Here is a 55,183-nt window from a genome sequence, read left to right as displayed (position 1 = left end):
TGGGGCACTGGTGGCTGGCCCGGGGCACCAAGTGGATGGTCGGCTGGGGCTGGCTGGAACGGCCCGAGCGCGCTCCGCGCGGCGAGCAGACCCTGGGCCTGGTCGAGGGCTGGTTCCGCAGTCAGCGGGGGCTGGCCGAAACCCTGGGCGAGTGGGCCTTCTACGCCCTGGCCGTGCTGCTGATCCTGGCATTGAGCAAGCGCTTTCCGTATCACCTGTTTGCGAAAACGCACAAGCTGCTGGCGGCCCTGTACCTGGTGCTGGTGTTCCACAGCCTGGTGCTGCTGACGTTCGACGACTGGCAGCAGCCGATGGGCTGGCTGCTGGCGCTGTTGCTGGCCGGCGGCAGCGTGTCGGCACTGGCCTCCCTGACCGGCCGGATCGGCCGCGACCGGCAGGTGTCAGGCCGGGTTCAGGATCTGGCCTATTCGCCGGCGCTGCGGGTACTGGCCACCGAGGTAGCCCTGGACGGCCCCTGGCCGGGGCATCGGGCCGGCCAGTTTGCCTTTGTCCGCTACGGTCGGGACGGTGAGCCGCATCCCTATACCATCGCCTCGGCCTGGCAGCCCGGAGACCCGGCGCTGACCTTCGTCACCAAGGCCCTGGGGGATCACACCGGGCGCTTGCCCGGGCGGCTGCGGCCGGGACAGACGGTTCGGGTGGAGGGACCGTACGGCTGTTTCGATTTCCGCGATGGCAAAAGGCGGCAGATCTGGGTGGGGGCGGGTATCGGTATCACGCCGTTCCTGGCCGGTCTCAAGGCGCGTGCCAGCCAGCCGGACGAGGTCGCGGTCGACCTGTTCCACGTCACCCGTGATGTCGATCCGGTGGCGCTGGACCGGCTGGCGGCGGACGCGGCCGCCGCCGGCGTGCGCCTGCACGTTTGGCAGAGTGGGCGCGACGGCCGTCTGGACGGGGCCGCGATCCGGGCCGCGGTGCCGGACTGGCGCAGCGCCAGCCTGTGGTTCTGCGGTCCCGCACCGTTTGGCCGGTCGCTGCGCGCCGACTTCCTCCGGCACGGCCTGGCGTCCGGAGACATCCACCAGGAGCTGTTTCAGATGCGTTAGGGCCGGGGTGTTGTGGCCGGAACCTCGCGCACCGGAATCCGGGCCGGGCTCCGCCGTGCCTGCTTGCGACGGAGGAGGCTGTCGACGCACTGCTCGGGATCGCGCAGGATCACCACGCACTCCAGGCACTGGATGCACTCGTTGTAATCAATGGCGCCGTCCCGGCGGATGGCGTTGATGCCGCACCGGTGCCGGCACCGCTGGCAGGGCCTACCGCAGCGCTCGATGCGCGTCAGCCAGTGGAACCGGCGCAGGCGCCCCAGCACGGCCAGACCGGCGCCCAACGGGCACAGATAACGGCAGTAGAACTTGTGGATGAACAGCCCGGCCGCCAGCAGGGCCAGGGCGTAGAGCACGAATGGCCAGGCCCGGACGAAGCCCAGGGTGATGCTGGTCTTAAAGGGTTCCACCTCCGCCAGCTGCTCGGCGAGGGTCAGAGAGTGGCCGGCGGTGGCGACCAGCCCGAGCAGAATCGGGTATTTCAGCAGGATCAGCCGGCGGTGCCAGCGCTCGGGTACCTTCACCTGGCGCAGCCGCAGCCGGCTGCCCAGCCAAGCCACCATCTCCTGCAACGCACCGAACGGGCACAGCCAGCCGCAGAACAGGCCCCGGCCCCAGAGCACCAGGGTCACGACGGTGTAGCTCCAGAGCAGGAACAGCACCGGGTCGAGCAGGAACACGTCGAGCGAAAAGCCGTCCCACAGCGCCAGCAGCAGCGTGTAGATGTTCACCACGGACAGCTGGCCCTGGGCGTACAGCCCAAGGAACAGCAGGGTGAAGGCGAGGAAACCCCAGCGAAACCCGTGCACCAGCCGGGGCCAGCGGGTCAGGCGCCGCTGCAGCGTGAAAAACAGCGTCAGCAGCGCCAGCGCCACCACCAGCACCGCCACCGTCCCGGCCCGTTCCCGCCAGATCCCTTGCCACACCGGCGTGCGCCTGGCGTCCGGGTCGGTTGCCGCCACCGGCTCGAACAACGCCTCGTTGAAACGGACCGGCAGGGTGACAGTGGTGCGGTCGTGCACCAGGTGATTCCTGGCCAGCTCCACGTGCAGCCGGAGCTCCGACGGCGCGCCCGGGTTGAAGCCGGCGTTGCCGGTCACCCGGAACAGGTTGACGGCGTCGAACGCCGGTTGTCCGCTGGCCCTCGGTCCCAGGGACGCATCCAGCCAGTTCAGGTCCCGGATCTCCACCGCCAGCCGGTTCTGCACCAGGCCGATGCGCTCCGGCGTGCTGCCGGGCACGAACTCGGGGCCGACGTGGGGGTAGGGCCCCCGGGACGCCACCAGCAGCACGTGTTCGTTCGCCTCCAGGCGGGCCATGAGGGCCCGGTAGCCCGCGTCCCCCAGCAGGTTGCGCCCGACCATGGGGGCGTTCAGGTAGGCGACGTAGAGTTCCGAGAACAGGCCGTCGGCCGCGACCGCCGGTGGCTCCGGGTAGTCGGCCAGGGGGCGCCCGAGCGCCTGTTCCACCTGGGCGGCGCTGATGCGGGCCTGGCTGACGAATCCCTGGTCGAGCAGGCCCGGCCAGTCCAACGGGCGGTAGACGTCCGGCCGGACCCGGGTCGGGGGTGCCTGGGCAAAGTCCGCCAGGGTCTGCCGGGCCACCTTGAGCGCGGAGGACAGGACCGTGTCGTTGATGATCAGCACCGACACCGTAGCCTTGCTGACCCCGTCGAAATACACCGGGTCGCCGTCCACGGTCTTACCCCGGGCTTCGCTGCCGGTGCGGATCAGGATTTGCTCGCGCAGGGAGTGGCCGGCGTACTGCGACACGAAATCGAACAGGGGCGCTTCCCCGAGCCCGTGCAGGAACACCGGTTCGTGGTGTTCCAGTACCCGGACACCGGTGAAACGGCCGCGGGTGTCCAGCCCGATCATCATCCGGATCGGCTTGCCGGCGAACCCCTGCAGGTGGCTCAGATCGGTGGACTCGTAGGCGTAGCCCAGCAGTTCCTGCAACTGGTACACCGGATAGACCGGAAGGTCGGCGCGCCGCTCCCCGATCACGGTGGCCGAAGGGAACAGTGACTGGATCACCTCGCGCCGATGCGGATCCAGCCCGGCGCGGGCCGGGGCGGGCAACAGCATAAGACACAGCAGCAGGGTCAGAATCGGCCGGACCATGGGGCTCTCCGCGGGTTTCTTGTTGTTCTTGTTCCATGCTAGGGCCCCGGTGGCGGCACTCAATACGACCTAGGCGCCGGCGGGATGCGACTTTGTGGGGGCGGAAAACGGTCCTAAAGTACCATTCTTGCGCCCGGCCTCTGTCGCTAGGATGAAATCGGGTCGCCGGCGCCTTGCCGGCCCCGCCATCCAATGCGCAAACAATCATGACAAGAGGTGAGCATTATGTGGACCAAACCCGCCTATGAAGACCTGAGGATCGGCTTCGAAGTCACCATGTACTTCGCCAACCGCTGAGGCGACCGGCGCGGGCGGCGGTCGGTGCCCCGGTGCCGGCCGCTTGCCGCCGGCTCCGTACCATGCAGGTTCATGTCCTCGGTTCCGCCGCCGGCGGTGGCTTTCCCCAGTGGAACTGCAACTGCCGGAACTGCGCCGGGTTGCGTCAGGGCACCGTGCGTGCCCAGCCCCGCAGCCAGTCGTCCATTGCCGTCAGCGAGGACGGCGAGCGCTGGATCCTGTTCAATGCCTCGCCCGACATCCGCGCCCAGCTGGCGGCCTTCCCGGCCATGCAACCGGCGCGGGCAGTACGGGACACCGGCATCGCCGCCGTCGTGCTGATGGACAGCCAGGTGGACCACACCACCGGCCTGCTGTCGCTGCGCGAGGGTCTGCCGCTGGAGGTCTGGTGTACCCGACAGGTGCACGACGACCTCAACACCGGCTTCCCGCTGTTCCCGATGCTGCGCCACTGGCACGGGGGGTTGGTCTGGCGCGAACTCGAGGCATCGGACACCGAGCCCCGGTTCCTGCCGTGCGCGCCGTCCCTGGCGCTGACGGCGATCCCACTGCGCAGCAACGCACCACCGTATTCGCCCCGCCGCGACCGGCCCCATCCGGGCGACAACATTGGGGTGTTCCTGCGCGACACCCGCACCGGCTTCTCGGTGCTGTACGCGCCGGGTCTGGGGCAGCCGGATGCCCGGCTCCGGGCCTGGATGCGCCGGGCAGACGTGCTGCTGGTGGACGGCACTCTCTGGCAGGACGACGAGATGATCCGCCAGGGGATGGGTAGCCAGACTGGGCAGGCCATGGGCCACCTGGCCCAGAGCGGGCCGGGCGGCATGATCGAACTGCTCGCCGACATGCCGGCCCGCCGTAAGATCCTCATTCACATCAACAACACCAACCCGATCCTGGACGAGGATTCCGCCGAGCGTGCCGAGCTGGCGCGCCATGGCATCGAGGTCGCCTGGGACGGTATGCACATCGAGGGACCCGGGCAGCCATGAACGCCAGCGTCGATACCGCCATGAACCGCCGGGCGTTTGAACAGGCCCTGCGCGACAAGGGGCGCTACTACCACAGCCATCATCCCTACCACCGCGCCATGTACAGCGGCCGGTGTACCCCGGAACAGATCCGTGGCTGGGTGGCCAACCGTTACTACTACCAGATCATGATTCCGCAGAAGGACGCCGCCATCCTCGCCAACTGCCCGGACCCCCGGGTGCGCCGGCTGTGGCTGCAGCGCATCCTCGATCACGACGGCCATGGCGACGAGGCCGGCGGCATCGAGGCCTGGTTGGCCTTGGCGGAGGCGGTGGGACTGAGCCGGGCGGAAGTCATCGACCAGCGCCACGTGCTGCCCGGGGTCCGCTTTGCCGTGGACGCTTACGTCCGATTCGTGCGGCGTGCCTCTTGGCAGGAGGCCGCCTGCGCCTCGCTGACCGAACTGTTCGCGCCGGAGATCCACCAGAGCCGGCTGGACAGCTGGCCCCGCCACTACCCCTGGATCGAATCCGAGGGGTACCGCTACTTCCGCAAACGGCTGTCGGAGGCGCGGCGGGACGTTCAGCACGGGCTCACCGTCACCCTCGACCACTTCGTGACCGGCGCCCAGCAGGCCCGGGCACTGGAGATTCTCCAGTTCAAGCTGGACATCCTGTGGACCCTGCTGGACGCCCTGACCATGGCCTACATGCACCACACACCCCCGTATCACACCGTGACCGACCGGCCGGTGTGGCACCGTGGGCTGTAACAGGGAGGGCGGCGTCATGAACCCAGTGCCCCGTATCCGGCGCGGTTTCCGGCTCCAGTGGGAGCCGGCCCAGGCGTGCTTCGTGCTGCTCTATCCCGAGGGCATGGTCCGGCTCAACGGCAGCGCCGGCGCCATTCTCGAGGCGGTGGACGGCGAACGGGATGTCGAGACGATCATCGAGCGCCTGCGGACCCGGTTCCCCGACGCCGGCGATCTGGGCCCGGACGTGCGCGAGTTCCTGCGCGAAGCCGAACGCCAGCACTGGATCGAATGGCAATGACCCCGCTCGACGCCTCCGCCCCCGTGGGGCCGCCGCTGTGGCTGCTGGCGGAACTCACCTACCGCTGCCCGCTGCAGTGCCCCTACTGCTCCAACCCGCTGGACTTCGCCCGGAGCGGGGACGAGCTGAGCACCGCCCAGTGGCTGGACGTGCTCCGGCAGGGGCGGGAACTGGGCGCGGCCCAGCTGGGATTTTCCGGCGGTGAGCCCCTGGTGCGCCAGGACTTGGCCGAGCTGATTGGCGGCGCCCGGGCACTGGGCTACTACACCAACCTGATCACCTCGGGTCTGGGACTGAGCGACGCCAAGGTGGCGGCCTTCGCGGCGGCGGGGCTGGACCATATCCAGATCAGCTTTCAGGCATCCGATCCGGAACTGAACGACGCCCTGGCCGGTTCCCGCAAGGCCTTCCGACAGAAACTCGCCATGGCCCGGGCGGTGAAGGCGGCGGGCTATCCGATGGTGCTCAACTTCGTCATCCACCGGCACAACATCCACCAGATGCCGCAGATTCTCCAGCTGTGTGAGCAGCTGGACGCCGACTATGTCGAGCTGGCGACCTGCCAGTACTACGGTTGGGCATTCCGCAACCGGGAAGGGCTGATGCCGTCACAGGCCCAGCTGCGGGCGGCGGAATCCCAGGTCAACGACTACCGGGCCCGGTTACATGCACGGGGCGCCCCGATGAAACTGATCTTTGTGACGCCGGACTACTACGAGTCGCGCCCCAAGGCCTGCATGAACGGCTGGGGCAGCCTGTTTCTGACCGTGGCCCCGGATGGCACCGCCTTGCCCTGTCACAGCGCCCGGCTGCTGCCCATCGACTTCCCCAACGTCCGGACCATGAGCCTGGCGGAGATCTGGTATCACAGCCCTGGCTTCAACCACTATCGCGGGGATGCCTGGATGCCCGAGCCCTGCCGCTCCTGCGAGGACAAAGCCAGGGATTTCGGTGGTTGCCGCTGCCAGGCCTACCTGCTCACCGGCGATGCCGACAACGCCGATCCGGTCTGCGACAAGTCGCCCTACCACGACCGGATCCTGGCCGCCCGGACCGCCGCCGACCACGCCCGCACCGGACTGGACGACCTGCTCTATCGCAATGCCCGCAACTCGCGCCTGCTGTACCGGGGCTGAGCCCGCGAGCCGCCGCCCGATCTCGGCCTGGGCGGCCTGTGCCGGCGTGGTTCAGCGTGCCGGGCTGGTGGCTTCTGCCGCCGGACTGTTCTGGCTGGAAGCCGGGCCCGGACCGGGCCGGGTGGGCCTGTACCACCACGACGGCGGCACTGTCCGGGCGCTGGAGGGCGTCGGCGAGAGCCTGGGCAGTCGGGTCAACGGCTACGGCGGTGGCACCCTGGCGGCGTTGCCGGAGACGGTGGTGGCGGTGACTGAAACTCAACGTCTGGTGGCCGTGGAACCGGTCTCGGGCCGTTGTCGCGTGCTGGCGGCCGAGCCCGGCGTGGCTTGGGGCGGCTTGGTGCCGGACCCGCGCCGGGAGCGGGTGCTGGCGGTGCGGGAGGAGGCTTCGGGCCAGTGCCTGATGGCGGTGGATCGCCGGGGCCGCCGCCAGTGTCTGCATCGGGGCGAGGACTTCTACGGCGCGCCGGCCCTGTCCCGCTGCGGCCGCTGGCTGGCCTGGGTCAGCTGGCGCCTGCCCGACATGCCCTGGGTGCGCAGCCGGCTGTGGTTGGCGGAGCTGAACGCCGACGGCCATCCGGTGGCGGTCCGGCCATGCCCGGCACCGGCCTCCGGCTCGGTGCAGCAGCCGGTGTTCGACGATACCGGTCTGTGGCTGCTGTCGGACCATGCCGGCTGGTGGCAGCCGTGGCGGGTCGACCCGGCCAGCGGCGCTTGGCAGGCGGCGCCAGCACCGCCGTTGGACCACGCCAACGCACCCTGGCAGCTGGGCGAGCGGCACCACTGTCCGCTGCCCGGGGGCGGCTGGGCCCGGGTGCGCTATGACCAGGGGATCGGAACCCTGTGGCTGAGCCCGGCTGGCGGCCAGGCCTGCCCGGTGGCGGTCGGCGACTGCACGGACTTTCGCTGGCTGTGCCGGTGGCGGGATCAGCTGTTGTGTGTGGCCCGGTCGCCGGACCGCTTCGACGCCATCGTGGCGATCGACCCGCGGTCCGGCCGGCATCGCCGGCTGGCCGGTGGTGAATCCCCGCCGGGCCGGCCGTTGCCCCGGCCCCGCTCGTTTATTGTGCCCGGGCCGGAGCCGGTGCAAGGGTTCTTCCACACCGCCGTGCCCGAGCGTCCGCGACCGCCGGTGATCCTGATGGTCCACGGCGGCCCCACCTCGGCGACCTACCCGGTGTACGACCCGCACCTCCGGTTCTGGCGTGAACGGGGGTTCGCCGTGGCCGAGGTGAACTACCGGGGCAGCACCGGCTTCGGCCGGAGCTTCCGTCAAGCCCTGGCCGGGCACTGGGGGCAGCGGGAAGTGGACGACCTGATCCGCAGCGCCCGGCATCTGGGCGCGCTGGGCTGGGTGGACCGTGACCGGGTACTGATCCAGGGGCGCAGCGCCGGGGGCTACTCGACGCTGCTGGCACTGGCGGCCAGCGACGTTTTCCTGGCCGGCGCCAGCCTGTACGGCGTCACCGACCCCCGGTCCCTGCGCCGGCGCACCCACCGCTTCGAGTCCGGCTACCTGGACTGGCTGCTGGGAGACCCGGACCGCCATCCCATGCGCTGGCGGGCGCGAACCCCCCGGCTGCGGGCGGCGGCGATCCGGGCCCCGGTGATCTTCTTCCAGGGCGGCCGGGACCGGGTGGTGGTGCCGGAACAGACCGACGCCATGGTCCGGGCCATGCGGGCGGTCGGGGGCCGGGTGGAGCAGTGGCTGTTCGAGGACGAGGGGCACGGGTTCCGGGACCGGCGCAACCAAGCCCGCATGCTGGTTCGGCTGCACCGTTTTTACCGGCGGGCCTGTCGCCGGGCCGGTGCCGGTGGCGCAAAGTTGAGTTAGACTGTCGGCTATTCCTATAACAACAGACGCCGTCGGGAAACACGCCCATGACTCACGACATTTCTTCACTGCGCAAGTTTGTCTCGCCGGAAATCGTGTTCGGCGCCGGTTCCCGCCGTTCCGTCGCCAACTTCGCCAGCAACTTCGGCGCCCGTCACGTGTTGTTGGTGTCGGACCCGGGGGTGGCGGCGGTCGGCTGGGTCGGCGAGTGTGAGGCGCTGCTGGAGGCAGCGGGCATCCGCACCACCGTGTTCACCGGTGTTTCCGCCAACCCCAAGGTGGACGAGGTGATGGCCGGGGCGGAGCTGTACCGGGCCAGTGACTGCGATGTCATCGTCGCCATCGGCGGTGGCAGCCCGATGGATTGCGCCAAGGGCATCGGCATTGTCGCCAGCCACGGTCGTCACATTCTCGAGTTCGAGGGCGTCGATACCATCACCCACCCGCCACCGCCCCTGATCCTGATCCCCACCACCGCCGGCACCTCGGCGGACGTGTCTCAGTTCGCGATCATTTCCGATCCCGGTCGCCGCTTCAAATTCTCCATCATCAGCAAGGCGGTGGTCCCGGACGTGTCCCTGATCGACCCCGAGGTGACGGAAACCATGGACCCGTTCCTGACCGCCTGCACCGGGGTGGATGCGCTGGTCCACGCGATCGAGGCGTTCGTGTCTACCGGCAGTGGGCCCCTGACCGACACCCACGCCCTGGAAGCCATCCGCCTGATCAACCGCTATCTGGAACCGCTGGTGGCGGACACCGCCGACGCCGAACTGCGGGAGCGGATCATGCTGGCGTCGATGCAGGCGGGTCTGGCCTTCTCCAACGCCATCCTCGGGGCGGTACACGCCATGTCGCACAGCCTGGGCGGGTTCCTGGACCTGCCCCACGGGCTCTGCAACGCCCTGCTGCTGGAGCACGTGGTGGCCTACAACTTTCCGTCGGCGGAGGCGCGTTTCCGCCGGGTGGCGGAGGCCATGGACATCGATACCCGGGGGTTGACCGCCCGGCAGGTGAAAGCACGGCTGATGGCCCGGATCATGGAACTGAAGCGCCGGGTGGGGTTGGAGGCGCGGCTGACCCAGCTCGGTGTCACCAGTGCCGATATTCCCTATCTTTCAGGCTACGCCCTGAAGGACCCCTGCATCCTCACCAATCCGAGGAAGTCGTCGTTGCGGGATGTCCAGGTTGTCTATGAAGAAGCCCTCTGACGAGCACACCGGCGGCTATGGCATCGGCGACCTGCTGGGGCTGGGCAGCCAGTCCGTCCGCAAGAACTACTACCCGGCGCTGCAACAGCGCATCGAAGAGCTGGAGCAGGAGCGGAACCGCTACAAGTGGCTGTTCGAAAACGCATTGCACGGCATCTTCCAGGCCAACCTGCGGGGCGGCTTTCTGGCCTGCAACCCCGCCATGGCGCGGATCTGCGGCTACCACAGCCCGGAGCAGCTGGTCACCCGGGTGATCCGGCTCCGGGAACAGCTGTTCTGCCGTTCCGCCGACTTTGATGCCATCCGCCAGGCCCTACTGGACAACGGCAGTGTGAGCGCCCGGGAGACCCGCTTCCTGCGAGCCGATGGTCGCCCGGTGCACGTGGCGGTGACCCTGTTGCGGCGCCCGGATCTGGGGCCGGAGGTGGTGGAGGCGTTCGTGGCCGATATCACCGAACGGGTGCAGGCTCGGCAGAAGCTGGAGCAGCTGAATCAGGAGCTGGAACAGCGGGTCGAGGCGCGGACCCGGGCGCTGCGCAGTGCCAACGCCGACCTGCGTCACCAGATCGAGGAGCGGGAACGGGTGGAACGGGAACTGATGGTGGCGATCGAGGCCGCCAAGGCGGCCAATCGCAGCAAGGACAAGTACCTGGCCGCCGCCAGCCACGATCTGCTGCAGCCGCTGAATGCGGCGCGCCTGATGATCTCCGCACTCCAGGACAGCGACCTGCCGGCACCGGAACGGCGCATGGTGCACCAGGTGCACCGGGCCCTGGAAGGGGCGGAGGAACTGCTGGCGGACCTGCTCGACATTGCCCGCGTGGACCAGCGGACCATGACCCCGGACCTGGCACCGACCGATGTCACGGCCCTGCTGGAGGGACTGGCGGACGAGTTCGAGGCGGTGGCCGAACACGCGGGCCTCCGGTTCCGGCGCCGGCTGGTCCCGGCGGTGGTGCATACCGATGCGCGCATGCTGACCCGGATCGTTCGCAACCTGCTCAGCAATGCCTTCCGGTACACCCGGGCCGGCGGAGTACTGCTGGCCCTGCGCCGGTGCCGGGACGAGCTGTGCATCGAGGTATGGGACTCCGGTGTCGGCATCGAGGCGGACCAGCTGCAGGACATCTTCACCGAATTCCGTCAGTTGCTGCCCCAGGGCACCGGCGGCCGCCAGGGCGTCGGTCTGGGGCTGGCCATCGTCGAGCGCATGGCGCGGATGCTGGGGTACCCGGTGGAGGTGGCCTCCCGGCCGGGTCGGGGGTCCCGGTTCCGGTTGCGACTGCCACGGCTGCCGGAAACAGACACCCCCGAGCCGAAGCGGCCGGCCGCCCCGGGCCAGGCGGTCACCGGCGCCGGCGTGCTGGTGATCGACAACGAACCGACGGTGCGTGAGAGCATGGCGACGCTGCTGGCCCGCTGGGGGTGCGAGGTCCACGTCGCGGCGGGCGAGGCGGAGGCTCTGGCGCTGGTGGCCCAGGGGGTGGAACCGTCGGTGATTCTGGCCGATTATCATCTGGATGACCGGCTCACCGGTGACCGGGCGATCGCCGCCCTTCGGCGGCGCCTGGCCCGGCCGGTACCGGCGGCGCTGATCACCGCCGACCGCAGTGACGAACTGCTGCGGCGGATGCGGGGGCAGGGGCTGCCGGTGCTCAACAAGCCGGTCAAGCCCAACCGGCTGAGGGCCCTGCTGACCAGTCTACTGGCGCCGGTGGCCTGAACTTTTTCCCGTGTACACTGACTACACGTGTCGGAAAGGTCCGGCCGGTTCCGTGTCGCCGGGGTAGCGACAACTTCGTATGCGACGGCCCCGGCCGCGCGTTACCCTGACAGCAAACGGAACGGACAGACAGGAGGGATCATGCGCGAATTCAGAACCGAAACAGACAGTCTGGGCGAAGTCCGAGTACCGGCGGACGCACTCTGGGGAGCCCAGACCCAACGGGCCATCGACAACTTCCCGGTGAGCGGCCAGCCGCTGCCGCCGGCGTTTATCGCCGCCGTGGCCCAGGTCAAAAAAGCGGCGGCGGAAGCCAACACCAGCCTGGGGCTGCTCGACAACGCCCGCCGCGACGCCATCGTCGCCGCCTGTGACGAGATCCTGCGTGGCGAACACGCCGACCAGTTCCCGGTGGACCGGTACCAGACCGGCTCCGGCACCAGCACCAACATGAACCTCAACGAGGTGATCGCGGCGCTGGCCCGCCGGCAGGGGGTGGAGGTTCACCCGAATGATCACGTCAACATGAGCCAGAGCTCCAACGATGTCATCCCCACCGCGATCCACGTCAGTGCGGTGGTGGCGGTGCGGGAGCGGCTGATCCCGGCGCTGACGCACCTGCAGGGCGTGATCTACGAACGCGAGGCGGAGTTGTCCGGACAGGTCAAGACCGGGCGCACCCACCTGATGGACGCGATGCCGGTGACGCTGGGCCAGGAGCTGCGGACCTGGCGGGAGCAGCTGGTGGCTGCGGAGCGCCGCCTGGACGCGGCAGCCGACGAGCTGCTGGCGGTGCCCCAGGGGGGCACGGCGGTAGGTACCGGGGTCAACGCCGCGCCGGAATTCGCCGAGCAGTTCGTGCGCTTTCTACGGGACAACACCGGCCATCCCTTCCGCAGCCTGGAGCACAAGTTCGTCGGCCAGAGCGCGGTGGATGCGCCGGTGGCGCTGTCCGGGCAACTGCGCGGTGTCGCGGTGGTGCTGATGAAAATCGCCAACGACCTGCGCTGGATGAACAGCGGCCCGATCCACGGCCTGGCGGAAATCAGCCTGCCGGCGCTGCAGCCGGGCAGCAGCATCATGCCGGGCAAGGTCAACCCGGTGATCCCGGAGTCGGTGGCCATGGTCGCGGCTCAGGTGATGGGGCTGGATGCGGCGGTGGCGCTGGCCGGCCAGTCCGGCAACTTCCAGCTCAACGTGATGCTGCCGCTGGTGGCCGGCAATCTGCTGGACATGGCGGGTCTGCTGAGCCAGGCCGCCACCCTGCTGGCGGACAAGGCGATCCGGGGCTTTACCGTCAACGCCGACAACCTGAACGCCGGCGTGGGTCGCAATCCGGTGCTGGTGACCGCGCTGAATCCGGAGATCGGCTATGCCCTGGCCGCGGACATCGCCAAGGAGGCCTACCGGACCGGCCGGCCGGTGATCGACGTGGCCGAGGAGCGCAGCGGCCTGAGTCGGGCCCAGCTGGAACGGCTGATGGATCCAATCAAGCTGACCCAGGGCGGGCTGGGCTGAGCCCACCACCGGACACCGGGAGGAACGGGTGCTGATCACGCTGGAACTGTTCGTCATGCTGGTCTTGGCCAACGGCATGCCCGTGGTGGTGGCCAAGCTGTGCCGGGGGGCCTGGGACTGGCCGATCGACGGCAACCGCCACTGGCCGGACGGCCGGCCGGTGCTGGGCCCGAGTAAAACCTGGCGGGGATTGGTGTCCGGCGCTCTCTCAAGCGCACTGTTTTCCGCCTGGGTGGGGCTGGGGTTCCTGTTCGGCTTGGCGTTCGGCCTGCTCGGGCTGCTGGGCGACATGGCCAGCAGTTTCGTCAAGCGGCGGCTGGGCCTGGCCTCCAGTGCCCGGGCATTGTGGCTGGATCAGCTGCCGGAAGCGGCTCTGCCGATGGCGGTGGCGGTGCTGTGGTTGCCGGTGGCGGTTTGGGACGCGACGCTGGTGGTCCTGCTGTTCGCCCTGTCCAACATCTTCTTTTCCCCGATCCTGCACCGGCTGGGCATTCGTAAGCACCCCCACTGACGGCCCGGCTAGCCGGGCCCGCGCGTGAGCCGGTGCAGGGTGACCTCCGGCGGGCAGTTCAGGCGCACGTTGAGCACCGAGGTGCCGGAGCCGGGCGAGGTATAGCCCTGCATGCCGTTCACCTGCCAGTAGCCCCGACCCAGGCGGCGGGGGCAGTGGGCGTCCAGTGTCACGGGGATGCCGCCGGGCAGGCAGATCTGGCCACCGTGGGTGTGGCCGCACAGAAACAGGTCGTAGCCGGCGAACGCGGCCTCGCGCCAGATCTCTGGGGTGTGGCTCAGCAGGATGCTGATGCCGCCGTCGGGAATGTCGTCCCCGGCCCGGTGCAGATTGTGAGCCTTGTAGAAGTGGCCGTCGTCCACCCCGGCCAGGTAGAGCCGTTCCCGCTGCCGCTCCAGGGGCACCATTTCGTTCATCAGCAGGCGGTAGCCCATGTCTTCCAGGGCCGGCACCATGCGGATGCTGTCGTGGTTGCCGAGGACCGCGAAGGCGTCCCCCCGGATGGCCCGCCGCAGCCTGGCCATGCCGGCCAGGGCATCGTCGATCGGGCCCCAGGTCAGGCGCCGGTAGTCGCCGGTGAGGACGCACAGGTCGTAGTCCAGCGGCGTGATCCGGTCGATCACCGCCTGCAGGTTGGCCTCGTCCATGTCCACGTGAAGATCGGTCAGGTGCAGAATGCGAAAGCCTTCGAATGCCGGCGGCAGTTCCGGAATCACGAACCGGTTCTCGACCGTGGCCAGCTTTCGCGAGTTGGCCTGTGCCCGCCGGTACAGGCCAACGCAGCGCAGGCAGAAACGGATCAGCCCCGGTGCCGTGGTCAGGTTTTCCAGGTGGAAGGTGCGCCGGTCCTTGCCGAACACCCGGGCCTCGGTTTCCTGTTCGATGGCCAGGCGCTGGCGGGCGTGGACCGGTCCCAGGCGGAGGCTGAGGCGGTACGCCAGCAGCTCGTCCTGGTCTTCGGGGGTACGGGCTTGGGCCGTCATTTGTTTTCCTTGATGCCGAGTGGTCCCGTCCGGGCCGGAGCCTGCGGAACACGGAAACCCTGTCTGTCATTATGGTGCCGCTGGCCGGGTATGCAACCGGAAGGCGACAATCGTCATATTGGGGGATGCCCGCCAAAGCCGTTAAGCTAGGCGGGAAAACACAACAAGCAGAGGTGTGTATGACGTCATCATGCGAGGTGCCGGGACTGACCGTGCCGCGCAGCCGGTTCCCGGATCCCGAACACGACCTGCCGGCCGAGGCGGGCGAGGCCCGGGCGGTGCTGGCCGGCGGCTGTTTCTGGTGCGTCGAGGCGGTGTTCCTGGCGGTGGACGGGGTGACCCGGGTGGTCTCCGGCTACGCCGGTGGCAGCGCCGAAACCGCGAACTACGAAGCCGTGTGCACCGGTACCACGGGCCATGCCGAGGCGGTGGCCATCCACTACGACCCGGCCCGGGTGAGTTACGGCGGGCTGCTGAAGGTCTTCCTGTCTGTCGCTCACGACCCCACCCAGCTGAACCGGCAGGGCAACGACATTGGCCATCAGTACCGGTCGGCCATTTTCTATGAAACCGAGGCGCAGAAGACGGTGGCCGAGGCCTATCTGCGCCAGCTCGAGCGGGCGGGCGTCTACCAGGACCCCATCGTCACCACCCTGGAACCGCTGACCGAGTTCTATCCGGCCGAGACCTACCACCAGAACTACGCCGCCCGGAATCCGCACCAGCCCTACATCATGGCGGTGGCCGCGCCCAAGGTGGCCAAGCTGGTGGCCCAGTATCCGGGCCGGCTGAAGCCGGAGTACCGGCGTGAACCATCCGATCGAGACGAGGAGGTATGACATGACGGTATCCGCCGCGGGGTACGACCTGACCCCGCTGACCCCCGAGCAGGTGGCCGAGAAAGCGAAGGACCTCACCCCCGAGGAACGGCAGGTGCTGCTGGATCACGGCACCGAGCACCCGTTCTGCGGCACCCTGCTGGACAACAAGAAGACCGGCACCTACCACTGCCGCCTGTGTGACCTGCCGTTGTTCAGCTCGGCGGCCAAGTTCGACTCCGGCACCGGCTGGCCGAGTTTCTTCCAGCCATTCGATCCGGACCACATCCGCTATCTGGAGGACCGCAGCCTGGGCCGGGTACGCACGGAGATCCGCTGCCCCCGTTGCGACAGCCACCTGGGGCACGTGTTTCCAGACGGTCCGCCGCCGACCGGCCAGCGCTATTGCCTGAATTCCATCGCCATGGTGTTCCGGGAGGTGGAATAGGCTCCGCTTCAGTCACCGGCGCCGGTCGCCGTGGCCACGTAGTGCGCCACGGCCCGGATCTGGGCCTCGGATAGGCTGTCGGCGAACGGCGGCATGATGCCCACGCCGCCGGTCACCGCCAGCCGGACCCGCTCCTCGTTGGGCCTGAGCTGGTCCAGATTGGGGCCGATGGCGCCGGTGGCGCCCGCGTCCGCCAGGGTGTGGCAGAGGCTGCAGGACGGCTGCGCCTCTCGGGTGAACACGGCCTTGCCCTGGTCAAACAGCTCGTCGGCCAGGGCGGAGGTGGCCAGGACCACACCGGTGAGGCACAGGGCGAACGGGCGCAGGCTCATGATCGCCGTCATGCCACCGTGAGCGTCACGCCGTGGTCCCGCCAGCCGTTGTGGCCGTACCCCCGTTCGTTGTCCTTCCGGCCTTCCGGCTGCGGGTTGCCGTCCACATCCGTGGCGCGGCTGACCAGCCGGTGTTCACCGGCGCTCAGGTCGGTGGCGAACACGAAGGGGCGCCAGGCGAAGGGGCCCAGGTCCGGCCCCAGGAACCGGGCCGGCTGCCAGTGCTCACCGCCGTCCGTGGATACCTCGACCCCGGCCACCGCCCGGCTGCCGCCAAAGGCCACGCCATAGATCATGGTGCGTCCCGGCCGGCTCTCGCTCAGCGGCGCGGTGATCCAGGATTTCACGTTCATCTCCCACATGGAGGGCTGGTCCGGCGCGCCCTTCATGCCGACGTCCCGGATGCGGTAGCCGGAGGCCTGAATCTTGGCGTCCGTCTGCTGCTCGGTGAAGGCCACCCGTTTGACGTACTTGACGTTATTGACACCGTAGTAGCCCGGCACCACCAGCCGCAGCGGGCCACCGTGCGCCCGGGGCAGGGGTTCGTCGTTCAGGCCCCAGGCCAGCAGGGCGTGCTCCAGGGCCCGGGTGGGCACGGAGCGTTCCACCACCACGGTTTTCGGATCCAAGCCGTCCGGCAGGGTTTCACCGCCGGTGCTGGTGATGTAGGTGGCGCCGGCCACCGGGCCTCCGAGGGCCTCCACGACCGTTTTCAGCGGCACGCCGGTCCACATCACGCAGCCGGCCGCACCGACCGACCACTGGGTTCCGCTGGCGCCGTGGGGGAAGAAGGCGCGACCGTTGCCGGAACACTGCAGCACCGAGGCGACGGTAACGACGCCCAGACTCTTGAGTTCGGCGACGGTCAGTGTTTTCGGATTCTTCACGCCGTCGATGCGGACGGCCCAGGTATCGGGCTGGTCGGTGACATCCGCCGGAGGCGGCGGCAGGTTGTTGCGCACGAACAGGCGGTCGCTTGGCGTCAGGACGCCGCTGCCGATGGCATCCCGGCGGGTTTCCATGGTATTGGCGCTGTGTACGATCAGGGCGCTCTGGTCTTTCCAGGCGGCGTAGTCCGGCAGAGTCATCGCGGATTGCGCCCGGGCCAGCGGGGTGAACCCCAGCAGGCTGACCGAGGCCATGGCACCGGCACTGCCCACCAGCAGCGCCCGGCGTCCGGGATTGTCCAGCCCAGGGCTATTCGGCCCTCGCTGGAGCGGGATTGGGCGTGTCATGTTCCGTCTCCTGTTGGTGTTGTCGTAGGACGGCCCGACATGCCCCGAACTTCTCGGGCATATCCTTAGTTCTTATAGTTCGCTGATCAGAAAATAGCCAGTTCGGTCGTGGGTTATTCCGCCGCCAGGGGGAGGGGCTATAATGCGCCGTCATGCCGGGCACCGCCCCGTGCGGTCCGATAATCTGGGAAAGGATGTTGCTGCGATGATCCGACTGAAACTGAATCCGCTGACCGAGTCCGCCACTTGGCTGCGCCGTGCCGTCGTGGTCGTTGGCTCGGTCGGTCTGACCGCCCTGTATTCCCTGTTGGTGCTGCTGCGGGCGCTGTTCGGCAGGCTCGATCGCCGAATCGTCGACCAGTACTGCCGGGAATGGTCCGCAGCCCTACTGAAGCTGGTGCGGGCGAATCTGACGGTGCGCGGGGCGGTGCCGGATTTCAACGACGGTCGCCGCTATATCATCATGTGCACCCACGCCAGCCACTACGACATTCCCGTCAGCTTCGTCTCGCTGCCCGGCTCTATCCGCATGCTGGCCAAGAAGGAGCTGTTCCGGATTCCGTTGCTGGGGCCGGCCATGCGGGCCGCCGAGTTCCCGTCCGTGGACCGCTCCAACCGAACTCAGGCGGTGCGTGACCTGGAGCGGGCCCGGGGCATGATGGAAAGTGGCATCGTCCTGTGGGCGGCGCCGGAGGGCACCCGTTCCCCGGACGGTCGTCTGCTGCCGTTCAAGAAAGGCTGTTTTCACCTGGCACTGGACACCGAGGCGGTGATCGTGCCGGTGGCGATCCGTGGCATCCACCAGGTGCTGCCCGCACGCTCCTGGCAGATCAACCTCGGCCAGCCGGTTGATGTCCGGGTCGGTCAGCCCCTGGACACCGCCGGCCTGGGCAAGGAGGCCCTGCCCGAGGTGATGGCGGAGGTGCGCCAGCGGCTGGAGGCGCTGCTGGGCAACGGTGAGCCGGAGTAGGGCTCCGGCGTTCAGGCGGTGGCGAAGCCGGCGCTGACCACGGTGGACAACAGGTAGCCGGTGTAGGCGACGTAGGCCATCAGCAGCAGGCCGCCGTCCAGGCGGGTGATGGTGCGTTGCCGGCCGGTCAGCCCCCAGCCCATCAGCAGGAGCAGGACGGTGAGGCCGAACATCAGGGTCCAGTCCCGCTCCAGCACTTCCGCCGCCACTTGCAGCGGTTCGATGGTGGCCGCCAGGCCCACCACCGCCAGGGTGTTGAAGATCCCCGAGCCCAGGATGTTGCCGAGGATCAGGTCGTGTTCGTTCTTGCGCACCGAGGCCAGGGCAGAGGCCAGCTCGGGCAGCGAGGTGCCGATGGCGACGATGGTCAGGCCGATCACCAGGTCGCTCACCCCCAGGGCCTGGGCGATGGTCACCGCGCCCCACACCAACAGCCGGGAACTGACGATCAGCAGTACCAGCCCCACCACCAGCCACGCCAGGGCGACCTTCAGCGGCATCGGATGGGCCACCAGATCGGCGTCCGGCTCGCCCGCCAGGGGGTCGCCCTTGCCCCGAATCCCCTGATAGATGGACCAGCCCATGATGCCGGCGAACACCAGCAGCAGGGCGGCGCCGTCCAGGCGGGACAGCTGCCCGTCCAGCAGTTGCGCGCCGGCGAACAGGGTCAGGCCCACCAGCAGCGGCAGCTCCTTGCGCACCACCTGCGAGTGCACGGTGATGGGGGCGATGACTGCGGTCAGGCCGACAATCAGGGCAATGTTGGTGATGTTGGAGCCGTAGCCGTTGCCCAGGGCCAGGCCCGGGTTGCCATCGGCCGCGGCCATGGCGGAGACCGCCAGTCCCGGCGCCGAGGTGCCGAACCCGATGATCACCATGCCGATCAGCAGGGTCGGCATGCCCAGGTGTTTGGCGGTGGCGGCGGCGCCTTCGACGAATTTGTCCGCGCTCCAGACCAGCAGTACCAGTCCGATCAGGATCGAGCCAAAAGCCAGCAGCATGGGTAAGCCTCAGTGGATGAATCGTCCGAGCATGAACACCCCGGCGTAGCCCAGGGTGTATGCGGCCAAAAGGTGGCCAAGATACCGCATGTAGGCAGCGAAGGTCAGCCCCTGGATCTTGCTCATGGCGACGATGCCGGCCGCCGAACCGATGATCAGCAGCGAGCCGCCGACGCCGACGGCATAGGTCAGTCCCATCCACTCGCCCGGGGTCATGGTGATGCCGGCCTTGAGCAGTGCCGCGGTGAGAGGAACGTTGTCGATCACCGCCGAGAAGATGCCCATCAGATAGTTGGCGTACAGCGGTGGCAGCAGATCGTAGATGGCGACCAGAGAGTCGAGGGCATGAATTTCCTTGAGCATGCCCACCAGCAGCAGAATGCCAAGGAAGAACAGCAGGGTCTCGAATTCGATGATGCGGATGTATTCCAGGATCGGGTCCAGGTCCGAGTCGTCGCTCATGAAGCGGGACACCAGGAACATGATCGAGAGCCCGAACAGGAAGGTGAGGACCGGGGGCACCGCGAACAGGGCGTTGCCCGCGATGGTGCACAGGATTGTCAACAAAAACAGGCCGCCGATGACGGCGTCCACCCGACGGACTGGGTGGGTGCTGGCCCTGAGGATGACGGTGCCGGTCAGCCCCCGGGACAGGAACAGCGCCAAGATGAAAACGGTGATGGCGGAGGGGATGGCCAGGGTCAGCAGGGTCAGTATTTTCACCTTGTCCGCGAGAAAAATCATCAGCGTGGTGACGTCACCGGTGATCAGGGAAACGCCGCCGGAGTTGACGGCGAACACCACCAGAGTGACGAACTGGATGCGTTTTTTCAGCTCAAGATTGAGGGAAAGAATCAGCGAGCATGAGACTAAAGTTGCAGTTATATTGTCTGCCAAAGACGAGAAAATGAAACAGAAAAGTCCGGTCAGAAAGAGCAAACGGCGTTCGCTGACCCGCCTGGGCATGACCAGATAGATCACGTTCTCAATCATGCCCTTCTTGTTCAGGTAGGCCACGAACGTCATCGCCGCCACGAGGAACAACCAGAGCCCGGCGATTTCCGCGATGCTCTCCGTCAGACCGGTATTGATGGCGGCGGTTTCCCGGGCGTTGTCACTGAACAGGAAAAGCAGCATCCAGGCCAGGGTGCCGAAGAACAGTGTGACCTTGGCCTTGTTTATGTGGATGACTTCTTCGAAGATGACGCCCAAAAGCGCCAAGACAGCGATTATAATCAGAACAGCATCAAGAGCAGTCATGGGACTTTCCAAAGCGGTGCGTTGAATGGCCCCCGGGGCCGGGACGAATACGCGCCGGATTGTAGTCCTTTGACCCGGAACGGGCCACTGTCCGTAACTGACACACAGCACCGAAGTATGCCGGCGACAGCCGGGCCAACGCGCAACTGTTGACAATCGCAATTTATTATTTCCCCGAAAATCGGGATAATTGCGCGCAAATTCAGACAGGAAGCACACGGCTGCGTCTTGTACCTGAGGCACGACCGGCTTCCGACAGGCTCTCCTGCTGATCGTGGGAGGAGCGAACAGGCTCAATACTAGCTAGGGTAAAAACCAATGGCCGTTAGACAGGCAGACGTAGTGCTGGTCGGCGGTGGCGTCATGAGCGCCACCCTCGGCATGATGCTCAAGCAGCTGGATCCGTCCCTGGACATCGTCATGGTGGAGCGACTCGACCACGTTGCCCATGAAAGCACCGACGGATGGAACAACGCGGGGACCGGCCATGCCGGCTACTGCGAACTGAACTACACTCCGGAAACCGAGGATGGCGACGTGGCCATCGAACGGGCCCTCAAGATCAACGCCCAGTTCGAAGTGACCCCTCAGTTCTGGTCCTACCTGGTAGAGCAGGGAATCCTGCCCGAGCCCAAACACTTCATCAACCGAACCCCGCACCAAAGCTTTGTTTGGGGCGAGAAGGACGTGGCGTTCCTGAAGCGGCGCTATGAGAAGCTGCGGGCGCACCACCTGTTCCAGGAAATGGAGTACACCGAATCTCCGGAGCAGCTGGAAGAGTGGATGCCCCTGGTGATCCGGCACCGGGATCCGATGCAGCGGGTGGCGGCGACCCGGGTCAAGCACGGTTCGGACGTGGACTTTGGTTCCCTGACCCGCAGCATGGTGAAGTGGCTGGAAAGCCAGCCCAACTTCGAACTGATGCTGAGCTGTCCCGTGCACTACATCGACCAGCGCGAAAACGGCCGCTGGAAGCTCCGGGTGAAAAACCAGAAGACCGGTGAAGTGACCAAGCTGGAAGCCGGCTTCGTGTTCCTCGGGGCGGGGGGAGGTGCCCTGCCGCTGCTGCAGAAGTCGGGCATCGACGAGGCCCGGGGTTACGGCGGCTTCCCCGTCAGCGGGCAGTGGCTGGTGTGCCAGAAGCAGGAGATCGTCACCCAGCACCACGCCAAGGTGTACGGCAAGGCCCCGATCGGCGCGCCGCCGATGTCGGTTCCGCACCTGGATACCCGCATCATCAACGGCGAGCCGGCCCTGCTGTTCGGTCCGTTCGCCGGCTTCACCACCCGCTTCCTCAAGCAAGGCTCCATCTTCGATCTGTTTGGCTCCGTCCGCCCCACCAACCTCAAGCCGATGCTCTCGGTCAGCAAGAACAACATGGACCTCACCCGCTACCTCATCGGTGAAGTCTTCCAGTCTCACAGCGACCGGGTGGCGTCCCTGCGCAACTTCTTCCCGGATGCCCGCGAGGAGGACTGGAAGCTGCAGATGGCAGGCCAGCGGGTACAGATCATCAAGCAGACGCCGGATGGCGGCGGCAAGCTGGAGTTCGGTACCGAAATCGTGGCGTCCAAGGACGGCACCCTGGCCGCTCTGCTGGGAGCCTCGCCGGGAGCGTCCACTGCCGCGAACGCGATGATTGACGTGATCGAGCGCTGCTTCCCGGAGAAAATCAAGAGCGACGACTGGCAGGAGCGCATGCGGCTGATGGTGCCGTCCTACGGCCAGACCCTGGTGGACAACGCGGCGTTGCTGCACGAGGTGCGCGAGCGTACCCTGACAACGCTGCGCCTGAAACCGGACGCCTGATCCGCCAAGGCCCGCCCCGCGGGCCGCTGCAGACGCCAGGGCCGCATCTCAGCTGCGGTCCTGGCTGGCCCCCCGCAACATCGCCTGGAGCAGTTCCTGGGCATCAAACTTGGTCAGTGCTTCGTTGGCGCCCACCTGATTGGCATAGCTCAGACTCATCTCGCTGTTCAGTGAGGTATGGAGGATGATGTACGGCTGCTTCAGGGTGCTGTTGTCGCGTACCGCGAACGCCAGCTCGTAACCGTCGAGGCCGGGCATCTCGATGTCGCTCACCAGAATGTCCACCGGCCGCCCCAAGGTGTTGTCGCGCAGCAGGATCTGCAACGCCTCGTCCCCGTGGCTGGTCACCTGGTAGCCGATGTCTTCCTTGTCCAGCACGTCGCACAACTGCTTGCGCGCCACCTGGGAGTCATCCACCAGCAGGATGTTGAGGGACTTGAGGGTCTCGCGCTGGACGTCCGTGAGTGTCACCTCTTGGGTCTCCAGGCTTTCCGGGTACACCCGGGCCAGCAACAGCTCCACATCCAGCAGCTGGATGATGTCGCCGTCCACGTCCAGCATCCCGGTAATGAATGCCCGCGGCCCCAGGGCCCTGGGCGGCGGTGTCACCGCCTTCCAGTCGGTTTCGACGATGCGCTGGACACCGCGCACCAGAAACCCCACTTCCCGGCGCTGGATGTCGGTCACGATGATCGAACCGAGTGCCTGCTCCTCCCGCGACAGAGGCGGGTAGCCCACCGCCGCCGCCATGTCGATCACCGGCACCGCGCTGCCCCTGAACACCGCCGTGCCCAGCACCGCCTGATGGCTGTGTGGCAGCCGGGTCAGCCGCTGAAACGGCAGAATTTCCCGGATCTTGAGCGTACCGAGACCGAACAGCCGGGGACCGGACAGACGGAACAGCAGGAGTTTCTGGGGATGCTTTGCCTTGCCAGACATAACCGCGGAGCCCTTGCAAAACAAAAGCTCCCGTAACGGGAGCCTTGATCGGAAGTCATTACAGCGTGTGTAGCAATGATAGCAGGTTCCGTCCCGGGAACGGGGGGAGGCTTTGTTTCAAATGGTCACAGCTTCGTCACGCCTCTGTCACGACGGCGCCTTCCTGTCTGACGTCGCCGTGGGCGCGCTGCCGGATATGGTCACCTTGACCACCCCGGATGGCACCCGGGTGCTGACCACTTTACGTTCACCGGAGCCATCGACGCCGACTGGAACCTGGGGCGCCTGTGTATGGTAATCCCCCCATTTAAGGTTCATCGCGCTTTACCGGGAAACGCTGCTTTTATCTTCAGGAAGAAGTAGTCGTTATCCCGGTAGCCATATGCCATCCTCTTGATCACCTTGATCTTGTTGTTCATGCCTTCCAAGACGCTGGTGTTCATGCGGTAGGTCGCACTGGCAATGATCCCTTCTACATAGCCTTTGAAGCGTCGAGCAAATTGCTGGACCGGCGCCAATCCGCTGCTCATGGCGAGTTCCAGCCATTCCTCCCAGCGCCGTCTGGCCTCGGCTTCAGACGGGGCATACCAGAGTTCTTTGAGTTGGTCTTTTAGCAGGTAAACGGTCATCAAGGGCTGGTTGGCTTGCAGCAGCTCTTCCAGCTTCACGGCCTGCTCGGCCTTGAGGTTGTCTCGGTTTCTCAATAGTAACCAGCGACTGCGTTTAACCACTTTGCGCGCAGGCTTGTCATGACGCAGCTGGTTCGACTGATCAACCCTGACACGGTCGATCACTTCGCGGCCGAACTTGGCCACGACATGGAACAGGTCGTAAACCACGCGCGCCTGGGCACAGTGGTGCTGGACCTCCAAGTCCATGGCCGTGTTCATGTCCATGGCGACCGCTTCGATCTGAGCGCAAGCCTCTGGACCCAGCCATTCAAAGAAGGGCCGTATGGCCTGTCGGCTATTACCCTCTCCAACCCAGAGAACCTGTTGAGTGTCGGCGTTGATCACAACGGTGGCATAACGGTGGCCCTTGAACAGGGCAAACTCGTCCATGATCAGACGCCGTATCTGGCTGCGATCTGGCTCGACGACCTCACGGGCAAGCCGATGGTGATCAATAGCTTTGACCGTATGCCAGTTCAGCCCTAACAGGCGAGCCACATGCTGAACCGGCATCAGGCGAACCAGGGATTCAACCCAGCTGACCATGCCCGCTGTCAGGCGCTGCCGGCCTGACAGCCATCGAATCTGTTCCAGCTTGGGGCCACAAGTCACACAGCGAACCCGGCGTACAGGAACCTCCAGCCAGACGCGGTACTGGAACAAATCACGCTCTCTCACGCGGCGAATAGTCGTGTCGTGGACGGCAGTGCAGTGCTGCTGGCAGCCACTGCAACATGGATGACAGTCTTCCCCAGGACGCAGTCGGATCAGCAAGACCTGAGGAGCAATCTGGGCATAGGGTTCGACAGTGAATCCTTCCCAGAAAAGGGTAAGAGGATTAGCATTCATAGAGACGGCGGTGGATTGGTTAATTTTTTTGTTTTGGCGAACTCAAAACTGACCGGTTTTACCGCCGTCTCCTACTTTTTCACGCTAATCCGCGATGAACCTTAAATGGGGGGGTTACAAGATGATTGAGGGCTTGATATCAACCAGTTATGTGGACAGCCAGGGCGAGGTGTGAAGTGGACCCCGAAATTTGGACAGGTTCCTAAGCTCTGATTCATCATCTTCACAAGGAGGAGAATCATGAGCAAGAAACGCCAGCAATACAGCGCATCATTCAAGTCCAAAGTCGCCCTGGCCGCCCTCAAGGGTGACCAGACCACATCCGAAATCGCCGCCCGGTTCCAGATCCATCCGACTTGGTCAGCACTTGGAAACGAGCGCTGCTGGAGAATGCCCCAGACCTCTTCGAAGGCAAGAAAAAGTCGGGCAAACAGTCCAGCGAGCCCAGTTCTGACGAACTGTACCGCGAGATTGGCCGACTGACGGTGGAACGCGATTTTTTGTCGCGCAAGCTTGATCAGTAAGCCGTCAACAGCGGTTGGCGATGATCGAGTGTGGTCATCCCCAAGTCAGCCTTGTCCGCCAGTGCGAGCTGCTCAAGCTGAGCCGCTCGTCGGTGTACTACGTCCCTCGTGAACAGTGTCAGAAGGATCTGGAACTGATGTATCTGATCGACCAGCAACACCTGGAAACGCCGTACTACGGCTCTCGCAAGATGCGCGTCCACCTGGAACGCCAGGGTCACCGGATAAACCGCAAGCGGGTGCAGCGCCTGATGCGCACCATGGGCATTCAGGCGGTGTACCCGCGCCCCAGAACCAGCATTCCGGGCGACGGGCACAAGGTGTATCCGTACCTGCTCAAAGGGCTGAAAATCGACCGCCCCAACCAGGTATGGGCAACGGATATTTCGTATATCCCGCTGGCTCGGGGCTTCATGTATCTGGTCGCCATCATCGACTGGTACAGCCGCAAGGTGCTGTCCTGGCGGGTCTCAAACACCATGGATACCGATTTCCGCATCGATGCCCTGGAGGAAGCCCTACAGTGCCATGGAACGCCGGAAATCTTCAATACCGATCAGGGTGTCCAGTTCACCAGTGAAGCCTTCACAGGTGTTCTCAAAGAGCATGGCATCCGGATCAGCATGGACGGCAAGGACTGCTACCACGACAACATCTTCGTGGAACGGCTCTGGCGCAGCGTCAAACACGAGTGCGTCTACCTCACCGCCTTCGAGGACGGACACCACTTGAAGCAGGCGCTCCACCGGTACTTCCGGCATTACAATCAGACCCGGTACCATCAGACCCTTGATTACCAAACACCGGATGAGGTGTACTGCCAACAACCCATGACCCTGGCAGCTTGAACCGGGAATAAAACTGGATCAGAGCTTAAGCCGCACCTTCAAGCTGTCCAACTGATGGGGTCCACCTCACAGGCCCGCTTAATGGCAAAGGCGCACCGTTTGTCGGATCTGCTCGTCCCGTGAGCTGCTAAACTTGCCAGAGGGGACTGCTATTGCTATTCTTAGTCAACGTATATTCCGTAAGTTTCTGATTTTTAATCTTTTAAGCCCCACCGTATTTGCTGGGAAATCTTAAATGCCTCATCCAAAAAAGCTCAAGGAAGATGCAATTCTAGAGGCCCTCTGTGAGCTCCGGCTGCAGGCCCCTCCGAACATCCCTGAGGAAGTTGTAATTGGTCGGCTGATTGACTGCGGCCCTTGGAAAGACTGGCAACTGAAGCGCCTACCCAATTCCGATATTCCTTATGCTATCAGGCAAGCGGAAGAAGGTTTGAGGTATCAGCCTACGGTCGAATTGCGAAAGGATGGCGGTGACCGACTGGTAAAAGTTGGGCCGTCTTCGTTCTCGTATCACTTTGTAGGAAATTACCCTGGCTGGGATGTTGTAAAGCGTGAGTTGGATGAAGCGGTAGAGGCGCTTTTTCTTCGCATCAGTGGTCTAACAGTTAAAAGATTGGGGCTTCGCTACGTTAACGGTATGGATTCGGAACGCCATCGAGTAAATTCTGTCGCAGATCTTGACCTGTCGGTTTGTGTTGGTGGCGAGACTGTGGAATCTTCTCTGAACTTGAATTTCGCAAGGGTCAGTTCTGACGTTCATACTGTAATGACGAGGGTTGCTTCAAAAGAGTTTGTGAAAGGCCAATTGGGGGGGAGCGTGTCAACAGTGATTGATGTTGATGTATTCACCCCATCTTCGTTTGAGTCGAGCGATCAAAACCAAATAAAGGGGTGGGTCGAACAAGCTCATGACTTCGAGAAGGACGCTTTTTTTGCGTTACTTTCGGATGAGCATGTCGACTATCTGCGGGAGCAATAAGATGTTGAATCAACTCGTTATGGGCACTTGTGCTGCCACGTTGAGTATTTCCTATGGAGCTTTGGCCAACGAAGAGGTCGCGGACGTATTTTGCGATCACCAACCAGTAACTTGGCCGCAAGACCAGAATGCCTTTCGTGTTGTTTCGGTTGATGTTCCCGGTCCCGTGATTGAGGTGGGCGCTCCTGCGGAGGCCGCGAAGTGGTTCCCTGATGCATCGGAGCGAAAAGTTTTTCGTCGGGCTCTCTTGAGGTCGTCGAAGGTCGTGCACAGCGGGCGCATTCAAGGTTAAATGGCGCAGCGATCTAAGGATGGATGTCGAGACTGCATACCGTCATCTCATGGATAGCCTGAGATACAATGATCACGGGCGTTTCTATGGTGTTGATGAAGCTCTCCCCTTGGGGGCTGGCCTTTTGTATTCCCCTATCCGTTTTCCGATATTTGATCCAGATGAAAGGATCTATGTGACCGTGGAGGGACTTGTATACGTCCTTACTCATGAGTGTGACTTAGACCAGGATAACGACAGGGCATTTAACCATAGTGCGTTGATCTGCCCGATCACCCAACTTGAAGATCTAGTTGCTGAATATTCTGAGGAATTTGGTGACGACCGCGCGAGGTCTTTTATAAATGCACTTGCCCGCAGAGAGGTCTCGAGGCTGGTCTATATTCCTCCCTTTGATGACCGGCTGCCCTATGGTGGTGTGCTCAATTTGAACGAAATTACGAATACGTTTATCGATGAGTTTGAGCAGGGTGGAGTCGAAAAAGTTTGCTCGGTCTCAGGTTTCGGTATTCAAGTAATAGACAATTTCCTCAAAAATCACCTGTTAAGAGAAAAGTCAGCCAGACTTCCTCTCACGCCCTAATCTTGAAAGATTTCAGTCGTGCGCTTTTGGTGAATAGTTTGTAGTGGTCAACCATTTCCGGACAGTAAATTAAGTTTTTCTTCCGCCTTTGCGGGTGGGACTCCACCGTTGTACTGATGGGGACGCAGCCAGTTGTAGCGCGCCATCAGATAGAAACTGATATCTCGCTTTGCCTCCGGAATGGATGAGTAGCCACTGCTCGGCATCCACTCACTTATGTAACTTCTGAGCAGCCTTTCCATTGGGACGTTATCCCAGCAATTGCCACGCCGGCTCATGCTTTGTTGAATACGGTAACGGGTGACCAGATCAGCACGGTTTACAGCGCCTAGAAATCGCAGCTTGAAGTCGATGTGGAACAATCGCTCTTGCTGCGCCTGGCTGATGTCATCGAGTAGGGCTGCCCCCATCTGCTCACCTGTCAAACCCGTGGCCTTATGTTGTGCTTAAAATTAGCACGATCATCGTGCTGATGCTGCATTGGTGTCAATACTGGTTGCTACCATCATCAATATGATGACTTAAGTCGGCAGGGTATCAACGACCAACGAGACATTATCCGATCACGGACTTCGCCCATTTCGACCGGTGAGGGGGCAGAGAATATCCGGCGGGAGAGAGTGGGTTCCGGCATCAGGCGGGGGCTGGGTGGCTACTTTGCGAAGTCCGAGACAAGCCGCCGGAACCCGCGCCAGTGCGTAGCCCCAGAAATGAAAAACCCCAACCAAGAAGGGTTGGGGTTTGGGTATTGGTGGTGGGGTGGGACCCGGGTTCGATTCCCTGTATCGCTACCGTCGAAGTCCGTCAAAAGCCGCCAATACAATCAGCGAGATAGCGCCCATCAGCATCCCGAAAGACCTTGCATAGCAGGCCCGTTAGAGCGTTCATGGGCTTCCACTAACCCAGACCAAGAGGTGAATGATGGAAGTCAAACACTTGAAACAACGCCAGTTGGCGGACCGTTGGGATGTCAGTGAGGCGACCCTGGAGCGCTGGCGCAGCGAGGGAATCGGCCCCAGATTCATGAAGATCCAGGGCCGGGTATTGTACCGGTTGCAGGATATCGAAGCCTACGAGGAGCAGTGTTTGCGGGAGTCCACGTCCACGCCGGTGACGGACGGGGCGTAGTTGATGCCGGTGCGCCGGCGCTGCTCCTCCCACAGCCGGGGCGGGTCCACGGCCAGATCGAACAGGGTCAGATGTGGCGGTACCTGGTCGTCCAGGATGGCCGCCACGATGTCCGGGGCCAGGATGGTCAGGTTGACCATCCGGCTCACATAACTGTTGTCCACCCCTTCCTTCTCGGCGATCTCGCGGAGCGACCGGACCTCGCCGGCCTCCAGCATGGCCAGCCAGCGGTGGCCCCGCGCCAGGGCCAGTTGCAGCGGCGTGGGCTCCGTGTCCCAGGGGCGGGGTTCCTGCACCTCGCCATCCGGCAAGGTGATGAGCCTGCGGCCACTGCGCCGTTTCAGCTTGATGGGCACCGAGATGCTCAGGCGCCCGTCGCTGGCCTCGAGGACCTTGGGGTCGCCGGTCTGGGTGAGTTCTATCTGGATGCCACTACCGTTGCTCATGCGATTATCTTTTCCCGGGCAGAATCGGTGATCTCCAGCGCCAACCTTTCAATGCCGTTGTTCCGCAGGCGCACGTCGATGCTGTTGGGGGTGACGATAACCTTCTCGACCAGCAAGCGGATGATCCGGCTCTGCTCGTCCGGAAACAGCTGATCCCAGACCTTGTCGAGCCGGGTCATCGCCACCGTCACTTGGGCTTCGTCAACTGGGTCGCCGAGCTGGTTCGTGACCGCTGCGGTCTTCTGCATCACCGGGGGCGATTGCAGCAGTGACCGGATCTGTCCCACCACGGCGGCTTCCAGTTCAGCGGCCGGAATGCGCGGAAGCCCCGAGGCGCCGGCGAACTCCTTGGTGTCGCGGGTGCTGAGGTAGTAGCGGTAGCGCCTGCCGCTCTTTTTCTTCACCGAGCTTGAGGCCGTCAGTGCACGGCCGTCCTCGCCAAACACGATGCCCTTGAGCAGGAAGGGGACCTTGGCCCGGGTCATGTTGCCGCGGGTGCGACTGTTGGTGGCCAGGATCGAGTGGACGTCATCCCACAACGCCTGGTCGATGATGGCTTCGTGCTTGCCGCGATACCACTTGTCCTTGTGCCGCAGCTCCCCAAGGTAGGTGCGGTTGTGCAGCATCTTGTAGATCATGCCCTTGTCGATGGGCTTGCCGGGCCGGAAGCGTCCGTCCTGGGTGGTCCAGGACTTGCTGGTGACCCCGTCAAGCCGCAACTCCTTCACCATCAGTGTGGTGGAGCCGATCTCGGTAAAGCGCTTGAAGATATGGCGGACCAGCCTGGCCTCGGCGGGGTTGATCACCAGGCAGCGGTCCTTCACGTCGTATCCCAGGGGTGGGATGCCGCCCATCCAGAGGCCTTTCTTCTTGCTTGCCGTGATCTTGTCGCGGATCCGCTCGCCGGTCACCTCGCGCTCGAACTGGGCGAAGGAGAGCAGGATGTTCAGCATCAGCCGCCCCATGGAGTTGGTGGTATTGAACTGCTGGGTGACCGAGACGAAGGAGACGCCGTGGCGTTCGAACACATCGATCATCTTGGAGAAGTCCGTCAGGCTGCGGGTGAGCCGGTCGATCTTGTAGACGACCACCACATCGATCTTTCCCTTCTCGATATCGGCCATCAGGCGCTTCAGGGCCGGGCGCTCCATGTTGCCGCCGGAGAAGGCGGGGTCGTCGTAGTCGTCCTCCACCGGGATCCAGCCCTCGGCGCGCTGGCTGGCAATGTAGGCGTGGCCGGCGTCGCGTTGGGCGTCGATGGAGTTGTAATCCTGTTCCAGTCCTTCCTCGGTCGATTTGCGGGTATAGACCGCGCAGCGCAGGCGCTTCTTGACCTGATCTGTCATCGTTTGCCTCCGCGCTTATTGTTCTTTTTGTCCGTTGCCTTGCGCAGGCCGAAAAACAGAGGCCCCGACCAGCGGGTGCCGGTGATCTCCCGGGCGATGACCGACAGGCTGCGGTAGAGGCGTCCCTCGAACTCGAACTGGTTGTCGTGGGTCACCGTGACCCGGTATTCCTTCTCCTGGTAGATTCGCGTCAGGACCGTGCCGGGGACCGGCTTTGGGTAGCGATCGCGCAGCGGCTTCTGGCCGGTCTTGATGATGGCCCGGATCCGCCGTTGATTCTGTTCCACCAGGTTTTTGTGGGAAGGGGTCCGCTTGAACTCGATTTCCTGCAGGCGGTAGGCGAGCCGCCGCTCCAGAAAACTGCGGATGTGGGTGGGCGCCTCCTGCTTGAACAGCTGGCGCCATAGCGCCCGGATCTCTTCCATCGACATGTCGGGTAGCTGCGCGACCTGGGCCAGCACCGACGGTGAGGTTTGGGTTAAGGTGGTGTCGTTCACAGGGTCTCCTTAGGCAGTGTTTTCTCTGCGGTTTCGGGGTGACCATGAACGCTTCGGTAGGCAGTGATAGCAAGTGAAACATCGCTATCTGAGTCCGAGGCCGGGGGTGGGTATTTATCGGCGTCGCGGAGCCGGAACAGGCCGTTGGCCAGGATTTTTGCCACCTCGTCGAGGCGTTGATCGGATGACATCCGTTCGGGAGATAAAGGGTGAGATTTCTGCATTGGTAACCGCTCCGATTCAGCAAAACAGTGTTGAAACATTGTCGGAGCAGAGCGGTGGTACGGCCATCAGGGCGTTTCGGGCCGTTGCGGAAAGGCGTGGCTGGCCAGTGCCAGCCACGGGTCAGTAAGGATTCTGGCCGTTGCGGATGAAGTTGGTGTAGGTGTCGGTGAGCAGTTCGTCTTGTTCGGTTTCCGGGTCGGGCAAGTCGTAGCCGCCGATATCGTCCAGCACCAGGACGGTCAGTGTCTTTTCCTGCTCGGTGGAGTAGATGCTGTATTCGGTGACCTCCTCGTCGAACCAGACACCCGGGCCGTGGCGGACGCCGTTACGTGCCGCAAAAGAAAAGTTCTCCTGCGCCGCCATGGATGTGGCAGGCACTTCGTTGAAGGACTGGCGGGTCGCGTAATACCGACCGGAACGGAAAGCACTCGGGCTGGATTTCGACCAGTGCATGCAGCCTTCCTCCGACAGGATGGCGATGGCCCGTCGCTTGGTGAAGTCCAGCCACTTGAGGATGGCGGCCGTCAGAGAGACGCCGTACCGGTCGGCGCAATGGCTCATCAGATCGAAACTGAACGGCTGACCATCGGCCTGCTGGCGGAAATCGTGGTTCGGCATCATCAGATTGGCGGCGAAGGCGTTCGCTTCCTGTTCGATCTGCGCCATGCCCGAATCCCGGTCGAGCATGTCTTCCTCGCCACAGCGGATGCCGTCCGCACCCGAATCCTGGCGGTGGATCATATAGTGGCCGAGTTCGTGGGCCAGCGTGAAGTTGACGCGGCCGACGTGTTCGACGTTGCGATTGTAAAGGATCCCCCACTCCGATTTGGTCTCATTGGGGATCAGTGCTCCCTCGACCGACTTAAGATCCATTTCCCGGACCATCGTAATGGGATCCGGATTGAACGAAGGCGTAAGCTCCAGGGCGACTTTGCGGACATCCACGGGGAAGCGGTCCTCCACGGCCAGCCCAAGGTCCAGAAACTTGGTGATGCGGTTGGCCTCCTTGAGGGGCCGCTTCCTCTCCGTCACGACTTCTTACCCCACACATCCATGATATCCATGATTTTTTTCTGGTCTTCCGGGTTCAGACCGTTGAACTTCCTGAAAAACACCTCGCGCTTCATGTCCTGGCTTGGTTCAGTCTGCTCGTTGTTGACCAGGTACTCGGTGGTGACGTCCAGTGCTTTGGCGATGAGTGTCAGCTTCTCGGCCGACGGGCGCTTGACCCCCCGGTTCTCCAGTTCCCAGATGTAGCTCTTCCCTGACCCTATTTTCTCCGCAAGTTGTTCTAAAGTTAGGCCTTTTTTCTTGCGGAGCTCTTTGATCTTGGCTCCCAGCAGATTGGCCACGGTGGTATCTCCTCTCGGTTGGATCCTAAAAGTTCATTATAGACATACAGGAGGTACTTGAAAATGATTATAAACGGCATTATCTTGGAAGTTCGCTATCATGAACTTTTGGTATCTGTCCACCATGAGTTCGCCGTTTGCTACTAACCGATGAGGGTTGATACCCATGCCGATCGTTCGAAACTTCATCCGCCACACCTCAGCCGCCGGCCTGCGGGAGTACTTCAGCCGCAAGCAGATCCCCGTTAACGGGGTCGACTGGTCACAGGACCATCCGACGGTGGTCAGCAACGTCATCCAGTTGCTGGATCACCTCACCCCGGATCAAAAGGCCCGGCTCACGATCGATGCCGAACGCATTTACCAGATGGCGGATGAGGTCGGCCAGGCCGCGCTGCTGAGCGCGGTCAGCACCCCCGCTCAATTGAGCGCCATGCCTTCCGCCCTGGAGCGCAGCCGTTGGGTTTACCTGCACGAGCCGGACAGTTTCCGCCATGCCGAGGATATCCGTTATGCCGACCAGTATCGCCATGGCAGGAACTGGAGCGGCTATCAGGTCGAAGTTGGTCTGCCCCTGAATTCGGATGCTGTCTCTCTAAGCGCGTTCAAGGAGAAGATCCGATCGCTCTTCGGCCTCGGCGACAAGGTCAAGATCGAGCTCTTCGAGCGGACCCTGCCGGATGAGGATGGCAACGAAGTCGACGTGGTACAGGTGATGGTTTACCAGGAAGGGCTGCCGGATTCCTACCTGGAGTTCGAGGGGGAGGATGACATCGTCTCCCGGATTCGGCGGCCGGTGTCGGAGCATGCCATTACCTATTCCGAGGCCACGGGCGTGGTGGAGGTGGTGGCCGCCAAGCGCGAGCGCCGGGACAGCATCGCCAAGGCGTTCACCGAGGATCTGTTGAAGCAGACCGTCGAAGCGGAGCGGGTACCGCTGCGGCGCTATGACCTGCAGCCGTTGATGGTGGAACAGGTGCTGGACTGGGATCCCAATGACGAAATCGAGTCGGTCCAGTTGGTCATGATGAAGCTGAAGGATTTGGCGGGCGAGGGGCGTGTCCAGATCGAGGTGCCGGCGAAAAGCCAGATGGGCCTGCACACTTACGCCCAGGAGCATTTCGGGGAACACAATCCGTTGACCTCGGGAGCTTTTACGCCGACCCAGGCCAGGATCAATATCCGTTTCCAACCGGAGAACGGTGTGGGGCGCGGCAAGGTGCTGCCGGTCAAGATCACCATGCCCAACGGATGTGACCTGCGCAGTCGCACCGAGAGGGAGCGGCTGATCGGCGAGAAGTACCTCAAGCGCTGGGGCTTGCTTGAAGAGGTCCAGCAATGACTGCGGCAGTGTCGCTGAGCAGGAGTGCCTTGGCCCTCCTGCTGCGCCTGCTGAACAGCCCGACGCCTGGAATCAGCGGCAGCGTCCTGCACGATGATTTTCCGTCGGTGGCCGCCGAACTCCTGCAGGGCGGCTTTTTGAGCCCGGCCGGCTCGATGGCGTCTCTGCCGCATGACGACACAGGGTTTGCCGAACTCACATGGTGTTCCGAAAGTAGAGGCTTCCGCTATTTTTCCACGGGTGCCGGCTGGATCACGGTGCCTACCAACCAAGTGAAGCGATACCTGGTCGATACGGACAAGTTGCTGGAGTGGTTGAGAAGGCTGTTCGATATCGAGGCCCGGTATCAGGTTACCACCCTCCACGATTCCGTATTCTGGCATCTGGGTATTACCCGCATCGGGACTTACAGAGTCAATCTGTACTTCGTGCGGCGTTTGGAGCTGGCCGATAATCTGCGGTCATTTGTGACCGTGCTGAAGCAGGAATCGGGCAGGACGCCCGCAATCATCGTGAGTGCTTCGGAACGTATCCCGCCGGTTCTGGAGTTGCCACTGGATGTGGCCCTGGTACCGCTGCAGCAACTGCTGGCGCGTACCGGCGATCACTGCTCGTTGGATCACGCGGCCGTGCTACCGCTATTGCGGGGCTATCCGACGGGCGAGGTGCGCGATACCGGCATTGGATTGCGGTTTTCGACCGATTACCGCCAGGTTCACTGGAATGGAGAAACCTACAAACTGACCAAAAAGCAGGCGGCCGTGGTGGAGGCCTTGCACCGGGAAGGTGGCAGGGCGCACAAGGACCTGCTGCGTGCGGAGGCGGAGACCGACGAAGAGCTGCACCGCATCATGCGGAATAGGGTCAAGGGGAAATATGTGCAGCACCCGTTGTGGAACAGGCTGATCAAGAGCGAGGGAAACGGCTATTACTACCTCGACGCTGGCTGATCACCAGGTGTTGATGTCCTGCTCCAATTGACGGATCGATTCCACGATCTCGTCGAAGGTGGGCGGTGCCTGGTACATCATGCCGGCGCCGATCATCTTCTCGTAGTCGGCACGGAGCCCGTCGAGGGTTTCATCCTCCGGGAGCAGTTGCAGCTGGTTCTCAAGACAGGCGTCGTAGTTGGCATAGCTCGCCTTGAAAAACACTTTTTTGTGGCGGACGACATCCTCGAACAGATCGCGATTCTGGACGGCAGCCTGACCTGAGGTGTGCCGGCTCAGCATCACGAGGTCATACCAGTGCCGGGAGAGTCGCTCGGCGTTTTCCTTCAATTGGCCGCGATTGCACTCGACGTGGATCAAGGTCGCTTTTTCCCAGAAGGTGCGCTCGGGTGAGAGCACCACGACTTCGCTGGTGGGATAATCGAGCTCGGTCGTAAGCGCCGCCACATAGGGTGAAATCGTATGGCGCTCGTTGGGATCGATGACATTGCGACCACCCAATTCGATCAGGACTTGGGGCTTGAGGTAGTCGTCGGGCTCCTCCGTCACGGAAGGAAAGCTAACCCAGATCTTTTCCCCAGTCTCGTCGACCTCGATGGTGTGACGCTCGGCCGTGGGTAGTTTGTCCAGTTCTGCGCGGAGGAAGGGGATGACGGTGCCGTTTGCGTATCCCTTGACGTAGTCCTTGAGACGATTACTGAACTTCTTGATCTTGGTATTGCTGATGCCGTCGGCAAAAGGGTCGAAGTCGGCCTCGAAGTGCCGGTAGTCGAGGGTGATATCGACATCCTCAGAGAAGCGATCAATGGCGCCATAGACCTTGGACAAGGAGGTGCCGCCCTTGAAGGCCATGGGGTGAGCATCGGGAATGGAAAAGAGGGTCTGCAATATCCAGCAGACCCAAATGTCTTTCTCCAATACCGTCGCCTGACGACCCAGTTCCGCAGCTGCCCCCTGCAGGATGTCCTTCTGATCGGCTTCCGGTAGTTTCAGGTAGGCTTCAGCCATGGGCCGCTCCTTGGGTGTAGTTTTCGATTGCGCTGGCCATCCAGGCGGGCATCTTGGAGGTGCGTAGCGTCTCGAACTCCTCCGTGCTCAAGCCTTCCCGGATGCGCCGGACCGCCTCGGCATCGATGTTGTCCTTGCCCAGATACCAGAGGGCCGAGAGGGCCAGCCCCGGTTTCTTGCCGGCATGCTGTAGCCTCCGGTGACTGGTCGTGTGCATCAGCTTGACCTTGAGGTTGCCCACGCGGATCTCCCGGCTCGGGCCACTGGTGTAGTACACCGGGGTGGTGGGCATCTGGGTGCTGAGTTTGAAGCGGCGTGCCGCTTCCGCGCCGTGGACCTGCACGGTCTCGCCATGATCTTTGGCGATCACCTCGATGACACGCGACACCTCCGGCATCACGTTACCGATGAAGCGGCTTTTCTTCGGGCGCACGAATACCCCGCGCGCGACGCGCTGGATGACGCCTTTCTCGACCAGGCGAGAGAGCGCCTTGTCGACGGCGGAGCGTGAGCCGAGCTTGAGGAAGCGGGTGTTGGTGAACGGCTCACCCCGCTGCATTCTCAGTACCCGCTGTTTGATGCGTTCAGCCACAGACATTGCTCTAGCCTCCTGTCAGTGTCCGAAAAACTAGCATAATTTCGGACATAAAGCAAGGCTTTGCAGAAGCTCAATGTAACGCTGCGGTGCTCGTAAGTATCTGGATTTATTGAAAATCCCACCGATTTTCCCACCTTTCCCACCCCCGATTCTCCCACCTGCCGCCCCGCATCATTGGCTCACGTTTCCGCAACAACCCTAAGGAGCGAATCGTGAGCGTAAAACATTTGAATCAACGTCAACTGGCCGACCGTTGGGGCGTCAGCGAAGCCACGCTGGAGCGCTGGCGGTCCGAGGGCATCGGTCCGGTCTTCCTCAAGATCCAGGGCCGGGTGCTGTACCGCGCCGAGGATATCGAGGCCTACGAGGCCGAGTGTCTGCGCAAGAGCACCTCGGAGCGTGCGGCGGGAGGTGCGGCATGAGCCTTTCCCTGCACGACGCCCAGACCCTGTCCATCGGTGAGCTGGCGGGTGTCCACCCGGAGGATCTGCTGCGGCTGCAGCAGGAGGCCGACGCCGAACTCCGCAAGGCCAAACGCCTGAAGGAGTGGGTCGAGGGGGCCATCGCCCTGAAATACGACCAGCGCGTCCAGGCCCTGCGTCAGCAGCTCAGCAAGGAGACCGGCACCGTCCACTTCGACGACGACGGCGTCCGGGTCACCGCCGACCTGCCCAAAAAGCCGGTCTGGGACCAGCGCAAGCTCGCCGAGATCGCCCAGCGCATTGCCGCCAGCGGCGACGACCCGGGCGAGTTCCTGGAGATCACCTACCGGGTCGCCGAGCGCAAGTACACCGCCTGGCCCGAGAGCCTGCGCAAGGCGTTCGAGCCGGCCCGCACCCTGAAAACCGGCAAACCCATCTTCCGTCTTTCGACCGCTGAGGAGAAGTGACCATGGCTAACTGTTATCTGGAAAAACTGCGCAAGAGCGCGTTCTACCTCAAGCAACTGCCCGAGCAGATCACCATCCCGGCCCTGGGCGAGGGCACTGAGGCCGAGGTCAAGCCGCTGACGGAGGCGACCATCGATGACATCGCCTTCGCCCAGCAGGGACTGAACTGCGAGCTGAGTCGCATCGTCGCCCAGATCGAGGCGCTGCGCCGGGTGCACGATATGGCGCGCAGCCACGGCGGCAAGGGCGCGGATCTGGCCATCGAGGTCATCCGCCAGTCCGGGGAGGTGAAATGATGAGCTTCCCCATCATCACTGCCGACCAGCGCCTGGCGGAGCGGCGCGGTATCAAGGGCTGCATCCTCGGCGCCTCGGGCATCGGCAAGACCAGTCTGCTGTGGACCCTGGACGCGCAGAGCACCCTGTTCTTCGACCTGGAGGCGGGAGACCTCGCGGTGGAGGGCTGGGCGGGTGACACCATCCGCCCCCGCACCTGGCAAGAGTGCCGCGACTTCGCTGTCTTCATCGGCGGTCCCAATCCAGCGCTGCGGGACGAGCAGCCCTACAGCCAGGCCCACTATGAGGCGGTCTGTGCCAAGTTCGGCGACCCGACCGCGCTCGACAAGTATGCCACCGTCTTCGTCGATTCGATCACGGTCGCCGGACGGCTCTGTCTGCAGTGGTGCAAGGGCCAGCCGCAGGCGTTCAGCGAGCGCACCGGCAAGCCCGACAGCCGCGGTGCCTACGGGCTGCACGGCCAGGAGATGATCGCCTGGCTGACCCACCTGCAGCACACCCGCGACAAGAGCATCTGGTTCGTCGGCATCCTCGACGAACGGGTCGACGACTTCAACCGCAAGGTGTTCACGCCGCAGATCGACGGCTCCAAAACCGCGCTGGAGCTGCCCGGCATCGTGGATCAGGTCATCACGCTGGCCGAGATCAAGAGCGATGAGGGCACGCCTTACCGCGCCTTCGTTAACCACACCCTCAACCCCTATGGCTACCCGGCCAAGGACCGCAGTGGGCGCCTGGACATGCTGGAGGCGCCCCACCTTGGGCGCCTCATGCAGAAGATCCGCGGCCCGGTGAGACCCGTCACCGAGCGCCTCGATTTCACCTGTCCCGCTGCCCAGGAAACCGAACTCACCGCTACCGAAGGTCGCTCCGGTGCATCCCTGCACCCGCGACATACCGTTCGTCCTGAACATAAAGGAGACCACTGATGACGACCTGGAATGATTTCAACTCGGCCGACGACCAGAACAGCTTCGACCTGATCCCCAAGGGCACGCGGGTCAAGGTGCGCATGACCATCCGCCCCGGCGGTTACGATGATCCCTCGCAGGGCTGGACCGGCGGCTATGCGACCCAGAACGCGACCACCGGCTCGGTGTACCTCAACTGCGAATTCGTGGTGCTGGAAGGCCCCTACGCCCGCCGCAAGATGTGGAGCCTGATCGGCCTGCACAGCCCGAAAGGGCCGGAGTGGGCCAACATGGGCCGGGCCTTCATCAAGGGCATCCTCAATTCCGCGCGCGGCCTGCACCCTCAGGACAACTCGCCCCAGGCGCAACAGGCCCGCCGCATCCAGGGCTTCGCCGACCTGGACGGCATCGAGTTCGTGGCCAAGGTGGAGCTGGAGAAGGACCAGTACGGCGAGGACAAGAACGTCGTCAAGACCGCGATCACGCCGGACCACAAGGACTACGCCGCGGTGATGGGCCAGGCGCCGGTCAGTCAGGGCGCCGCCCCGGCACCGGCCAGGCCGGCCACCCCCACCGGCCGTCCCAGCTGGGCACAGTGAGGAGGGCGCGCCATGTTGTTACGACCTCGTCAGAAAGTGTTCGTGGAACGCAGCCTGGCTGCGCTCCGCCAGCACGGCAACACCCTGGGGGTGGCGCCGACCGGCGCCGGCAAGACCATCATGCTGTCCGGCGTGGCCGGGCAGTGGTTGGGCGACACCCAGGCCAAGGCCTGCGTCCTGGCCCACCGCGACGAACTCACCCGCCAGAACGAAGCCAAGTTCCGGCGGGTCAATCCGGCCCTCACCACCTCGGTGTTCGACGCCCGGGAGAAATCCTGGGCGGGTCAGACCACCTTCGCCATGGTGCAGACCCTGGGCCGGGAGGCTAACCTGCGGGACATGCCCGCGCTGGATCTGCTGGTGGTGGACGAGGCGCACCACGCCGCGGCACCCATCTACCGGCGCATCATCGATCGTGTGCGCGAACGCAATCCGGAGGTGGCCATCTTCGGGGTGACGGCCACGCCTAACCGGGGTGATCGCAAGGGGCTGCGCCCGGTGTTCAGCAACGTCGCCGACCAGATCACCCTGGCCGAGCTGATCCAGTCGGGACACCTGGTGCCGCCGCGCACCTTCGTGGTCGACGTGGGCACGCAGAACGAGCTGTCCCAGGTCAAGCGCACCGCCGACGACTTCGACATGACGGCCGTGGAAGCCATCATGAACAAGGCGCCGATCACCGAGGCGGTGATCCGCCACTGGCGGGAGAAGGCCAGCGGTCGCCCGACGGTAGTGTTCTGCTCCACGGTCAGCCATGCGCGCAGCGTGGCCGAGGCGTTCACCGCAGCCGGCATCGGCGCCGAGCTGATCCACGGCGACCTGACGCCGGAAGCGAGACAGGCGGCATTGGCACGGTTCGAAACGGGCGAATCCCAGGTCGTCGTCAACGTGGCGGTGCTGACCGAGGGATGGGACCACCCACCCACCAGCTGTGTGGTGCTGCTGCGCCCCAGTTCCTTCAAGTCCACCCTGATCCAGATGATCGGCCGCGGTCTGCGCACGGTCGACCCCAACGAATACCCGGGCGTGAACAAGTCCGACTGCATCGTGCTCGATTTCGGCACCAGCACCCTGCTGCACGGCTCGCTGGAGCAGGACGTCAACCTGGACGGACACGAGGGTTCCGGTGAGGCCCCGCGGAAGGAGTGTCCGGAGTGCGGTGCTCTGGTTCCGGTCGCCTGCCGGGAGTGCTCACTGTGCGGCCACGTCTGGGAGCGCTCGGAGTCGGAGGGCAGGGTCGATCTGACCGACTTCGTGATGTCCGAGATCGATCTGCTCAAGCGCTCCTCCTTCCGTTGGTGCGATCTGTTCGGCGACGACGCGGCGCTGATGGCGACCGGCTTCGAGGCCTGGGCGGGCGTGTTCTTCCTGAGCGGGCAGTGGTACGGCGTCGGCGGCGGCAAGGGGCTGACCACCCGCTTGCTGGCGGCGGGTGAGCGCACCGTCTGCCTGGCGGCGGCCGACGACTGGCTCAACGAGCACGAGTCGGAGGACACCGCGCGCAAGTCCCGCACCTGGCTCAACCAGCCGGCCTCGGCGGCTCAGTTGCGCTATCTGCCGCCCGCCTACCGCCAGGATTTCGGGCTCACCCGCTATCAGGCGTCCTGTCTGCTGGCCTTCCAGTTCAACAAGCGCGAGATCCAGTCGCGGATCTTCGCCGTGGCAGAGCGGAAGGAGGCGGCATGACAAATCGACAGGACAGGCGATTTGGAGCGCCGCAGGCGACCCCAAAGGGGGCGAGCACAGGGATGTGCGAGATCATCTGTATTACCGTTGCGCCGTCTGCCACCGCCCGCCCCGCGGCTTCTGCTGGCTCGACCCGAATCGCGAGCAGCCTCCCGAACGGCGTCGGGCCAGTTTCCGCCGCTTCTGCTCCCGCGATTGTCAGGACCTCTACTACCAGCTGCAGCGCAAGGGGGTGGCGATGAACCGGACCGATCTGGAACAGAAGGCCGCCGAGTCCGTGCTCGGGCCGCTGGGCGACTACGTGATGCAGGTCGGCATGGACAAAGGACTGGGGCAGTACAGCAAGGCCGAGATCCTGGGGCTGGTGGACACCATTCTCGAGGCCTATCACCGGACGCTGCAAGAGCTCTACAAAGACGAGGTGCCGTTCTGATGCTGGACTTCAATCACAGACCCACCTTGTCGGAAAGTCTCACCGGGCGGATCGATGTCGCCCTGCAGACCGAGGCCCAGGCCCGGCCTCCCCGGGACTACCTTGGCGCATCGCGTCTGGGCGTCGCCTGCGAACGGGCGCTGCAATACGAGTACCTGCGGGTGCCGGTCGACGAGGGCCGCAGCCTGGCGGGGCGCACCTTGCGTATCTTCGCCGCCGGCCACGTCTTCGAGACGTTGGCGATCGATTGGTTGCGGGCGGCGGGCTTCGAGCTCTACACGGAGACCAGCCGCGGCGAGCAATACGGCTTCTCCGCCGTCAGTGGTCGGCTGCGCGGACACGTCGATGGTGTGCTCGCCGGCGGACCGGAGTCGGCGGGATTGAGCTATCCCGCCCTGTGGGAGTGCAAGTCGCTCAACGCCCGGTCGTGGAAGGAGGTGGTGAAGCGCGGTGTCACCCTGGCCAAACCCGTCTACGCCGCGCAAATCGCACTCTACCAGGCCTACCTGGAGCCGCAGATCCCGGGGATCAGCCGCAATCCGGCACTGTTCACCGCCATCAACAAGGACACGGCGGAGATCCACTTCGAGTGTGTGCCCTTCGACGGCGCGCTGGCCCAGCAGGCCTCGGATCGTGGCGTGCGGGTGCTTCAGGCCTGCGATGCCCACGAGCTGCTGCCACGCATCAGCCGGGATCCCAGTCACCAGGAGTGCCGTCGCTGCCCCTGGCAGGATCGCTGCTGGGGAGGGCGGGCATGATGGCGGATAACATCGTATGGCTGGACTTCAACGACGCACCCGATCAGGGCGCGCCCGTCCACCTCGGCCACGACGCACGGGACCTCAAGGCCCAACTGCTGGCGCGGCTGCCGGCGGCCCTGGCGTACCTGTTCCCGGCCGGCAAGATCCGTGGCAAACAGTTCGTCGTCGGTGACCTGCAGGGCAATCCCGGGCGCAGCCTGGTGGTTGAGCTGGAGGGCGAGCGCGCCGGCATGTGGATCGACTTCGCCACCGGCGAGGGCGGGGACATCCTGCAGGCCTGGGCGCACGTGCAGGGACTGGACTCGACACGGGACTTTCCGCAGCTGATGGCCGCAGTGGCCGATTGGCTGGGGGTGCCGTCCCAGCCGCTGCCCCGCGCCCGGAGCAAGGCGCCGGCGATGGATGAGCTGGGGCCGGCGACCGCCAAGTGGGACTACCGCGATGCCGAGGGCCGGCTGATCGCCTGCGTCTACCGCTACGACACACCCACCGGCAAGGAGTACCGGCCCTGGGACGTCGCCGCCCGCGCCATGCGGGCGCCCGATCCCCGACCGCTCTACAACCTGCCCCAGCTCAAGGGTGCCCGGCAGGTGGTACTCGTGGAAGGCGAAAAGGCCGCCGATGCGCTCATTCGGGAAGGGCTGGCAGCCACCACCGCCATGAACGGTGCCAAGGCGCCGATCGACAAAACCGATTGGTCGCCCCTGCAGGGTAAGCAGGTGCTGATCTGGCCGGACAACGATGCCGCCGGTCGTGAGTACGCCGAGCGCACCGCCGGGGCCATCGCCGCGGCGGGCGCCAGTGACGTGGCCGTGTTGCAGGTGCCTGCGGACAAGCCCGAGAAATGGGACGCCTTCGATGCCATCGAAGAGGGCCTGGATGTCTGGGCCTTGCTCCGCGAAGCACCGCGCACGCTGGTCAAGGCGGATGCCGGCCTGCCGGTCTTTTCGCTGGGCCACCTGTTGGATGATCGGTCCCCCATGCCGGACGACCTGATCGCCCCGCGCGTGTTGACGCCGGGCGGGATGATCGTCTTCGGCGGCGCACCCAAAGTGGGCAAGAGCGATTTCCTGCTCTCCTGGCTGACCCACATGGCGGCCGGGGAACCCTTCCTGGATCTGACCCCCTCCCGGCCACTGCGGATCTTCTATCTGCAAGCCGAGGTGCAATACCACTACCTGCGCGAGCGCATTCAGTCGATGGGCCTGCCCGAGTCGGTGAGCCGACGCGCCGCCGACAATCTGCTGGTCACGCCGCAACTGCGGCTGGTGTTGAACGACGAAGGCGTCGCCCGGGTCACCCAGGCGCTCAAGCGTGCCGCGGCCGAAGGCGGGCTCGACGTGCTGGTGATCGACCCGATCCGCAACGTGTTCGACGGCGGCCCGGATGGGGTCAGCGAGAACGACAACAACGCCATGCTGTTCTTCCTGCGGGAACGGGTGGAGCGGCTGCGCGATGCGGTCAATCCGGATGCCGGCATCATCCTCGCCCACCACACCAAGAAAATCGGCAAGAAGCAGGTGGAGGAAGACCCCTTCCTGGCCCTGTCCGGCGCCGGCAGTCTGCGCGGTTATTACACCACCGGCATCCTGCTGTACCGGCCGGACGAATCGCGCACCGATCGCGTGCTGGTGTTCGAGTTGCGCAACGGCCCGGCGCTCGCGGCGAAGCGGGTCGACAAGTCGGCGGGGCGCTGGGTGGAGCTGGATCCGCACGGCGAGCGGCTGGTGAACCGGGACTACGGTGCGCGCCTGGACGCCGAGCGGCGACGCAAGCACGACGTCATCCTGCAGCTCATCTTCGACGAGGCGCAGGCCGGGCGGGTCTACACCGCCACCCAGTTCGCCGAGGCCTTCGAGGGGCGTGCCGGTCTGGGCGCCGAGCGCACTATCCGCGAGCGGGTCGGTGTCCTGGCCACCAAAGGGTACATCAAGTTCTTTCGCAATCCCCAGGACTACGGCCGCGAGCCCCTGGCGCGCACCAAGTTCGGCTACCTGTGCGTCGAGGGCATGACACTGCCCGGCCCCGAACGGATCGACACCGACACCGGTGAAGTGGTCCACACGCCGGTCCCCGTCAAACCCACCCATTACAAGTGTCCCCAGACCGGTGCCGCGCTGCCCGTCGAGCACCCGGACGTCTGGGTCTATCAGGAGGAGGACTCCCATGAATGATCAACCCGTACGGATGGCGGCCTCGCTGCCATCTGAACAGCGGATTTGCCATCTGCCAACTGGCTGCCGACTGGAACCCAGTGAAAACAGGGGCTTGGGTCAGTTGGCAGATGGCAGGCGGCAGATGGCGGGCGAGCGCTGCCAACTGACGCTAAACCCTGAACCCACGGGGGATTGCGGCGGATTTTCAGATGGCGGGGGAACCCACTCTCCCTTCGGGAGAGGAGAGCCCCCGGCCGGGGAGGCTCTCCATCCCGGGGAGGGGATGTCGCGGGCGCGAGGCCTGCCTGTGATCCTCTGCCTTGATCTGGGCACGACCACCGGCTGGGCCTTGCACTCGGCCCAGGGTGTCATCACCAGTGGCACGACCCGTTTCAAGAACGACCGCTGGCAGGGCGGCGGCATGCGCTTTTTGAAGTTCACCCGTTTCCTGGGCGATCTCGAAAGCCAGGCCGGCCCGATCCGGATGGTGTTCTTCGAGGAGGTACGCCGCCACCTCGGCGTCGATGCCGCCCACGCCTACGGTGGCTTCATGGCCCACCTCACCGCCTGGTGCGAACACCAGGGCATCGCCTACGAGGGCGTGCCGGTCGGGACCATCAAGCGTCACGCCACCGGCAAGGGCAACGCCAGCAAGGCGATGATGCTCGCAAGCGCCCGGCAGCGCGGCCACCGGCCGGCGGACGACAATGAGGCGGATGCGCTGGCGCTGGCCTATTGGGCGGTGGAACACCGCCTGGGAGGTGCGTGATGGCAAAGTGGACGGCAGAGCAGGTCGCGCAGCGGTTCGAGGAGTGCGTCACCACCCTGCGCAAGCTGCCCGGCGAGCGCAGCCTCGGCTACGCGAGTTATTGGCCCGAGATCCGCTACGAACCGAGGGAACTGGCGCGGCAGGAGCCCGGTCCCCTACGGCTGAAGGCCACGCCGGAGCAGGTGACGCGTATGGAGGAGACCCTGTCCTGGATCAGCTGGGTCAACCGCGGCGAGCGCCGGCTGATCTGGTTGCGTGCCTATCGCACACCCTGGCGGGCGATTTCGCGGGAGACGGGCTTTCCGAAGACCTCCGCCCAGCGCTATTGGGAAGGGGCGTTGCTAAAGATCGCGAGACGTTTGGCAGAGGAGCAGGTTTCCGCGTGAACCTGCCAAAACCGCCGGTGGGACAAAACCGCCGGTTTCGGCCACAATGTTGGCTAAGATCGCGAGCGAACTGCTCCCGAGGCCACGGCACCAACCCCGTGGCCTCTTTGATTTCAGGGGCAGCCCCACGGGTCCTTCCTGGCCGGCCGCGCAGTGCGGGGCGCAAGGCCGCCGGATTTCGCTAGCGGCAGACCCGAAAACCGGGTTCGCAGGTTCGCAGTGCGCACCCACTCCATCCAAGGTCAAGCATGCAAACAGTCAGCGTCGAGTCGGTGGAGCATTGGCCGCTCCAGCGCCTGATCCCCTATGCACGCAACGCGCGCACCCACGACGACGGGCAGGTGTCCCAGATCGCGGGCTCCATTGCGGAGTTCGGGTTCGTCAATCCGATCCTGGTGGGTGATGACAACGTCATCATCGCCGGTCACGGCCGCTTGATGGCGGCGCAGCAGCTGGGCCTCGAAACGGTGCCGGTCATCGTTCTGCGCCATCTCACCGAAGCTCAGCGCCGGGCGCTGGTGATCGCCGACAACAAGATCGCAGAGAACGCTGGCTGGAACGAGGAACTGCTCAAACTCGAACTCGGTGATCTGCAGGATCTGGGGTTCGACCTGGACGTCATCGGGTTCTCCGATGAGGAGCTGGACGAACTGTTGGGGCTGGAAGATGAGTCCGGCCATACGGACGACGACGCGGTGCCCGAAGTCGAGGAGGAACCGGTCAGCAAGACCGGCGACCTCTGGCTGTTGGGTGAGCACCGCCTGCTCTGCGGAGACGCTACCCGGCGCGAGGAACTCGAGACCCTGATGGCGGGCGATCTGGCCGACATGGCCTTCACCGATCCGCCCTACAACGTCGATTACGGCAACAGTGCCAAAGACAAGCTGCGGGGCAAGGACCGCCGCATCCTGAACGACAACCTGGGCGCGGACTTCCATGCCTTCCTCGAGGCGGCCCTCGGCAATCTGCTGGCGGTCACCAAGGGCGCCTGCTACGTGGCCATGTCATCCAGCGAGCTGGATACCCTGCAGCGCGCCTTCCGCGAGGCCGGCGGCAAATGGTCCACCTTCATCATCTGGGCCAAAAACACCTTTACCCTAGGACGCTCGGACTATCAGCGTCAGTACGAGCCCATCCTCTACGGCTGGCGGGAAGGCGCCGATCACTATTGGTGCGGCGCGCGCGACCAGGGCGACGTCTGGTTCTTCAACAAGCCGGTCAAGAACGACCTGCATCCGACCATGAAGCCGGTGGAGCTGGTGGAGCGGGCGATCCGCAACTCCAGCAAGAGCCGGGACATCGTGCTGGACCTGTTCGGCGGCTCGGGCAGTACCTTGATCGCCTGCGAGAAGACCGGCCGGCGCGCCCGCGTGATGGAACTCGATCCCAAATATGTGGATGTGATCATCCGCCGGTGGCAGGAATACACCGGGGAACAGGCGCGCCGCGCAGAAGACGGGGCCACGTTCGATGAACTGGCCATTGAGGAGCCATCAATGGATGACGCAATCTGAGGACTGGACGAGCCGGTCAGGGGGAGATAGAGGCGCCCGAAAATCATGATTTCTTGGCACTCGATGGGCCGCCTTTGGTCATGGCTTGGCGCTCAAATTCGACCAGCTCCGGAACCGTGTTTTCGTGAGCTTCAATGAGATCGCAGAGTTCGCGGATTCTCGTTTCATGTCGGACCGTCCTCTTGTAGCAGCTACTCAATTTCGGCGAGCGCTGCATGGTATTCCGATTCGGTAAGGTTGGGCTTCGGGCTCATGGATTCTCTTTCAGGTTCTGTAGGTAGTCCACCAGCAAGTGGACTTCAGTCGAGGGGTTTGGTTCACCTGTTGCTTCAGCATCTCGGAGAGCTCTTTCGGCATGCTGCTTTGCTTCCTCGATACGAGGGAGAAGCTCCTGAAACGCGCCGCGCATGCCCTTTGTATAGTCAGGGAAATTTTGCCGCAGAGCCGATCCGCAGTTTTGGGCGGCTGTTCTGCCTTGAGTCGGCATAAAGGGATTTCGCTGGTAGCCAAAGTGGAGTAACAGCCAATATTCAAAACAAGGCCATGATCGAGCGCTTTCAAAGCGATTTACCTGAACCTGATGGCAGGCGGCGTTAAAATTGGTGTGCTCATCGCGATCGAAAACGCAATAGATGCGGTCGAACTTTTCGCCCTGCTTCTTCTCTTCATTTTGAAGTCGCTTGGCATACCGAACGACGGAAACCGGATCCGAGCCAGTGGCCGGGGTGACCGCAATATTGGCTGTACTCAGGCCGTAATGATTTCTCAGGTCCTCAAAGTAGGCCGGCTCGGTTTTCTCACCTTCGCAAACGATGAGCACGCGATCATAGGGTTCACGTTTAGGCGCCTTGCGCTTGAGTTGACTGGACTGTCTCGGTCGGCGTCGAGCCATGCTTAACCCCCAAAATTTTGCGTGATGGCTCGCAAGAATGGCAGGGCGCCGTAACGACCTGACAGATAAGCCCTCTCCAGGTTTTCCACACCTTTTCTTGGGCTGAACTCCGTGAGTGGGTATAGCTTGGTATCCTGGGTCTTGGCCCTGTCGCAGAACCAGATCTGATCACGACGGAAAACGTCTTGGCTTAGGATGGACGTCTCGTGTGTGGAAAAGATCAATTGCGCGAAATTACTGTTCGTGTCGCTGTTGTGAAACAGTTCGACAAGAAACTTCACCAGCAATGGATGAAGATTGTCATGTAGCTCGTCAATAAAGAGCACATGGCCTTTTTCCAACGAATCCAACCAAGGGCCGGCAAAACTGAACATTTTGCGGGTGCCATCGGACTCTTCGTCAAGATCGAGTTCCACCATATCGCCGGTGTCGGACTTGTGAGAGGTGATCAGGCGGAGTCTTTTCTTGTCTTTGAGTTCGTACTCTAGGAACTTTTTCACATGACTCGGAAGATTGGGCGGGAAGGTGTCTGAAGAAAAATCTTCTTCAGCGACCCTCACGTCCGATATGGCAAAGTCCGCGGCTTTGAGGAAGTCGAGTACCTTTTCCTTGCGGTCGTCTTTGCACCATTGCATGGAAAAATGTGGCGACCAGCCACCCACGCCGGCAATGCGCAGCCTATTGGCAAACCAGTTGAAAACCGGTTGAAGCTGCTGGCTGTTTAACTGGATTGCCGTTGACAAGAACAACGCATTGGGTCGGGTGGCGCGTCTCCAGACATCCTTATCACCGGTGAGTTTGTCGCCAAAATTGTATTCATATTCACCGGTTTCCAGGTTTAGGCTGCGCTCAAACCAGGTTTGGGTGCGGCCCTTAGGGAAGGCAAACAGCCATTCGTCATGAACGGCCTCAGACGTAGCCGAGAAACCGTACTGATAGCGCACGCCCTCGGACAAAATAATCACCTCGAAGGCGGATGGTTTGTCGAGGGTTGGCCGACTCAGCCTGAAGGGGACGACGGGCAAATCTTCCAGCTGCTGACTGGAGGTCATGACGATCCGCTGCATGGTGGCCAATGCCTTGATGATGTTCGATTTGCCTCCGGCGTTGGGGCCGTACAAGGCCGCTGACCTGAGCAGGGGGATACTTTTGACCCCTTTGGGCATTTGAGGCTCAGTCACATTGGTGTCATAGAGCTCCTTGCCTGCCCCTGCCACCAGGCTGAGGCGAACCTCATCCTTGATGGATCTGAAGTTCTCTGTGGAAAACTCTATAAGCATGTTTGGTACCGATTAAGTGGCTGAAAATGGCAATATCATGCAAAAATAGCATTTTAATCCTAATTTGTCACGATTTTATCCGATAACGCCGCGGCTGCCCCTCGTCCTTGTGGGAGGTGATCGTGAGACCAAGGCGCTTCCTCAGGGTGTTGGAGAACACGCCCCGGACCGTATGCTTCTGCCAGCCCGTTTCTGCGCAGATCTCTTCAATGCTGGCCCCTTTCGACCGTTGCAGCATCCCGATCAGACGGGCCTGCTTGGTGCCCTGTCGAGGTGTTTTGGCGGCCGGAGGCGGCGTCATGCCGATGGCGGCAAAGCCCGCTTCACTGATGCGGTGACCTCCGTCGCGCTCGTCTATGAGGCCGCGGCTCAGCAGCCCCAGGATCACCCGGGGGCGGAGCCCGGCATTGATCGTGGCGGGCAGCGGCTCGATGTCGCCGCCCGGGCGAGTCGCCGCGGCTTTGAGGATGGTTTCTTGGGTGGGGGTCAGTTTGCTCATGTCGTTCTCCTTATTCGGCATGTTCGCCTTCTTTGAAGGCGGCGTCGGAAATCTGCTTGAGTGATTCGGCGTAGTGGGCGAGATCGCCCACATGTCCCCAGGTCACCTCGTCCGGCGAGACGCCGAAATGCTCCTCGCTGAGGGACTGAAGCCGGGCCAGCATGGCGTCGATCTCGGCTTTCCTGGCGATGAAGGCGTCGAGGGCGGTGGTTTTCCTGCTCATGGTGGCCCTCCTCAGGCGATGTCGATGCGGATGCCGTTGGCGAGGGTCAGCCCGGTGCAGCCGGGTTCCCGCTCGATATGGGCGATGGCCTTGAGCAGGGTCGGGCTCTGGATCAGCGCCTTGGTGGTGGTCATGGGGCGCTCGCCGGGGAAGGTGATGGTGTAGCGGGTGGCTGGTTGGGGCGTGTTCATCGTCCGGTCTCCGTTGGTGTTCGATCGTGGGGACATGAACGCTTCCTTCGCCCGGCTTATCAACTACTTTCAGCTTAAGAACACTCTGAAAACAACGGATTAAGTGATGGGTGTGTCATTGCGTGCCTATGCGCGCCACCGCGGAGTCTCCGATACGGCGGTGCGCAAGGCGATCAAGGCCGGGCGTATCACACCAGAGCCTGACGGCACCATCGACGTGGCCCGGGCCGATGCCGAATGGGGGCGCAACACCGACCGGGCGCAGCAGCGCAAACCCCAGCAGAAGGCGGTGCCTAAAGCGGCGCTGGATGCGGTCTCCGAGACGCTGCAGGAAAGCGGTACCTCGACCGGTGGCACCACCTATATGCAGGCGCGGACCGCCAACGAGGTCCTCAAGGCCCAGACCAGCCGCCTGAAGCTGCAGCAGATGAAGCGGGAACTGGTGGATAGGTCCAAGGCGCTCGCCCACGTGTTCCGGCTGGCCCGTGCAGAGCGGGATGCCTGGCTGAGCTGGCCGGCCCGGGTGTCGGCCCAGATGGCCGCCGAGCTGGACGTCGAGCCGCATAAGATGCATGTCACCCTGGAAGCCTATGTCAGACAGCACTTATCGGAGCTCGCCGACATCCAGCCCAAGGTCGAGTGACGAACAGAGACGTTCTAATGCCGCGACGGTAGGGATGCCGAGGAGCGGTGAGACGGATTACTATGAGGGTGCCTTAGACATCGAGGGGGCCTGGCGGGAAGGGCTCAAGCCGGATCCGATGCTGAACGTGTCGGAATGGGCGGATCGTTTCCGCCGCCTGTCGCCCAAGTCGGCGGCCGAACCCGGCCGCTGGCGCACCAAGCGCACGCCCTACCTGCGCGAGATCATGGACTGCCTGTCGGTCTCGTCCCCGGTGCAGCGGGTGGTGTTCATGAAAGGCGCTCAGGTGGGCGGTACCGAAGCCGGCAACAACTGGATCGGCTATGTCATCCACATGGCGCCGGGGCCGATGATGGCCGTGTCGCCCACTGTGGAGATGGCCAAGCGGAACTCGCGCCAGCGCATCGACCCGCAACTGGAGGACGTGCCGGAGCTGCGGGAACGGGTGGCGCCGGCGCGCAGCCGGGATGCCGGCAACACCATCCTGTCCAAGGAGTTTCCCGGCGGTGTGCTGGTGATGACCGGTGCCAACAGCGCCGTGGGACTGCGCTCCATGCCCGCCCGCTATCTGTTCATGGACGAGATCGACGGCTACCCCGGCGACGTGGAGGGCGAAGGTGATCCGATCCTGCTGGCGGAGCGGCGCTCGGCCACGTTCGCCCGCCGCCGCAAGGTGTTGCTGGTGAGCACGCCCACCATCAAAGGCACCTCGCGCATCCAGCGCGAGTTCGAGGCTTCGGATCAGCGCTATTTCTTCGTGCCGTGCCCCCACTGCGGCCATGAGCAGCCGCTGCGCTTCAGTCAGCTGCGCTGGCCGGAGGGGGAGCCCGATGCTGCACGCTATTGCTGCGAGGCCTGCGAGCGGCTGATCGACGAGCACCATAAGACCCGCATGCTCGAACGGGGGCAGTGGCGGGCGACGGCCGAGGGGGATGGCCGTACTCAGGGCTACCATCTGTCCTCCCTCTACAGCCCCGTGGGCTGGTTCTCCTGGGGGGAGGCAGCGCGCATGTTCGAGGCCGCGCAGCAGAACTCCGACCTGATGAAAGGCTTCGTCAATACCGTCTTGGGCGAGCCCTACGAGGAGGAGTTCGAGGCGCCGGATTGGGAGCGGCTCTACGAGCGGCGCGAAACCTATCCGGTCGGCATCGTCCCGGCGGGCGGTCTGTTTCTCACCGCCGGCGTCGATGTGCAGCGGGATCGCCTCGAGTGCGAGGTGGTGGCCTGGGGCCGCAACAAGGAATCCTGGTCCGTCGACTACCGGGTGCTGGACGGCGATACCGCCCAGCCCGAGGTCTGGAAAAAACTCGACCGACTGCTCGGCCGCGACTGGCCCCACGCTTGCGGCACCACCCTGCCGATCCGCGTCATGTGCGTGGACTCGGGCTACGCCACCCAGGAAGTCTACGGCTGGGTTCGCCAGTATCCGCAGGCGGTCTGGGGCGGCGCCGGCGCACGGGCCTCGCAACCGCGCACCGTAGTGGCCGTCAAAGGGCGCGATACCGAGACCGCACTCATCCTCAGCGTCTCCAAGGCCGATACCGGCGGCAAGCGGCGGGGGCTTCGGGTATGGAATGTCAGCGGTCCCGTGGCCAAGGTCGAACTTTATCGCTGGTTGAAGCTGCCGCGACCGACGGATGAAGCGCTGGCGGGCGGCGAGCCCTACCCACCCGGGAGCTGCCATTTCCCGCAATACGGCGAGGAATACTTCAAGCAGCTCACTGCGGAAAAGCGGGTCATCCGGCTGCACAAGGGCTTTCCCAAGGCGACCTGGGAGAAGGACCCCGCGCGCAACAACGAGGCGCTGGACTGCCGGGTGTACGCCCGCGCGGCGGCCAGCATCTACGGGCTCGACCGCTTCAAGGAGATCCACTGGAAGCGGCTCGAACAGGCGCTTGGCGTCGATGCCCGGCCCGTGGCGGAAGCCGAGCTGGTTCGGCCGGCCGTGCCGCCGGCGGCCCCCGTCAAAGCGCTGCGGCCACTGCCGCAACGGGCGACTGTGACGGCCGACGATCCCTACCTCTGAGGATTCGCCATGACCGAGACGACCACTCTGCGCCAGCGGCTGCTGGAGGCGGAGGGTGCCCTCCATCGCCTGATGATCGGCGAGCGGGAGGTCACGGTGTCGGTGGGCGGCTATGGCGCCACCACCTACGCCCAGACCGACCGGGGCGCCCTCGAAGCCTATATCGCCCGGCTCAAAGCCGAGATCGCCACGCGCGAGGGCAAGCCGCGCCGAGGCCCGCTGCTCATGAAATTCTGAACCCGAGGTACACAAGAGGTGAGCCCTATTCAGTCCAGCACTGCAGTGCGGCCGCAAATACTGGGGCCGGATGGCAGGCCGCTCCCGCCATCCATGGCTCCCGCGGCATTAGCACGTCCCTGTGCGTCACCCATGGCTCAGGACACCGCCCATCGCGCCGCCTCGCTGACGGCCCGGGAACTGGCCAGCTGGTTGCCGCCCGTGGGCTCGCCGGACGCGGACCTCATCGGCGAGTTGCCGACCCTGGTCGCCCGCTCGCGGGACCTGGTGCGCAACCACGGCGTCGCCGCCGGCGCCATCCAGACGTTGGTGGACAACGTGGTCGGCGGCGGGCTGCGGCTCTCGGCACTGCCGGACTACAAGGCCCTGGGGCGGGACAAGGATTGGGCCGATGACTGGTCGCGCCGCACCGAGGCACTGTGGCGCAGCTGGGCCGAGACCACCGAGTGCGACGCCGCCCGCAGCCTCACTTTCGCCGGGCTGACGGCGCAGGTATTCCGCTCTGGCCTGGTCAACGGTGAGGCGTTGGCACTGCCGCTGTGGCTGCCCAAGCGCCACACCCGCTTCGCCACCACGCTTCAGCTGGTCGAGCCGGACCGCCTGGCCACCCCGGCGAACCGCCTCGATGACCGCAGATTGCGCGGCGGCATCGAAACCGATGCCTACGGCGCGCCGCTGGCCTACTGGATCCGCAGGACCCATCCCGGTGACCGGCTGATGGGGACGACGGAGACCGGCGCGCAGTGGCAACGCATCCCGGTGCGCACGGCCTTCGGTCGCCTGCGGGTGATCCATGTGCACGACAAGGAACGCACCGGCCAGAGCCGTGGTAAGCCCATCCTGAGCAGCATCATGCCGCTGTTCAAGATGCTCGATCACTACGAGCGCTCGGCACTGCAGGCGGCGGTGGTCAACGCCATGATCGCCGCCTTCATCGAAACGCCCCTGGACGGGGAAGCCATCAGCGAGATGTTTGGCGGCTCCACCGAGGACTACATCGCCGCGCGCAACGAATGGCAGGTCAAGCTGCAGGGCGGCGCCGTCATCCCGGTCTTCCCGGGCGACAAGGTGGCGCCCTTCACCCCGAGCCGCCCCAACGCGGCTTATGCGAGTTTCGTCGAGAACGTCCTGCGCCACATCGGCACCGGCCTTAACCTGCCGTTCGAGCTGCTGATGAAGGACTTCTCCAAGACCAACTACGCCTCGGCCCGCGCCGCCCTGATGGAGGCCTGGCGCTTCTTCACCGGGCGCCGGCTGTGGCTGGCGACCTACTGGGCCAGGCCGGTGTACGAGCTCTGGCTGGAGGAGGCGATCAATAAGGGGCTGATCGAAGCCCCCGGCTTCTATCAGAACAAGGCGCTGTGGACACGCTGCAAATGGATCGGCCCCGGGCGCGGCTGGATCGACCCGGTCAAGGAGGCGCAGGCGTCGAAGCTGCGCATGGAGATCGGTTTGTCCACGCTCGAGGACGAGTGTGCGGCCCAGGGCCTCGACTGGGAGGAAGTCCTGGAGCAGCGCGCCCGCGAGCAGGACAAGCTGCGCGAGCTGGGCCTGGTCCTGGGAGAAGCGCCGCCGCCCACCGCCGACGAGGATGAACGAGACGATGAGATTCTGGAACCACGCCGCCGGTGAGCCCTGGGCCATCACCGAATCGGCCCTGAGCACCATCCTGACGATCGCCGCCCGTGAACACGAGCTGCCCCAGGCGCTCTCGGCACGCCGGGGCCGCAACCTGATCAATACCCAGGTCACCGAGGAGCGCGATGGCGTGGCCGTGATCCCGGTGGTGGGGCCGCTGTTCCGCTACGCCAATCTGTTCACGGCGATCAGCGGCGCCTCCAGCTACGAGATCCTCGCCAAAGACTTCACCGCGGCGCTGGACAACCCAGACATCCGCGGCATCGTGCTGGACATC

Annotated in this window: 58 protein-coding genes and 2 pseudogenes (2 of these 60 cut by a window edge); 38 read left to right on the top strand and 22 right to left on the bottom strand. The window is 64.1% G+C overall.

Annotated elements, in window-relative coordinates; all coding sequences use genetic code 11:
• On the top strand, window positions 1-1,067 hold the 3' portion of the coding sequence (locus BTO32_RS11715; protein WP_076724805.1) for a ferredoxin reductase family protein. 268 nt of this gene lie to the left of the window's left edge; the window shows 1,067 of its 1,335 coding nt (coding positions 269-1,335); its start codon lies beyond the left edge, outside the window; its stop codon occupies window positions 1,065-1,067.
• Here BTO32_RS11715 and BTO32_RS11710 read toward each other — a convergent pair.
• The gene (locus tag BTO32_RS11710) at window positions 1,064-3,190 is read right to left on the bottom strand and encodes a 4Fe-4S binding protein (protein ID WP_076724804.1); all 2,127 of its coding nucleotides are present in this window, start codon (window positions 3,188-3,190) and stop codon (window positions 1,064-1,066) included. The genes BTO32_RS11715 and BTO32_RS11710 overlap by 4 nt on opposite strands.
• A 225-nt stretch (window positions 3,191-3,415) precedes the next feature.
• On the opposite strand from BTO32_RS11710, the gene pqqA reads away from it, so the two are divergent.
• The 10 genes from pqqA to BTO32_RS11660 all read left to right on the top strand — a co-directional run bounded on the left by pqqA (window position 3,416) and on the right by BTO32_RS11660 (window position 13,444).
• A complete protein-coding gene (gene pqqA / locus BTO32_RS11705) occupies window positions 3,416-3,487 on the top strand; it encodes a pyrroloquinoline quinone precursor peptide PqqA (RefSeq protein ID WP_007153157.1) in 72 nt (23 codons plus the stop codon).
• Between the two features lie 62 nt (window positions 3,488-3,549).
• Entirely contained in the window at window positions 3,550-4,479 is a 930-nt protein-coding gene (gene pqqB, locus BTO32_RS11700) for a pyrroloquinoline quinone biosynthesis protein PqqB (protein ID WP_076724803.1), read from the top strand.
• Complete coding sequence (gene pqqC, locus BTO32_RS11695) at window positions 4,476-5,231, top strand: pyrroloquinoline-quinone synthase PqqC (RefSeq protein ID WP_076724802.1); 756 nt, start codon at window positions 4,476-4,478, stop codon at window positions 5,229-5,231. The genes pqqB and pqqC overlap by 4 nt, the downstream gene beginning before the upstream one ends.
• Window positions 5,232-5,247: 16 nt before the next feature.
• Window positions 5,248-5,511, top strand: coding sequence for a pyrroloquinoline quinone biosynthesis peptide chaperone PqqD (gene pqqD, locus BTO32_RS11690; RefSeq protein ID WP_076724801.1), 264 nt, complete (start codon window positions 5,248-5,250; stop codon window positions 5,509-5,511).
• The gene (gene pqqE, locus BTO32_RS11685) at window positions 5,508-6,647 is read left to right on the top strand and encodes a pyrroloquinoline quinone biosynthesis protein PqqE (RefSeq protein ID WP_139339061.1); all 1,140 of its coding nucleotides are present in this window, start codon (window positions 5,508-5,510) and stop codon (window positions 6,645-6,647) included. Before pqqD ends, pqqE begins: the two co-directional genes overlap by 4 nt.
• Window positions 6,613-8,481 carry an alpha/beta hydrolase family protein gene (locus tag BTO32_RS11680; RefSeq protein WP_245820320.1) on the top strand — a complete coding sequence of 623 codons (1,869 nt, stop codon included), beginning with the start codon at window positions 6,613-6,615 and terminating at the stop codon, window positions 8,479-8,481. The genes pqqE and BTO32_RS11680 overlap by 35 nt, the downstream gene beginning before the upstream one ends.
• A 47-nt stretch (window positions 8,482-8,528) precedes the next feature.
• Window positions 8,529-9,692, top strand: a complete 1,164-nt coding sequence (ercA, locus tag BTO32_RS11675; RefSeq protein WP_076724799.1) for an alcohol dehydrogenase-like regulatory protein ErcA — start codon at window positions 8,529-8,531, stop codon at window positions 9,690-9,692.
• A complete protein-coding gene (locus tag BTO32_RS11670; protein ID WP_076724798.1) occupies window positions 9,676-11,415 on the top strand; it encodes a PAS domain-containing hybrid sensor histidine kinase/response regulator in 1,740 nt (579 codons plus the stop codon). Before ercA ends, BTO32_RS11670 begins: the two co-directional genes overlap by 17 nt.
• A gap of 141 nt (window positions 11,416-11,556) precedes the next feature.
• Window positions 11,557-12,933 carry a class II fumarate hydratase gene (locus BTO32_RS11665; protein WP_076724797.1) on the top strand — a complete coding sequence of 459 codons (1,377 nt, stop codon included), beginning with the start codon at window positions 11,557-11,559 and terminating at the stop codon, window positions 12,931-12,933.
• A gap of 28 nt (window positions 12,934-12,961) precedes the next feature.
• Window positions 12,962-13,444 (top strand): CDP-archaeol synthase, encoded by a 483-nt coding sequence (locus BTO32_RS11660; protein ID WP_076724796.1) that lies wholly within the window; start codon window positions 12,962-12,964, stop codon window positions 13,442-13,444.
• Between the two features lie 8 nt (window positions 13,445-13,452).
• Here the strand turns inward: BTO32_RS11660 and BTO32_RS11655 are convergent, their stop codons facing one another.
• The gene (locus BTO32_RS11655) at window positions 13,453-14,427 is read right to left on the bottom strand and encodes a metallophosphoesterase (RefSeq protein ID WP_076724795.1); all 975 of its coding nucleotides are present in this window, start codon (window positions 14,425-14,427) and stop codon (window positions 13,453-13,455) included.
• A gap of 179 nt (window positions 14,428-14,606) precedes the next feature.
• Between BTO32_RS11655 and msrA the strand changes: the two genes are divergently transcribed.
• Window positions 14,607-15,266, top strand: a complete 660-nt coding sequence (gene msrA / locus BTO32_RS11650) for a peptide-methionine (S)-S-oxide reductase MsrA (RefSeq protein ID WP_076724794.1) — start codon at window positions 14,607-14,609, stop codon at window positions 15,264-15,266.
• 1 nt (window position 15,267) lies between these two features.
• Entirely contained in the window at window positions 15,268-15,693 is a 426-nt protein-coding gene (gene msrB, locus BTO32_RS11645; RefSeq protein ID WP_076724793.1) for a peptide-methionine (R)-S-oxide reductase MsrB, read from the top strand.
• Between the two features lie 8 nt (window positions 15,694-15,701).
• Here the strand turns inward: msrB and sorU are convergent, their stop codons facing one another.
• Both sorU and sorT read right to left on the bottom strand, forming a co-directional pair.
• Complete coding sequence (gene sorU, locus BTO32_RS11640; RefSeq protein WP_076725090.1) at window positions 15,702-16,025, bottom strand: SorU family sulfite dehydrogenase c-type cytochrome subunit; 324 nt, start codon at window positions 16,023-16,025, stop codon at window positions 15,702-15,704.
• Between the two features lie 8 nt (window positions 16,026-16,033).
• The gene (sorT, locus tag BTO32_RS11635) at window positions 16,034-17,260 is read right to left on the bottom strand and encodes a SorT family sulfite dehydrogenase catalytic subunit (RefSeq protein ID WP_076724792.1); all 1,227 of its coding nucleotides are present in this window, start codon (window positions 17,258-17,260) and stop codon (window positions 16,034-16,036) included.
• Between the two features lie 205 nt (window positions 17,261-17,465).
• Here sorT and BTO32_RS11630 point away from each other — a divergent pair, with 205 nt between their 5' ends.
• Entirely contained in the window at window positions 17,466-18,230 is a 765-nt protein-coding gene (locus tag BTO32_RS11630) for a lysophospholipid acyltransferase family protein (RefSeq protein WP_076724791.1), read from the top strand.
• A gap of 11 nt (window positions 18,231-18,241) precedes the next feature.
• Here BTO32_RS11630 and BTO32_RS11625 read toward each other — a convergent pair whose 3' ends face one another.
• Window positions 18,242-19,231: a calcium/sodium antiporter gene (locus tag BTO32_RS11625; RefSeq protein WP_175618661.1), complete on the bottom strand. Its 990-nt coding sequence runs from the start codon at window positions 19,229-19,231 to the stop codon at window positions 18,242-18,244.
• A gap of 9 nt (window positions 19,232-19,240) precedes the next feature.
• On the bottom strand, window positions 19,241-20,491 hold the full coding sequence (nhaD, locus tag BTO32_RS11620; RefSeq protein ID WP_076724790.1) for a sodium:proton antiporter NhaD: 1,251 nt from the start codon (window positions 20,489-20,491) through the stop codon (window positions 19,241-19,243).
• A 318-nt stretch (window positions 20,492-20,809) separates the two neighbouring features.
• On the opposite strand from nhaD, the gene mqo reads away from it, so the two are divergent.
• A complete protein-coding gene (mqo, locus tag BTO32_RS11615; RefSeq protein ID WP_076724789.1) occupies window positions 20,810-22,300 on the top strand; it encodes a malate dehydrogenase (quinone) in 1,491 nt (496 codons plus the stop codon).
• A 48-nt stretch (window positions 22,301-22,348) separates the two neighbouring features.
• Here mqo and BTO32_RS11610 read toward each other — a convergent pair whose 3' ends face one another.
• Both BTO32_RS11610 and BTO32_RS11605 read right to left on the bottom strand, forming a co-directional pair.
• Window positions 22,349-23,239: a chemotaxis protein gene (locus tag BTO32_RS11610; protein ID WP_076724788.1), complete on the bottom strand. Its 891-nt coding sequence runs from the start codon at window positions 23,237-23,239 to the stop codon at window positions 22,349-22,351.
• Window positions 23,240-23,553: 314 nt separating this feature from the next.
• Window positions 23,554-24,759 (bottom strand): ISL3 family transposase, encoded by a 1,206-nt coding sequence (locus BTO32_RS11605; RefSeq protein ID WP_076724787.1) that lies wholly within the window; start codon window positions 24,757-24,759, stop codon window positions 23,554-23,556.
• A 240-nt stretch (window positions 24,760-24,999) separates the two neighbouring features.
• Between BTO32_RS11605 and BTO32_RS11595 the strand changes: the two are divergent.
• The 3 genes and pseudogenes from BTO32_RS11595 to BTO32_RS11580 all read left to right on the top strand — a co-directional run bounded on the left by BTO32_RS11595 (window position 25,000) and on the right by BTO32_RS11580 (window position 27,985).
• Window positions 25,000-26,131: pseudogene (locus BTO32_RS11595) on the top strand (IS3 family transposase).
• A gap of 235 nt (window positions 26,132-26,366) precedes the next feature.
• Window positions 26,367-27,110, top strand: a complete 744-nt coding sequence (locus tag BTO32_RS11590; RefSeq protein WP_076724785.1) for a TIGR04255 family protein — start codon at window positions 26,367-26,369, stop codon at window positions 27,108-27,110.
• A 341-nt stretch (window positions 27,111-27,451) separates the two neighbouring features.
• Window positions 27,452-27,985: a hypothetical protein gene (locus BTO32_RS11580; RefSeq protein WP_076724783.1), complete on the top strand. Its 534-nt coding sequence runs from the start codon at window positions 27,452-27,454 to the stop codon at window positions 27,983-27,985.
• 47 nt (window positions 27,986-28,032) lie between these two features.
• Here the strand turns inward: BTO32_RS11580 and BTO32_RS11575 are convergent.
• Window positions 28,033-28,347, bottom strand: a pseudogene (locus BTO32_RS11575) (integrase core domain-containing protein); the annotation flags it as partial.
• A 559-nt stretch (window positions 28,348-28,906) separates the two neighbouring features.
• On the opposite strand from BTO32_RS11575, the gene BTO32_RS11570 reads away from it, so the two are divergent.
• On the top strand, window positions 28,907-29,113 hold the full coding sequence (locus BTO32_RS11570) for a helix-turn-helix domain-containing protein (protein ID WP_076724781.1): 207 nt from the start codon (window positions 28,907-28,909) through the stop codon (window positions 29,111-29,113).
• Here the strand turns inward: BTO32_RS11570 and BTO32_RS11565 are convergent.
• The 6 genes from BTO32_RS11565 to BTO32_RS11540 all read right to left on the bottom strand — a co-directional run bounded on the left by BTO32_RS11565 (window position 29,056) and on the right by BTO32_RS11540 (window position 32,979).
• Window positions 29,056-29,559: a hypothetical protein gene (locus BTO32_RS11565; RefSeq protein ID WP_076724780.1), complete on the bottom strand. Its 504-nt coding sequence runs from the start codon at window positions 29,557-29,559 to the stop codon at window positions 29,056-29,058. The genes BTO32_RS11570 and BTO32_RS11565 overlap by 58 nt on opposite strands.
• On the bottom strand, window positions 29,556-30,905 hold the full coding sequence (locus tag BTO32_RS11560; protein WP_076724779.1) for a recombinase family protein: 1,350 nt from the start codon (window positions 30,903-30,905) through the stop codon (window positions 29,556-29,558). Before BTO32_RS11560 ends, BTO32_RS11565 begins: the two co-directional genes overlap by 4 nt.
• Window positions 30,902-31,402, bottom strand: coding sequence for a DUF2924 domain-containing protein (locus tag BTO32_RS11555; RefSeq protein ID WP_076724778.1), 501 nt, complete (start codon window positions 31,400-31,402; stop codon window positions 30,902-30,904). The genes BTO32_RS11560 and BTO32_RS11555 overlap by 4 nt, the downstream gene beginning before the upstream one ends.
• Window positions 31,399-31,626 (bottom strand): hypothetical protein, encoded by a 228-nt coding sequence (locus tag BTO32_RS11550; protein ID WP_217697023.1) that lies wholly within the window; start codon window positions 31,624-31,626, stop codon window positions 31,399-31,401. The genes BTO32_RS11555 and BTO32_RS11550 overlap by 4 nt, the downstream gene beginning before the upstream one ends.
• 121 nt (window positions 31,627-31,747) lie before the next feature.
• Window positions 31,748-32,659 (bottom strand): ImmA/IrrE family metallo-endopeptidase, encoded by a 912-nt coding sequence (locus BTO32_RS11545; protein ID WP_076724776.1) that lies wholly within the window; start codon window positions 32,657-32,659, stop codon window positions 31,748-31,750.
• Window positions 32,656-32,979, bottom strand: coding sequence for a helix-turn-helix domain-containing protein (locus tag BTO32_RS11540; RefSeq protein WP_076724775.1), 324 nt, complete (start codon window positions 32,977-32,979; stop codon window positions 32,656-32,658). The genes BTO32_RS11545 and BTO32_RS11540 overlap by 4 nt, the downstream gene beginning before the upstream one ends.
• A 166-nt stretch (window positions 32,980-33,145) precedes the next feature.
• Here BTO32_RS11540 and BTO32_RS11535 point away from each other — a divergent pair, with 166 nt between their 5' ends.
• The gene (locus tag BTO32_RS11535) at window positions 33,146-34,321 is read left to right on the top strand and encodes a hypothetical protein (RefSeq protein ID WP_076724774.1); all 1,176 of its coding nucleotides are present in this window, start codon (window positions 33,146-33,148) and stop codon (window positions 34,319-34,321) included.
• Between the two features lie 29 nt (window positions 34,322-34,350).
• The gene (locus BTO32_RS11530; protein WP_217697022.1) at window positions 34,351-35,271 is read left to right on the top strand and encodes a hypothetical protein; all 921 of its coding nucleotides are present in this window, start codon (window positions 34,351-34,353) and stop codon (window positions 35,269-35,271) included.
• On the opposite strand, the gene BTO32_RS11525 is transcribed toward BTO32_RS11530, so the two are convergent.
• The gene (locus BTO32_RS11525) at window positions 35,272-36,279 is read right to left on the bottom strand and encodes a nucleotidyl transferase AbiEii/AbiGii toxin family protein (RefSeq protein ID WP_076724772.1); all 1,008 of its coding nucleotides are present in this window, start codon (window positions 36,277-36,279) and stop codon (window positions 35,272-35,274) included. It lies immediately after the preceding gene.
• Entirely contained in the window at window positions 36,272-36,877 is a 606-nt protein-coding gene (locus tag BTO32_RS11520; protein WP_076724771.1) for a DUF6088 family protein, read from the bottom strand. Before BTO32_RS11520 ends, BTO32_RS11525 begins: the two co-directional genes overlap by 8 nt.
• A gap of 212 nt (window positions 36,878-37,089) precedes the next feature.
• On the opposite strand from BTO32_RS11520, the gene BTO32_RS11515 reads away from it, so the two are divergent.
• The 12 genes from BTO32_RS11515 (at window position 37,090) to BTO32_RS11460 (ending at window position 47,277) form a co-directional block, all read left to right on the top strand.
• On the top strand, window positions 37,090-37,299 hold the full coding sequence (locus BTO32_RS11515; protein WP_027853070.1) for a helix-turn-helix transcriptional regulator: 210 nt from the start codon (window positions 37,090-37,092) through the stop codon (window positions 37,297-37,299).
• The gene (locus BTO32_RS11510) at window positions 37,296-37,766 is read left to right on the top strand and encodes a hypothetical protein (RefSeq protein WP_027853069.1); all 471 of its coding nucleotides are present in this window, start codon (window positions 37,296-37,298) and stop codon (window positions 37,764-37,766) included. Before BTO32_RS11515 ends, BTO32_RS11510 begins: the two co-directional genes overlap by 4 nt.
• Window positions 37,767-37,768: 2 nt before the next feature.
• Window positions 37,769-38,062, top strand: coding sequence for a hypothetical protein (locus BTO32_RS11505; protein WP_036232635.1), 294 nt, complete (start codon window positions 37,769-37,771; stop codon window positions 38,060-38,062).
• Entirely contained in the window at window positions 38,062-38,991 is a 930-nt protein-coding gene (locus BTO32_RS11500) for an ATP-binding protein (protein ID WP_076724770.1), read from the top strand. Before BTO32_RS11505 ends, BTO32_RS11500 begins: the two co-directional genes overlap by 1 nt.
• Complete coding sequence (locus tag BTO32_RS11495) at window positions 38,991-39,572, top strand: hypothetical protein (protein ID WP_076724769.1); 582 nt, start codon at window positions 38,991-38,993, stop codon at window positions 39,570-39,572. The genes BTO32_RS11500 and BTO32_RS11495 overlap by 1 nt, the downstream gene beginning before the upstream one ends.
• Before the next feature lie 12 nt (window positions 39,573-39,584).
• Window positions 39,585-41,258 carry a DEAD/DEAH box helicase gene (locus tag BTO32_RS11490; RefSeq protein WP_076724768.1) on the top strand — a complete coding sequence of 558 codons (1,674 nt, stop codon included), beginning with the start codon at window positions 39,585-39,587 and terminating at the stop codon, window positions 41,256-41,258.
• Between the two features lie 64 nt (window positions 41,259-41,322).
• Window positions 41,323-41,691 (top strand): DUF6511 domain-containing protein, encoded by a 369-nt coding sequence (locus BTO32_RS11485; RefSeq protein WP_027853064.1) that lies wholly within the window; start codon window positions 41,323-41,325, stop codon window positions 41,689-41,691.
• Window positions 41,691-42,449: a PD-(D/E)XK nuclease family protein gene (locus BTO32_RS11480; protein ID WP_027853063.1), complete on the top strand. Its 759-nt coding sequence runs from the start codon at window positions 41,691-41,693 to the stop codon at window positions 42,447-42,449. The genes BTO32_RS11485 and BTO32_RS11480 overlap by 1 nt, the downstream gene beginning before the upstream one ends.
• Window positions 42,446-44,626: an AAA family ATPase gene (locus tag BTO32_RS11475; protein WP_217697021.1), complete on the top strand. Its 2,181-nt coding sequence runs from the start codon at window positions 42,446-42,448 to the stop codon at window positions 44,624-44,626. The genes BTO32_RS11480 and BTO32_RS11475 overlap by 4 nt, the downstream gene beginning before the upstream one ends.
• A gap of 265 nt (window positions 44,627-44,891) precedes the next feature.
• Window positions 44,892-45,377 carry a crossover junction endodeoxyribonuclease RuvC gene (locus BTO32_RS11470; protein ID WP_076724767.1) on the top strand — a complete coding sequence of 162 codons (486 nt, stop codon included), beginning with the start codon at window positions 44,892-44,894 and terminating at the stop codon, window positions 45,375-45,377.
• Window positions 45,377-45,763 (top strand): DUF6362 family protein, encoded by a 387-nt coding sequence (locus tag BTO32_RS11465; protein ID WP_076724766.1) that lies wholly within the window; start codon window positions 45,377-45,379, stop codon window positions 45,761-45,763. Before BTO32_RS11470 ends, BTO32_RS11465 begins: the two co-directional genes overlap by 1 nt.
• A gap of 248 nt (window positions 45,764-46,011) precedes the next feature.
• Window positions 46,012-47,277 (top strand): site-specific DNA-methyltransferase, encoded by a 1,266-nt coding sequence (locus tag BTO32_RS11460; protein WP_076724765.1) that lies wholly within the window; start codon window positions 46,012-46,014, stop codon window positions 47,275-47,277.
• Between the two features lie 250 nt (window positions 47,278-47,527).
• Here the strand turns inward: BTO32_RS11460 and BTO32_RS11455 are convergent, their stop codons facing one another.
• The 5 genes from BTO32_RS11455 to BTO32_RS11435 all read right to left on the bottom strand — a co-directional run bounded on the left by BTO32_RS11455 (window position 47,528) and on the right by BTO32_RS11435 (window position 50,398).
• Complete coding sequence (locus BTO32_RS11455) at window positions 47,528-48,169, bottom strand: RloB family protein (protein WP_076724764.1); 642 nt, start codon at window positions 48,167-48,169, stop codon at window positions 47,528-47,530.
• Between the two features lie 2 nt (window positions 48,170-48,171).
• Window positions 48,172-49,449, bottom strand: a complete 1,278-nt coding sequence (locus tag BTO32_RS11450) for an AAA family ATPase (RefSeq protein ID WP_076724763.1) — start codon at window positions 49,447-49,449, stop codon at window positions 48,172-48,174.
• Window positions 49,450-49,516: 67 nt separating this feature from the next.
• Entirely contained in the window at window positions 49,517-49,948 is a 432-nt protein-coding gene (locus tag BTO32_RS11445; RefSeq protein ID WP_076724762.1) for a DUF3489 domain-containing protein, read from the bottom strand.
• A 10-nt stretch (window positions 49,949-49,958) separates the two neighbouring features.
• The gene (locus BTO32_RS11440; RefSeq protein WP_076724761.1) at window positions 49,959-50,171 is read right to left on the bottom strand and encodes a hypothetical protein; all 213 of its coding nucleotides are present in this window, start codon (window positions 50,169-50,171) and stop codon (window positions 49,959-49,961) included.
• A gap of 11 nt (window positions 50,172-50,182) precedes the next feature.
• Window positions 50,183-50,398, bottom strand: coding sequence for a hypothetical protein (locus tag BTO32_RS11435; protein WP_139339060.1), 216 nt, complete (start codon window positions 50,396-50,398; stop codon window positions 50,183-50,185).
• Window positions 50,399-50,468: 70 nt separating this feature from the next.
• Here BTO32_RS11435 and BTO32_RS11430 point away from each other — a divergent pair, with 70 nt between their 5' ends.
• From BTO32_RS11430 to BTO32_RS11410, 5 genes are all read left to right on the top strand, one after another.
• Window positions 50,469-51,005, top strand: coding sequence for an elements of external origin (locus BTO32_RS11430; protein ID WP_076724759.1), 537 nt, complete (start codon window positions 50,469-50,471; stop codon window positions 51,003-51,005).
• Window positions 51,006-51,039: 34 nt separating this feature from the next.
• Window positions 51,040-53,031 (top strand): phage terminase large subunit family protein, encoded by a 1,992-nt coding sequence (locus tag BTO32_RS11425; RefSeq protein ID WP_084206837.1) that lies wholly within the window; start codon window positions 51,040-51,042, stop codon window positions 53,029-53,031.
• Between the two features lie 9 nt (window positions 53,032-53,040).
• The gene (gpW, locus tag BTO32_RS11420) at window positions 53,041-53,268 is read left to right on the top strand and encodes a gpW family head-tail joining protein (RefSeq protein ID WP_027853054.1); all 228 of its coding nucleotides are present in this window, start codon (window positions 53,041-53,043) and stop codon (window positions 53,266-53,268) included.
• A gap of 132 nt (window positions 53,269-53,400) precedes the next feature.
• Window positions 53,401-54,900: a phage portal protein gene (locus BTO32_RS11415; protein WP_076724757.1), complete on the top strand. Its 1,500-nt coding sequence runs from the start codon at window positions 53,401-53,403 to the stop codon at window positions 54,898-54,900.
• Window positions 54,872-55,183, top strand: the 5' end (the start) of a protein-coding gene (locus tag BTO32_RS11410) for a S49 family peptidase (RefSeq protein ID WP_076724756.1). 924 nt of this gene lie beyond the right edge of the window; only the first 312 of its 1,236 coding nucleotides appear in the window; it begins with the start codon at window positions 54,872-54,874; the stop codon falls past the right edge of the window. The genes BTO32_RS11415 and BTO32_RS11410 overlap by 29 nt, the downstream gene beginning before the upstream one ends.

The sequence above is a fragment of the Marinobacter lutaoensis genome (assembly GCF_001981305.1).
GTDB lineage: Bacteria > Pseudomonadota > Gammaproteobacteria > Pseudomonadales > Oleiphilaceae > Marinobacter > Marinobacter lutaoensis.
Note: the sequence above shows the minus strand (reverse complement) of the source record. Positions and strands in the feature narration are given on the sequence as shown.

Coding starts and splice junctions, on each gene's coding strand:
- gpW (WP_027853054.1), top strand. CDS start 53,041: ATGACCGAGACGACCACTCTGCGCCAGCGGCTGCTGGAGGCGGAGGGT.
- BTO32_RS11655 (WP_076724795.1), bottom strand. CDS start 14,427: ATGACGGCCCAAGCCCGTACCCCCGAAGACCAGGACGAGCTGCTGGCG.
- sorT (WP_076724792.1), bottom strand. CDS start 17,260: ATGACACGCCCAATCCCGCTCCAGCGAGGGCCGAATAGCCCTGGGCTG.
- nhaD (WP_076724790.1), bottom strand. CDS start 20,491: ATGACTGCTCTTGATGCTGTTCTGATTATAATCGCTGTCTTGGCGCTT.
- pqqE (WP_139339061.1), top strand. CDS start 5,508: ATGACCCCGCTCGACGCCTCCGCCCCCGTGGGGCCGCCGCTGTGGCTG.
- BTO32_RS11580 (WP_076724783.1), top strand. CDS start 27,452: ATGGATAGCCTGAGATACAATGATCACGGGCGTTTCTATGGTGTTGAT.
- pqqB (WP_076724803.1), top strand. CDS start 3,550: ATGCAGGTTCATGTCCTCGGTTCCGCCGCCGGCGGTGGCTTTCCCCAG.
- pqqC (WP_076724802.1), top strand. CDS start 4,476: ATGAACGCCAGCGTCGATACCGCCATGAACCGCCGGGCGTTTGAACAG.
- BTO32_RS11630 (WP_076724791.1), top strand. CDS start 17,466: ATGATCCGACTGAAACTGAATCCGCTGACCGAGTCCGCCACTTGGCTG.
- BTO32_RS11425 (WP_084206837.1), top strand. CDS start 51,040: ATGCCGAGGAGCGGTGAGACGGATTACTATGAGGGTGCCTTAGACATC.
- BTO32_RS11565 (WP_076724780.1), bottom strand. CDS start 29,559: ATGAGCAACGGTAGTGGCATCCAGATAGAACTCACCCAGACCGGCGAC.
- BTO32_RS11475 (WP_217697021.1), top strand. CDS start 42,446: ATGATGGCGGATAACATCGTATGGCTGGACTTCAACGACGCACCCGAT.
- BTO32_RS11460 (WP_076724765.1), top strand. CDS start 46,012: ATGCAAACAGTCAGCGTCGAGTCGGTGGAGCATTGGCCGCTCCAGCGC.
- BTO32_RS11480 (WP_027853063.1), top strand. CDS start 41,691: ATGCTGGACTTCAATCACAGACCCACCTTGTCGGAAAGTCTCACCGGG.
- mqo (WP_076724789.1), top strand. CDS start 20,810: ATGGCCGTTAGACAGGCAGACGTAGTGCTGGTCGGCGGTGGCGTCATG.
- BTO32_RS11465 (WP_076724766.1), top strand. CDS start 45,377: ATGGCAAAGTGGACGGCAGAGCAGGTCGCGCAGCGGTTCGAGGAGTGC.
- BTO32_RS11680 (WP_245820320.1), top strand. CDS start 6,613: ATGCCCGCAACTCGCGCCTGCTGTACCGGGGCTGAGCCCGCGAGCCGC.
- msrB (WP_076724793.1), top strand. CDS start 15,268: ATGACGGTATCCGCCGCGGGGTACGACCTGACCCCGCTGACCCCCGAG.
- sorU (WP_076725090.1), bottom strand. CDS start 16,025: ATGAGCCTGCGCCCGTTCGCCCTGTGCCTCACCGGTGTGGTCCTGGCC.
- BTO32_RS11435 (WP_139339060.1), bottom strand. CDS start 50,398: ATGTCCCCACGATCGAACACCAACGGAGACCGGACGATGAACACGCCC.
- BTO32_RS11415 (WP_076724757.1), top strand. CDS start 53,401: ATGGCTCAGGACACCGCCCATCGCGCCGCCTCGCTGACGGCCCGGGAA.
- pqqD (WP_076724801.1), top strand. CDS start 5,248: ATGAACCCAGTGCCCCGTATCCGGCGCGGTTTCCGGCTCCAGTGGGAG.
- BTO32_RS11450 (WP_076724763.1), bottom strand. CDS start 49,449: ATGCTTATAGAGTTTTCCACAGAGAACTTCAGATCCATCAAGGATGAG.
- BTO32_RS11495 (WP_076724769.1), top strand. CDS start 38,991: ATGACGACCTGGAATGATTTCAACTCGGCCGACGACCAGAACAGCTTC.
- BTO32_RS11560 (WP_076724779.1), bottom strand. CDS start 30,905: ATGACAGATCAGGTCAAGAAGCGCCTGCGCTGCGCGGTCTATACCCGC.
- BTO32_RS11590 (WP_076724785.1), top strand. CDS start 26,367: ATGCCTCATCCAAAAAAGCTCAAGGAAGATGCAATTCTAGAGGCCCTC.
- BTO32_RS11455 (WP_076724764.1), bottom strand. CDS start 48,169: ATGGCTCGACGCCGACCGAGACAGTCCAGTCAACTCAAGCGCAAGGCG.
- BTO32_RS11535 (WP_076724774.1), top strand. CDS start 33,146: ATGCCGATCGTTCGAAACTTCATCCGCCACACCTCAGCCGCCGGCCTG.
- BTO32_RS11665 (WP_076724797.1), top strand. CDS start 11,557: ATGCGCGAATTCAGAACCGAAACAGACAGTCTGGGCGAAGTCCGAGTA.
- BTO32_RS11440 (WP_076724761.1), bottom strand. CDS start 50,171: ATGAGCAGGAAAACCACCGCCCTCGACGCCTTCATCGCCAGGAAAGCC.
- BTO32_RS11525 (WP_076724772.1), bottom strand. CDS start 36,279: ATGGCTGAAGCCTACCTGAAACTACCGGAAGCCGATCAGAAGGACATC.
- BTO32_RS11520 (WP_076724771.1), bottom strand. CDS start 36,877: ATGTCTGTGGCTGAACGCATCAAACAGCGGGTACTGAGAATGCAGCGG.
- BTO32_RS11550 (WP_217697023.1), bottom strand. CDS start 31,626: ATGCAGAAATCTCACCCTTTATCTCCCGAACGGATGTCATCCGATCAA.
- BTO32_RS11430 (WP_076724759.1), top strand. CDS start 50,469: ATGGGTGTGTCATTGCGTGCCTATGCGCGCCACCGCGGAGTCTCCGAT.
- BTO32_RS11500 (WP_076724770.1), top strand. CDS start 38,062: ATGAGCTTCCCCATCATCACTGCCGACCAGCGCCTGGCGGAGCGGCGC.
- BTO32_RS11610 (WP_076724788.1), bottom strand. CDS start 23,239: ATGTCTGGCAAGGCAAAGCATCCCCAGAAACTCCTGCTGTTCCGTCTG.
- BTO32_RS11605 (WP_076724787.1), bottom strand. CDS start 24,759: ATGAATGCTAATCCTCTTACCCTTTTCTGGGAAGGATTCACTGTCGAA.
- BTO32_RS11490 (WP_076724768.1), top strand. CDS start 39,585: ATGTTGTTACGACCTCGTCAGAAAGTGTTCGTGGAACGCAGCCTGGCT.
- BTO32_RS11470 (WP_076724767.1), top strand. CDS start 44,892: ATGTCGCGGGCGCGAGGCCTGCCTGTGATCCTCTGCCTTGATCTGGGC.
- ercA (WP_076724799.1), top strand. CDS start 8,529: ATGACTCACGACATTTCTTCACTGCGCAAGTTTGTCTCGCCGGAAATC.
- msrA (WP_076724794.1), top strand. CDS start 14,607: ATGACGTCATCATGCGAGGTGCCGGGACTGACCGTGCCGCGCAGCCGG.
- BTO32_RS11670 (WP_076724798.1), top strand. CDS start 9,676: ATGAAGAAGCCCTCTGACGAGCACACCGGCGGCTATGGCATCGGCGAC.
- BTO32_RS11625 (WP_175618661.1), bottom strand. CDS start 19,231: ATGCTGCTGGCTTTTGGCTCGATCCTGATCGGACTGGTACTGCTGGTC.
- BTO32_RS11710 (WP_076724804.1), bottom strand. CDS start 3,190: ATGGTCCGGCCGATTCTGACCCTGCTGCTGTGTCTTATGCTGTTGCCC.
- BTO32_RS11505 (WP_036232635.1), top strand. CDS start 37,769: ATGGCTAACTGTTATCTGGAAAAACTGCGCAAGAGCGCGTTCTACCTC.
- BTO32_RS11445 (WP_076724762.1), bottom strand. CDS start 49,948: ATGAGCAAACTGACCCCCACCCAAGAAACCATCCTCAAAGCCGCGGCG.
- BTO32_RS11510 (WP_027853069.1), top strand. CDS start 37,296: ATGAGCCTTTCCCTGCACGACGCCCAGACCCTGTCCATCGGTGAGCTG.
- BTO32_RS11570 (WP_076724781.1), top strand. CDS start 28,907: ATGGAAGTCAAACACTTGAAACAACGCCAGTTGGCGGACCGTTGGGAT.